The organism is Streptomyces sp. NPDC005808, assembly GCF_042871385.1.
Taxonomy (GTDB): Bacteria; Actinomycetota; Actinomycetes; order Streptomycetales; family Streptomycetaceae; genus Streptomyces.
This window is the reverse complement of the sequence record NZ_JBIAIK010000007.1, coordinates 264,858-321,376: the sequence shown is the minus strand read 5'-3', so window position 1 is coordinate 321,376 and position 56,519 is coordinate 264,858. Positions and strand designations below refer to the sequence as shown.

The 56,519-nt window shown below is 70.0% G+C and carries 50 protein-coding genes and 1 tRNA gene (2 of these 51 cut by a window edge); 30 read left to right on the top strand and 21 right to left on the bottom strand.

Annotated features, from left to right (window positions below):
• The 10 genes from ACFYPC_RS18455 to lgt form a co-directional block, all read left to right on the top strand.
• Positions 1 to 1,135: the 3' portion of an anthranilate synthase component I gene (locus tag ACFYPC_RS18455; RefSeq protein WP_388677022.1), read on the top strand. Its footprint begins 353 nt before the window's first position; only the last 1,135 of its 1,488 coding nucleotides appear in the window; its start codon lies off the left edge, out of view; it ends in the stop codon at positions 1,133 to 1,135.
• 52 nt (positions 1,136 to 1,187) lie between these two features.
• A complete protein-coding gene (locus ACFYPC_RS18450) occupies positions 1,188 to 1,841 on the top strand; it encodes a TIGR02234 family membrane protein (RefSeq protein ID WP_388677019.1) in 654 nt (217 codons plus the stop codon).
• A 180-nt stretch (positions 1,842 to 2,021) separates the two neighbouring features.
• Positions 2,022 to 2,261 carry an HGxxPAAW family protein gene (locus ACFYPC_RS18445; RefSeq protein WP_388677017.1) on the top strand — a complete coding sequence of 80 codons (240 nt, stop codon included), beginning with the start codon at positions 2,022 to 2,024 and terminating at the stop codon, positions 2,259 to 2,261.
• A 92-nt stretch (positions 2,262 to 2,353) separates the two neighbouring features.
• Entirely contained in the window at positions 2,354 to 2,809 is a 456-nt protein-coding gene (locus ACFYPC_RS18440; protein ID WP_388677014.1) for a DUF2752 domain-containing protein, read from the top strand.
• Positions 2,810 to 2,984: 175 nt separating this feature from the next.
• On the top strand, positions 2,985 to 3,794 hold the full coding sequence (gene trpC, locus ACFYPC_RS18435; RefSeq protein WP_388677011.1) for an indole-3-glycerol phosphate synthase TrpC: 810 nt from the start codon (positions 2,985 to 2,987) through the stop codon (positions 3,792 to 3,794).
• A 7-nt stretch (positions 3,795 to 3,801) separates the two neighbouring features.
• Complete coding sequence (gene trpM, locus ACFYPC_RS18430) at positions 3,802 to 4,059, top strand: tryptophan biosynthesis modulator TrpM (protein ID WP_388677009.1); 258 nt, start codon at positions 3,802 to 3,804, stop codon at positions 4,057 to 4,059.
• Between the two features lie 323 nt (positions 4,060 to 4,382).
• Positions 4,383 to 5,666 (top strand): tryptophan synthase subunit beta, encoded by a 1,284-nt coding sequence (trpB, locus tag ACFYPC_RS18425; RefSeq protein WP_385738431.1) that lies wholly within the window; start codon positions 4,383 to 4,385, stop codon positions 5,664 to 5,666.
• A complete protein-coding gene (trpA, locus tag ACFYPC_RS18420; RefSeq protein WP_388677007.1) occupies positions 5,663 to 6,478 on the top strand; it encodes a tryptophan synthase subunit alpha in 816 nt (271 codons plus the stop codon). Before trpB ends, trpA begins: the two co-directional genes overlap by 4 nt.
• 102 nt (positions 6,479 to 6,580) lie before the next feature.
• Positions 6,581 to 7,357 (top strand): DsbA family protein, encoded by a 777-nt coding sequence (locus tag ACFYPC_RS18415; RefSeq protein WP_388677005.1) that lies wholly within the window; start codon positions 6,581 to 6,583, stop codon positions 7,355 to 7,357.
• Positions 7,358 to 7,512: 155 nt separating this feature from the next.
• Positions 7,513 to 8,511, top strand: coding sequence for a prolipoprotein diacylglyceryl transferase (lgt, locus tag ACFYPC_RS18410; RefSeq protein WP_388677002.1), 999 nt, complete (start codon positions 7,513 to 7,515; stop codon positions 8,509 to 8,511).
• Between the two features lie 287 nt (positions 8,512 to 8,798).
• On the opposite strand, the gene ACFYPC_RS18405 is transcribed toward lgt, so the two are convergent.
• From ACFYPC_RS18405 to ACFYPC_RS18375, 7 genes are read right to left on the bottom strand one after another with little or no spacing between them, the layout of a single operon-like run.
• Positions 8,799 to 9,638, bottom strand: coding sequence for an HpcH/HpaI aldolase/citrate lyase family protein (locus ACFYPC_RS18405; RefSeq protein ID WP_388676999.1), 840 nt, complete (start codon positions 9,636 to 9,638; stop codon positions 8,799 to 8,801).
• Entirely contained in the window at positions 9,635 to 10,837 is a 1,203-nt protein-coding gene (locus tag ACFYPC_RS18400; RefSeq protein ID WP_388676997.1) for a CaiB/BaiF CoA transferase family protein, read from the bottom strand. Before ACFYPC_RS18400 ends, ACFYPC_RS18405 begins: the two co-directional genes overlap by 4 nt.
• Positions 10,834 to 11,745, bottom strand: a complete 912-nt coding sequence (gene rbsK / locus ACFYPC_RS18395) for a ribokinase (RefSeq protein ID WP_388676995.1) — start codon at positions 11,743 to 11,745, stop codon at positions 10,834 to 10,836. Before rbsK ends, ACFYPC_RS18400 begins: the two co-directional genes overlap by 4 nt.
• Positions 11,742 to 13,196, bottom strand: a complete 1,455-nt coding sequence (locus ACFYPC_RS18390; protein ID WP_388676992.1) for an ADP-ribosylglycohydrolase family protein — start codon at positions 13,194 to 13,196, stop codon at positions 11,742 to 11,744. The genes rbsK and ACFYPC_RS18390 overlap by 4 nt, the downstream gene beginning before the upstream one ends.
• Entirely contained in the window at positions 13,193 to 14,359 is a 1,167-nt protein-coding gene (locus ACFYPC_RS18385; protein WP_388676990.1) for an ADP-ribosylglycohydrolase family protein, read from the bottom strand. Before ACFYPC_RS18385 ends, ACFYPC_RS18390 begins: the two co-directional genes overlap by 4 nt.
• Before the next feature lie 7 nt (positions 14,360 to 14,366).
• Positions 14,367 to 15,611 carry an ADP-ribosylglycohydrolase family protein gene (locus ACFYPC_RS18380; RefSeq protein ID WP_388676988.1) on the bottom strand — a complete coding sequence of 415 codons (1,245 nt, stop codon included), beginning with the start codon at positions 15,609 to 15,611 and terminating at the stop codon, positions 14,367 to 14,369.
• A complete protein-coding gene (locus ACFYPC_RS18375) occupies positions 15,608 to 16,714 on the bottom strand; it encodes an ADP-ribosylglycohydrolase family protein (RefSeq protein ID WP_388676985.1) in 1,107 nt (368 codons plus the stop codon). Before ACFYPC_RS18375 ends, ACFYPC_RS18380 begins: the two co-directional genes overlap by 4 nt.
• A gap of 310 nt (positions 16,715 to 17,024) precedes the next feature.
• Between ACFYPC_RS18375 and ACFYPC_RS18370 the strand changes: the two genes are divergently transcribed.
• From ACFYPC_RS18370 to ACFYPC_RS18360, 3 genes are all read left to right on the top strand, one after another.
• Positions 17,025 to 17,756, top strand: coding sequence for a VIT1/CCC1 transporter family protein (locus tag ACFYPC_RS18370; RefSeq protein WP_388676983.1), 732 nt, complete (start codon positions 17,025 to 17,027; stop codon positions 17,754 to 17,756).
• 365 nt (positions 17,757 to 18,121) lie between these two features.
• Positions 18,122 to 22,729, top strand: a complete 4,608-nt coding sequence (gene gltB / locus ACFYPC_RS18365) for a glutamate synthase large subunit (protein WP_388676980.1) — start codon at positions 18,122 to 18,124, stop codon at positions 22,727 to 22,729.
• On the top strand, positions 22,722 to 24,182 hold the full coding sequence (locus ACFYPC_RS18360) for a glutamate synthase subunit beta (protein ID WP_388676977.1): 1,461 nt from the start codon (positions 22,722 to 22,724) through the stop codon (positions 24,180 to 24,182). The genes gltB and ACFYPC_RS18360 overlap by 8 nt, the downstream gene beginning before the upstream one ends.
• A 174-nt stretch (positions 24,183 to 24,356) precedes the next feature.
• Here the strand turns inward: ACFYPC_RS18360 and ACFYPC_RS18355 are convergent, their stop codons facing one another.
• Positions 24,357 to 25,268 carry an aldo/keto reductase gene (locus ACFYPC_RS18355; protein ID WP_388676974.1) on the bottom strand — a complete coding sequence of 304 codons (912 nt, stop codon included), beginning with the start codon at positions 25,266 to 25,268 and terminating at the stop codon, positions 24,357 to 24,359.
• Positions 25,269 to 25,348: 80 nt separating this feature from the next.
• On the opposite strand from ACFYPC_RS18355, the gene ACFYPC_RS18350 reads away from it, so the two are divergent.
• Positions 25,349 to 25,684, top strand: coding sequence for a MerR family transcriptional regulator (locus tag ACFYPC_RS18350; protein ID WP_388676972.1), 336 nt, complete (start codon positions 25,349 to 25,351; stop codon positions 25,682 to 25,684).
• 58 nt (positions 25,685 to 25,742) lie between these two features.
• Positions 25,743 to 27,434 carry a cytochrome bc complex cytochrome b subunit gene (locus ACFYPC_RS18345; protein WP_388676969.1) on the top strand — a complete coding sequence of 564 codons (1,692 nt, stop codon included), beginning with the start codon at positions 25,743 to 25,745 and terminating at the stop codon, positions 27,432 to 27,434.
• Here the strand turns inward: ACFYPC_RS18345 and ACFYPC_RS18340 are convergent.
• Both ACFYPC_RS18340 and ACFYPC_RS18335 read right to left on the bottom strand, forming a co-directional pair.
• Complete coding sequence (locus tag ACFYPC_RS18340; protein WP_388676967.1) at positions 27,409 to 28,608, bottom strand: acyl-CoA dehydrogenase family protein; 1,200 nt, start codon at positions 28,606 to 28,608, stop codon at positions 27,409 to 27,411. The genes ACFYPC_RS18345 and ACFYPC_RS18340 overlap by 26 nt on opposite strands.
• Positions 28,608 to 29,753: an acyl-CoA dehydrogenase family protein gene (locus ACFYPC_RS18335; RefSeq protein WP_388676963.1), complete on the bottom strand. Its 1,146-nt coding sequence runs from the start codon at positions 29,751 to 29,753 to the stop codon at positions 28,608 to 28,610. The genes ACFYPC_RS18340 and ACFYPC_RS18335 overlap by 1 nt, the downstream gene beginning before the upstream one ends.
• A gap of 99 nt (positions 29,754 to 29,852) precedes the next feature.
• On the opposite strand from ACFYPC_RS18335, the gene ACFYPC_RS18330 reads away from it, so the two are divergent.
• From ACFYPC_RS18330 to ACFYPC_RS18320, 3 genes are all read left to right on the top strand, one after another.
• Complete coding sequence (locus ACFYPC_RS18330) at positions 29,853 to 30,644, top strand: SDR family oxidoreductase (protein ID WP_388676961.1); 792 nt, start codon at positions 29,853 to 29,855, stop codon at positions 30,642 to 30,644.
• Positions 30,645 to 30,698: 54 nt separating this feature from the next.
• Positions 30,699 to 31,310 (top strand): TetR/AcrR family transcriptional regulator, encoded by a 612-nt coding sequence (locus ACFYPC_RS18325; protein WP_388676959.1) that lies wholly within the window; start codon positions 30,699 to 30,701, stop codon positions 31,308 to 31,310.
• Between the two features lie 137 nt (positions 31,311 to 31,447).
• Positions 31,448 to 32,605, top strand: a complete 1,158-nt coding sequence (locus ACFYPC_RS18320; RefSeq protein ID WP_388676957.1) for an acetyl-CoA C-acetyltransferase — start codon at positions 31,448 to 31,450, stop codon at positions 32,603 to 32,605.
• Here ACFYPC_RS18320 and ACFYPC_RS18315 read toward each other — a convergent pair.
• The 4 genes from ACFYPC_RS18315 to ACFYPC_RS18300 are packed head-to-tail and all read right to left on the bottom strand — an operon-like array spanning position 32,589 to position 36,113.
• Positions 32,589 to 33,647, bottom strand: a complete 1,059-nt coding sequence (locus tag ACFYPC_RS18315) for an NAD(P)H-dependent flavin oxidoreductase (protein ID WP_388676954.1) — start codon at positions 33,645 to 33,647, stop codon at positions 32,589 to 32,591. The two genes, ACFYPC_RS18320 and ACFYPC_RS18315, sit on opposite strands and share 17 nt — an antisense overlap.
• Positions 33,647 to 34,417, bottom strand: coding sequence for a CoA-transferase subunit beta (locus ACFYPC_RS18310; protein WP_388676950.1), 771 nt, complete (start codon positions 34,415 to 34,417; stop codon positions 33,647 to 33,649). The genes ACFYPC_RS18315 and ACFYPC_RS18310 overlap by 1 nt, the downstream gene beginning before the upstream one ends.
• Positions 34,414 to 35,280, bottom strand: a complete 867-nt coding sequence (locus tag ACFYPC_RS18305) for a CoA transferase subunit A (protein WP_388676947.1) — start codon at positions 35,278 to 35,280, stop codon at positions 34,414 to 34,416. Before ACFYPC_RS18305 ends, ACFYPC_RS18310 begins: the two co-directional genes overlap by 4 nt.
• The gene (locus ACFYPC_RS18300; protein WP_388676944.1) at positions 35,277 to 36,113 is read right to left on the bottom strand and encodes an enoyl-CoA hydratase family protein; all 837 of its coding nucleotides are present in this window, start codon (positions 36,111 to 36,113) and stop codon (positions 35,277 to 35,279) included. The genes ACFYPC_RS18305 and ACFYPC_RS18300 overlap by 4 nt, the downstream gene beginning before the upstream one ends.
• Positions 36,114 to 36,215: 102 nt before the next feature.
• Here ACFYPC_RS18300 and ACFYPC_RS18295 point away from each other — a divergent pair, with 102 nt between their 5' ends.
• Both ACFYPC_RS18295 and ACFYPC_RS18290 read left to right on the top strand, forming a co-directional pair.
• Positions 36,216 to 36,962, top strand: a complete 747-nt coding sequence (locus ACFYPC_RS18295; RefSeq protein ID WP_388677301.1) for an SDR family oxidoreductase — start codon at positions 36,216 to 36,218, stop codon at positions 36,960 to 36,962.
• Between the two features lies 1 nt (position 36,963).
• Positions 36,964 to 37,956 carry an SDR family oxidoreductase gene (locus ACFYPC_RS18290; RefSeq protein ID WP_388676941.1) on the top strand — a complete coding sequence of 331 codons (993 nt, stop codon included), beginning with the start codon at positions 36,964 to 36,966 and terminating at the stop codon, positions 37,954 to 37,956.
• A gap of 161 nt (positions 37,957 to 38,117) precedes the next feature.
• Here the strand turns inward: ACFYPC_RS18290 and ACFYPC_RS18285 are convergent, their stop codons facing one another.
• Together ACFYPC_RS18285 and ACFYPC_RS18280 are read right to left on the bottom strand one after the other, a co-directional pair.
• Entirely contained in the window at positions 38,118 to 38,864 is a 747-nt protein-coding gene (locus ACFYPC_RS18285) for an ankyrin repeat domain-containing protein (RefSeq protein ID WP_388676939.1), read from the bottom strand.
• 82 nt (positions 38,865 to 38,946) lie between these two features.
• Positions 38,947 to 39,843, bottom strand: a complete 897-nt coding sequence (locus tag ACFYPC_RS18280; protein WP_388676936.1) for a hypothetical protein — start codon at positions 39,841 to 39,843, stop codon at positions 38,947 to 38,949.
• Positions 39,844 to 40,114: 271 nt separating this feature from the next.
• On the opposite strand from ACFYPC_RS18280, the gene ACFYPC_RS18275 reads away from it, so the two are divergent.
• From ACFYPC_RS18275 to ACFYPC_RS18245, 7 genes are all read left to right on the top strand, one after another.
• Entirely contained in the window at positions 40,115 to 40,897 is a 783-nt protein-coding gene (locus ACFYPC_RS18275; protein WP_388677298.1) for a S1 family peptidase, read from the top strand.
• Positions 40,898 to 41,197: 300 nt separating this feature from the next.
• Positions 41,198 to 41,650 carry a GNAT family N-acetyltransferase gene (locus ACFYPC_RS18270; protein ID WP_388676933.1) on the top strand — a complete coding sequence of 151 codons (453 nt, stop codon included), beginning with the start codon at positions 41,198 to 41,200 and terminating at the stop codon, positions 41,648 to 41,650.
• 260 nt (positions 41,651 to 41,910) lie between these two features.
• The gene (locus ACFYPC_RS18265) at positions 41,911 to 42,279 is read left to right on the top strand and encodes a chorismate mutase (protein WP_388676931.1); all 369 of its coding nucleotides are present in this window, start codon (positions 41,911 to 41,913) and stop codon (positions 42,277 to 42,279) included.
• Positions 42,280 to 42,613: 334 nt separating this feature from the next.
• Positions 42,614 to 45,109 carry an aminopeptidase N gene (gene pepN / locus ACFYPC_RS18260; protein ID WP_388676928.1) on the top strand — a complete coding sequence of 832 codons (2,496 nt, stop codon included), beginning with the start codon at positions 42,614 to 42,616 and terminating at the stop codon, positions 45,107 to 45,109.
• A gap of 367 nt (positions 45,110 to 45,476) precedes the next feature.
• Positions 45,477 to 45,872, top strand: a complete 396-nt coding sequence (locus ACFYPC_RS18255; RefSeq protein WP_388676925.1) for a hypothetical protein — start codon at positions 45,477 to 45,479, stop codon at positions 45,870 to 45,872.
• Between the two features lie 291 nt (positions 45,873 to 46,163).
• Positions 46,164 to 47,531 carry a pyridoxal phosphate-dependent decarboxylase family protein gene (locus ACFYPC_RS18250; protein ID WP_388676922.1) on the top strand — a complete coding sequence of 456 codons (1,368 nt, stop codon included), beginning with the start codon at positions 46,164 to 46,166 and terminating at the stop codon, positions 47,529 to 47,531.
• On the top strand, positions 47,528 to 48,949 hold the full coding sequence (locus tag ACFYPC_RS18245) for a lysine N(6)-hydroxylase/L-ornithine N(5)-oxygenase family protein (protein ID WP_388676919.1): 1,422 nt from the start codon (positions 47,528 to 47,530) through the stop codon (positions 48,947 to 48,949). The genes ACFYPC_RS18250 and ACFYPC_RS18245 overlap by 4 nt, the downstream gene beginning before the upstream one ends.
• 13 nt (positions 48,950 to 48,962) lie before the next feature.
• Here ACFYPC_RS18245 and ACFYPC_RS18240 read toward each other — a convergent pair whose 3' ends face one another.
• The gene (locus ACFYPC_RS18240; RefSeq protein ID WP_388676916.1) at positions 48,963 to 50,777 is read right to left on the bottom strand and encodes a bifunctional metallophosphatase/5'-nucleotidase; all 1,815 of its coding nucleotides are present in this window, start codon (positions 50,775 to 50,777) and stop codon (positions 48,963 to 48,965) included.
• Between the two features lie 137 nt (positions 50,778 to 50,914).
• Here ACFYPC_RS18240 and ACFYPC_RS18235 point away from each other — a divergent pair, with 137 nt between their 5' ends.
• A complete protein-coding gene (locus tag ACFYPC_RS18235; RefSeq protein WP_388676913.1) occupies positions 50,915 to 51,631 on the top strand; it encodes an SIMPL domain-containing protein in 717 nt (238 codons plus the stop codon).
• Between the two features lie 175 nt (positions 51,632 to 51,806).
• Complete coding sequence (pyk, locus tag ACFYPC_RS18230) at positions 51,807 to 53,243, top strand: pyruvate kinase (protein ID WP_388676910.1); 1,437 nt, start codon at positions 51,807 to 51,809, stop codon at positions 53,241 to 53,243.
• 9 nt (positions 53,244 to 53,252) lie between these two features.
• On the opposite strand, the gene ACFYPC_RS18225 is transcribed toward pyk, so the two are convergent.
• Together ACFYPC_RS18225 and ACFYPC_RS18220 are read right to left on the bottom strand one after the other, a co-directional pair.
• Positions 53,253 to 53,999 carry a helix-turn-helix domain-containing protein gene (locus ACFYPC_RS18225; protein WP_388676908.1) on the bottom strand — a complete coding sequence of 249 codons (747 nt, stop codon included), beginning with the start codon at positions 53,997 to 53,999 and terminating at the stop codon, positions 53,253 to 53,255.
• Positions 54,000 to 54,105: 106 nt separating this feature from the next.
• A tRNA-Leu gene (locus ACFYPC_RS18220) sits at positions 54,106 to 54,180 on the bottom strand.
• Positions 54,181 to 54,278: 98 nt separating this feature from the next.
• On the opposite strand from ACFYPC_RS18220, the gene ACFYPC_RS18215 reads away from it, so the two are divergent.
• A complete protein-coding gene (locus ACFYPC_RS18215) occupies positions 54,279 to 54,935 on the top strand; it encodes an ANTAR domain-containing response regulator (RefSeq protein WP_388676906.1) in 657 nt (218 codons plus the stop codon).
• A 78-nt stretch (positions 54,936 to 55,013) separates the two neighbouring features.
• On the opposite strand, the gene ACFYPC_RS18210 is transcribed toward ACFYPC_RS18215, so the two are convergent.
• Together ACFYPC_RS18210 and ACFYPC_RS18205 are read right to left on the bottom strand one after the other, a co-directional pair.
• Positions 55,014 to 55,730: an ABC transporter ATP-binding protein gene (locus ACFYPC_RS18210; RefSeq protein ID WP_388676903.1), complete on the bottom strand. Its 717-nt coding sequence runs from the start codon at positions 55,728 to 55,730 to the stop codon at positions 55,014 to 55,016.
• On the bottom strand, positions 55,727 to 56,519 hold the 3' portion of the coding sequence (locus ACFYPC_RS18205) for an ABC transporter ATP-binding protein (protein WP_388676900.1). It continues 119 nt past the right edge of the window; 793 of the gene's 912 nt are visible here — the last part of the coding sequence; its start codon lies off the right edge, out of view — the gene reads right to left on this strand; it ends in the stop codon at positions 55,727 to 55,729. Before ACFYPC_RS18205 ends, ACFYPC_RS18210 begins: the two co-directional genes overlap by 4 nt.

Sequence of the window (56,519 nt, the reverse complement as noted above, 5' to 3'; positions counted from 1 at the left end):
CGGCGGCATGGTCGGCTATCTGGGGTACGACATCGTGCGCCGCCTGGAGAAGATCGGCGCCGGTGAGCACGACGACCTGAAGCTCCCCGAGCTGACCATGCTGCTCACCAGCGACCTCGCCGTCATGGACCACTGGGACGGCTCGGTCCAGCTGATCGCCAACGCGATCAACCACAACGACCTCGACACGGGCGTCGACGAGGCGTACGCGGACGCCGTCGCGCGCCTCGACGCCATGGAGGCGGACCTCTCCCGCGCGGTCTCGCAGCCGCCCGCCGCGCTTCCGCCCTCCGAGCTCCCCGAGTACACCGCGCTCTGGGGCGGCCCGGACTACCAGGACGCGGTCGAGGACATCAAGGAGCGCATCCGCGCCGGGGAGGCCTTCCAGGTCGTACCCTCCCAGCGCTTCGAAACGCCGTGCACGGCAAGCGCGTTGGACGTGTACCGAGTCCTGCGGGCGACCAATCCCTCCCCGTACATGTACCTCTTCCGCTTCGACGGGTTCGATGTCGTCGGCTCGTCCCCCGAGGCCCTCGTCAAGGTCGAGGACGGGCACGCGATGGTGCACCCCATCGCCGGCACCCGGCCGCGCGGCGCCACCGTCCAGGAGGACCAGGCCCTGGCGGACGAGCTGATCGCCGACCCCAAGGAGCGCGCCGAGCACCTCATGCTCGTCGACCTGGGGCGCAACGACCTCGGGCGGGTCTGCGAACCGGGCTCCGTCGAGGTCGTCGACTTCATGTCCATCGAGCGGTACTCACACGTGATGCACATCGTCTCGACGGTGACCGGGCGGGTCGCGGCAGGCCGCACCGCCTTCGACGTCCTGACCGCCTGCTTCCCCGCGGGCACCCTCTCGGGCGCGCCCAAGCCGCGCGCGATGCAGATCATCGACGAACTGGAGCCCTCCAGAAGGGGGTTGTACGGCGGCTGCGTCGGCTATCTCGACTTCGCGGGCGACTCCGACACCGCCATCGCCATCCGTACGGCGCTGTTGCGCGACGGCACCGCATACGTACAGGCCGGTGCCGGAGTCGTCGCCGACTCGGACCCCGTGGCGGAGGACAACGAGTGCCGCAACAAGGCCGCGGCGGTGCTCCGCGCCGTGCACACGGCGAACCGGCTCGGGCAATAGGACAAGGCTCACGTGAACCCCGGGTGACCGTTCGGCCGGGGTTCAGGCGATAGTGGAGTACGTGACTGCTGTTCCGCACCCCCGATCCGAAACGCCCGGCCCCGTCGGCTCCGGCCGCCGCAGCCTCGCCGTGGCCCTGCTGAGCGGCGCCCTCGGCGCGGCAGTGGCGCTGCTGTCGACCCGGCAGAACTGGTCTTCGGGCACCGCCTCGGTGGCCGGCGGCGACTTTCCGCTGACCGCCTCGGGCAGCGACGTCACGGGCGTGCCCGCGGCGCTCGCGATAGTGGGCCTCGCCGCGCTCGTCGCCGTCTTCGCGGTCCGCCGCTCCGGACGCTTCCTCGTCTCCGCGCTGCTCGCGCTCTCCGGCGCCGGCATCGTCGTCGCGGCCGTGCTCGGCGCCGGCGACAGCTCGGCCCTCGACGAGAAGGCCGCGGCGGCCTCGGGCGACACCGCCGCCACCGCGGACGCGCTCAGCCACACCGCCTGGCCGTACGTCGCCGCCGCGGGCGGCGCGCTCATCCTCCTCGCGGGTCTCCTCGCGCTGCGCTACGGGCGGCTGTGGCCCGCGATGTCGGGCCGCTACGAGCGCGACGGGACACCCCGGCCGCGCAAGGCCAAGCCGGTCGACCCGGACCGCCCCGAGGACATCTGGAAGGCGCTCGACCGGGGCGAGGACCCGACGGGGCCGGACCCGGCGGGGACCTGAGCCCCGGTCCTCGGCAGGCTTCGGGAGGCTTCCGCCCCGGGCTTCCGTCCTGACCCGGCGGAACCGACGCGCGAGGACCGACCCCCCGCTCACGGCATGCCCGGGAGTACGGGACAATGGCCGTGGAGCGTCCGACCCACCACACATACGCAGCACATACACAGCAACGAGGAGCAAGTCATGGCGGGCAGCAGCCACGGTCACACCCCGGCCGCCTGGACCGGTGTCATCATCGCCTTCATCGGTTTCTGCGTCTCAGGCGCCTTCACGGTGCTGGCCGACCCGCTGGGCTTCTGGGCCGGCCTGGTCATCGTCGCCCTCGGCGGTGTCGTCGGCATGGTGATGCAGGCGGCGGGCCTGGGCAAGGCGAAGACCAAGCCTGTGCAACAGGCCCGTGAGGCCGTGGGCGCCGAGGGCTGAGCATCCCGTAGGCCTGTTCGAGGGGCGGTTCCGGCGCAGTCGCCGGGGCCGCCTCTCGCACATGTGGGCGTTCCGGGCGGGCGAGGGGCACAATGCGGGGGGTGAACGCCGAATCCCAGCGAGTGACACACGGCGCGGAGCCCGGAGCGGGCGCCGCACTGCGGCGGCTCGCCGTACCCGGTGGGGTGCTCGCGGCCGTCGTCGGCGCCTTCGCCTACGTCGGGGCCGTCGACCCCAACCAGCCAGGGCACTACCCCGTCTGCCCGCTGTTGCGCCTCACGGGCGTGTACTGCCCCGGCTGCGGAGGCCTGCGCAGCGCGCACGCCTTCGTGCACGGGGACTTGGCGGCGGCGTTCACGGACAACGCGCTCGCCGTCGTGGCGTTTCTGGGCTTCGCGGCGGTGTGGACCGTATGGGTGGTTCGGTCGGTGCGCGGGCGCCCGGCGCGGATCGAACTGGGGCGACTTCACCTGTGGACCATCGGCACGTTGGTGCTGGTTTTCACGGTTGTCCGGAACCTGCCCTTCGGTGGCTGGCTGCGTCCTTGATCAAATGGCAAAGGTCCAGGTAGTGGGACCGGCGTCAACCGGATGCGAGGTCTACGCCTTCCTCCGGATACCATCGCAGTGAGGGCTCTGACCCGTCCGAACCGTCCGAGGCGGTGAACCCGGGTCAGCTGCTCAACCGCTTCAGCTCTTCACCGCAGGGAAGGGGGCCGCTCGCGTGAGTGTGCTCGACGAGATCATCGACGGAGTCCGTGCCGACCTCGCGGAGCGGCAGGCGCGCGTCAGCCTCGACGAGCTCAAAGAGCGCGCGGCGAAGGCTCCGGCGGCCAAGGACGGCGTGGCAGCCCTGCGCGGTGACGGCGTCAAGGTCATCTGCGAGGTCAAGCGCTCCAGCCCGTCCAAGGGCGCGCTCGCCGCGATCGCCGACCCGGCCGGGCTCGCCGCGGACTATGAAGCGGGCGGTGCGGCCGTCATCTCGGTCCTCACCGAGCAGCGCCGTTTCGGCGGTTCGCTGGCCGACCTGGAGGCCGTTCGCGCCAGGGTCGACATCCCCGTACTGCGCAAGGACTTCATCGTCACGTCGTACCAGCTGTGGGAGGCCCGTGCGTACGGCGCCGACCTCGCGCTGCTGATCGTGGCCGCCCTGGACCAGCCCGCCCTGGAGTCCCTCATCGAGCGTGCCGAGTCCATCGGGCTCACGCCGCTCGTCGAGGTGCACGACGAGGACGAGGCCGAGCGGGCCGTGCAGGCCGGCGCGAAGGTCATCGGCGTCAACGCACGCAATCTGAAGGACCTCAAGGTGGACCGCTCCACCTTCGAGCGCGTCGCCCCCGAGATCCCGTCCGGCATCGTCAAGATCGCCGAGTCCGGCGTCCGCGGACCGCACGACCTCATCGCGTACGCCAACGCCGGCGCCGACGCGGTCCTGGTGGGCGAGTCCCTCGTCACCGGCCGCGACCCCAAGACGGCCGTCTCCGACCTGGTCGCGGCGGGCGCCCACCCCGCCCTGCGGCACGGACGGAGCTGACACCCCGGTGCCCGTCTCGCCCCACGCCGACGCTGTCTTCCGTCAGGGCCTGCGCCCCGACGGGGGTTCGGTGTGCGTGGGGTCGGCTGATACGCGCTTGGCCACAGCGTCCCGCGACGCCTACGCCCGCCTCGCCCGGGGCTGCCGCCCGCGCGGCTGCCGGGCGCCCGCGCGCCGCGTTCACGGGCGCCGCGTTCGCTATGTCATCGGCGATGAGCCGGGCCAGGTCAACGGCATGCGATGGCGCCTCGCACACGCACGCTGACGCCGTTCCGGGCGGTTTCACCCCGCGGGTGAGCTGACCGGACCCCGCACGGTCGGTCCACGCCGGTGGGCTTTTCGCCCTCGCGGTGGGAGGACCACGGCTTCGCCGTCCGGCTGGGGTCTCGCCGGGTTCGGCACCGCCGATCACCACCATCGGCTTCTCACCGTCGCGCAAGCGTGCGCGGGAGAGCCGGCGCGGGTTGACCGGTTCGGCAAAGGTGCCTCCAGCGAGGCACGTTGCCGGAGGTGTGTGCGTGCGTAAGTGGATAACGTGAACCCCTGTCCGACCTGTAACCGGGGCCGACGCCCCTGCGAGGTAGCCGCATGCCCAGCGAGTTCTTCATTCCCGACCCCGAGGGTCAAGTTCCCAGCGCCGAGGGGTACTTCGGCGCGTACGGCGGCAAGTTCATCCCGGAGGCGCTGGTCGCCGCCGTGGACGAGGTCGCCGTCGAGTACGACAAGGCGAAGTCGGATCCCGAGTTCGCGCGTGAGCTCGACGATCTGCTCGTCCACTACACCGGGCGGCCCAGCGCACTGACCGAGGTGCCGCGGTTCGCCGAACACGCCGGTGGCGCACGGGTGTTCCTCAAGCGGGAAGACCTCAACCACACCGGATCCCACAAGATCAACAACGTCCTCGGGCAAGCTCTGCTCACGCGGAGGATGGGCAAGACGCGCGTCATCGCGGAGACCGGGGCGGGCCAGCACGGCGTCGCCACCGCCACCGCCTGCGCCCTGTTCGGCCTTGAATGCACCATCTACATGGGCGAGATCGACACCCAGCGGCAGGCCCTCAACGTCGCGCGCATGCGCATGCTGGGCGCCGAGGTCATCGCCGTGAAGTCCGGCAGCCGCACCCTCAAGGACGCCATCAACGAGGCCTTCCGCGACTGGGTGGCCAACGTCGACCACACCCACTACCTCTTCGGCACCGTGGCCGGCCCGCACCCGTTCCCGGCCATGGTCCGCGACTTCCACCGGGTCATCGGGGTCGAGGCGCGGCGGCAGATCCTGGAGCGCGCCGGACGGCTTCCCGACGCCGCCGTCGCCTGTGTCGGCGGCGGCTCCAACGCCATCGGGCTCTTCCACGCCTTCATCCCCGACGCCGGCGTACGCCTCATCGGCTGCGAGCCCGCCGGGCACGGAGTGGAGACCGGGGAGCACGCGGCCACGCTGACCGCCGGTGAGCCGGGCATCCTGCACGGCTCACGGTCCTACGTCCTGCAGGACGAGGAAGGGCAGATCACCGAGCCCTACTCCATCTCGGCCGGCCTCGACTACCCGGGCATCGGGCCCGAGCACTCCTACCTCAAGGACAGCGGCCGGGGCGAGTACCGCGCGGTCACCGACGACGCGGCGATGCAGGCCCTGCGCCTGCTCTCCCGCAGCGAGGGCATCATCCCGGCGATCGAGAGCGCGCACGCGCTCGCCGGAGCCCTGGAGGTCGGCAAGGAGCTGGGACCCGACGGCCTGATCCTCATCAACCTGTCCGGCCGCGGCGACAAGGACATGGACACGGCCGCCCGCTACTTCGGCCTGTACGACACCGACGCGGAGGTCGCCGCCAACGCGGCCGACACCGCCGAGATCGAAGGGGACGCCAAGTGAGCGGCAACATCCAGCTGTTGAGCGACACCCTCGCCGGCGCCAAGGCGGAGGGGCGGTCCGCTCTCATCGCGTACCTGCCGGCCGGGTTCCCGACCGTCGACGGCGGGATCGACGCCATCAAGGCCGTCTTCGACGGGGGCGCCGACATCGTCGAGGTCGGTCTGCCGCACAGCGACCCCGTCCTGGACGGCCCCGTCATCCAGACCGCCGACGACATCGCCCTGCGCGGCGGAGTCAAGATCGCCGATGTGATGCGTACGGTCCGGGAGGCGCACGAGGCCACCGGCAAGCCGGTGCTCGTGATGACGTACTGGAATCCGATCGACCGCTACGGCGTCGAGCGCTTCACCGCCGAACTGGCGGAAGCGGGCGGCGCCGGGTGCATCCTGCCCGACCTGCCGGTGCAGGAGTCGGCTCTGTGGAGGGAGCACGCCGAGAAGCACGGGCTCGCGACCGTCTTCGTCGTCGCGCCCAGCAGCAAGGACGCCCGGCTCGCCGAGATCACCGCGGCGGGCTCCGGCTTCGTGTACGCGGCCTCGTTGATGGGCGTCACGGGGACCCGTGCGTCGGTGGGCGCGCAGGCGCAGGACCTGGTGCGGCGCACCAAGGCCACCACCGAACTGCCCGTCTGTGTCGGCCTCGGCGTCTCCAACGCCGAGCAGGCCGCCGAGGTCGCCGGCTTCGCCGACGGTGTGATCGTCGGGTCCGCCTTCGTGAAGCGGATGCTGGACGCGCCCGACGAGCGGGCCGGCCTGGAAGCCGTACGCGCGCTCGCCGCCGACCTTGCGAAGGGTGTGCGAGGGGCGCTGTAACAGACAGTGCATATCTGTAGGTAACAGACAATCCGCTCACTCGAACGGGTGGACCTGGGGCCGGGGAGGCGCGCTGCGCCTTCCCGGTTCGTTCTGCCGGATGTGAGCGAGAAGAACCGTGACGGAAAGCGCAACGCCCGCGAGCGGCTGGCGGCTGAGCGAGAGAAGCAGAAGACCACGGAGAAGCGCCGTCGGGCGCTGATCGTGGGGGCTTCGGTGGTCTGTGTCCTTGGCCTGGCCGCGGTGGTGGGCGTCGTGGCCGCCAACTCCGGCAAGGACAAGAAGAGCGACAGCGCCGGCCCGGTCGTGACGCCCTCGGGCGCGACCGGCAAGGACAGCCTCGCCATCCCTGCCGGCAAGGACAGTGCCAAGTCGACCCTCACGGTGTGGGAGGACTTCCGCTGCCCGGCGTGCAAGTCCTTCGAGACCGCCTACCGCTCGACCATCCACGAACTGGTCGACGCCGGACAGCTGAAGGTCGAGTACCACCTCGTCACGATCATCGACGGGAACATGGGCGGCAGCGGCTCCCGCAAAGCCGCCAACGCCGCCGCCTGCGCCCAGGACACCGGAAAGTTCACGGCGTACCACGACGTGCTCTACGAGAACCAGCCCGAGGAGACCGACGACGCCTTCGCCGACAACAGCAAGCTCATCGAGCTGGCGGGCAAGGTCGACGGCCTGGACACGCCCGCGTTCCAGAAGTGCGTCGACGACGGCACGCACGACAGCTGGGTCGCGAAGTCCAACGACGCTTTCGGAACCAGCGGATTCAACGGCACGCCGACGGTGCTGCTCGGCGGCACGAACATCTACGCGGACCAGTCGATGACCCCGGCGAAGCTGAAGCAGATGGTGGAGGCGGCGAACAAGGGCTGACGCGTTTGCGGGCTCGGGCGCCCACGGAAAGGCATCAGCCCTTGTTGGGCACGGGCGCCCCCGGCTTTCCGCAGGCCGGGGGCACAGCCCGTTATGGAGCCGTTGCCGGGCTGCCTGCCGTGGGCCGGGTCCGGCACGGTAGCGTCGACCCTGCCATGGAAATTGCCTACATTCCCAGTCCGTCGCAGGGTGTGCTGCATCTCGGCCCCATTCCGCTGCGCGGCTACGCGTTCTGCATCATCATCGGCGTCTTCGTAGCCGTCTGGCTCGGCAACAAGCGCTGGATCGCCCGCGGCGGGCGGCCCGGCACTGTGGCCGACATCGCGGTCTGGGCCGTGCCGTTCGGCCTGGTCGGCGGCCGGCTCTACCACGTGATCACGGACTACGAGCTGTACTTCAGCGAGGGCCGCGACTGGGTGGACGCCTTCAAGATCTGGGAGGGCGGGCTCGGAATCTGGGGCGCGATCGCGCTCGGCGCGGTGGGCGCGTGGATCGGCTGTCGACGGCGCGGTATCCCGCTGCCCGCCTGGGCCGACGCGCTCGCTCCCGGCGTCGTCTTCGCACAGGCCATCGGCCGCTGGGGCAACTGGTTCAACCAGGAGCTGTACGGCAAGGAGACGGACCTTCCCTGGGCGCTGAAGATCACGTCCTCGACGGACGGCCGGGTGCCGGGGCTGTACCACCCGACGTTCCTCTACGAGTCCCTGTGGTGCGTCGGCGTCGGCTTCCTCGTCATCTGGGCGGACCGCCGCTTCAAGCTTGGGCACGGGCGGGCGTTCGCGCTGTACGTCGCCGCGTACTGCGTCGGCCGCTTCTGGATCGAGTACCTGCGCGTCGACGAGGCCCACCACATCCTGGGCATGCGCCTCAACAACTGGACCGCGATCGTGGTCTTCATCCTCGCGGTGGTCTACCTCGTGCTGTCGGCACGGATGCGACCCGGTCGCGAGGAGGTCGTGGAGCCGCTCGCTCCCGGCGAGGGCGACGGGGACGGTGCGGCCGACGGGGGTCCCGTCGACCTGGAGAAGGCCGACGGGCCCGAGTCCGTGGACGGGGACGCGGAGTCGGCTGATGCCGAGGCGGCGGCACCTGACGACTCCGCGGAGTCCGACGAGGCCACGGCGGACGAGGCCGAGTCGGCCAAGAAGAGCTGACGGTTTTCTGTACGTCTTTCTGTACGTCGGAGGGGGCGCCGCATCCAAGGATGCGGCGCCCCCTCCTCGCTTGCCGCGCCGGGTTCCGGGGATTCGGCACCGCCGGGACGGGTGCGCTGTGGCTGAGCGCCGTTGCGGCGGTGATCAGTGGGCCGGCGTGCTGCGGGCCACTGATCACCGGACGCGGGCTTCAGCCGTTCGGCGTGCCTGCGCGAGCGGGTCGGGCGTCGTTCGGCGGTGATCAGTGGGCCGGCGTGCCGCGGGCCACTGGTTACCGGACGCGCGCTTCAGCCCCTCCTGCGTGCCAGAGCGAGCGTTCGGTGGGCGCCCGCCACCACTGCCGCGTCGATGAAGCTGCCGTCGGGGAGGGCCTGGGCGCCGGGGTCGGTGGCGGCCGCCTTGAGGATGGCCTCGGCGGTTTCGATCTCCTCCAGGGTCGGAAGGTAGGCCCGTTCGATGATCGGGAGCTGGCGGGGGTGGATGGCCGTACGGCCGAGGAAACCGAGGTCGCGACCGTGGGCGCAGGAGGCGGCGAGGCCTTCGAGGTCGCGGATGTCGGGGTGGATCGACTGGGCGGGCGGGGCCAGGCCGGCGGCGCGGGCGGCCACGACCACGCGGGCGCGGGACCAGTCCAGGCCCGCGTCCCCCCGTGCGCCCAGGTCCGCCCGAAGGTCGGCCTCGCCGAGCGCGATGCCGCGCAGCGCAGGGTGGGAGGAGGCGATGGCGAAGGCGTGTTCCACGCCGAGCGCCGTTTCCAGGAGGGCGTACAGCGGGATCGCGCCTCCGCCGGAGGAGGGCGTGTCCTGCGCGACCCTGACGACCTCGGCGGGTGAGGTCACCTTGGGCAGACGGAGTCCCGACAGGCCGGGCAGCGGGGAGAGTGCGTCGAGGTCGGCTTGCGCGTGGGGGCCGCCGAGGGCGTTCACGCGGACGTGGACCGGGACCGGCGGGGCTTCGGAGAGGAGTTCCGCGGTGGCCGCGCGGGCATACCCCTTGCGGTCCGGGGCGACCGCGTCCTCCAGGTCGACGATGACGACGTCCGAGCCCGACACCAGCGCCTTGGCGACGACTTCGGGCCGGTCACCGGGAACGTACAGCCAAGTGAGGGGCAGGGGATGCTCGGTCATAGCGCGCCCTCCGACCGCAGCGCGTCGATCTCCCGGTCCGTCAGGCCGAGTTCGGCGAGGACCGTGTCCGTGTCCGCGCCGTGCGGGCGGCCCGCCCAGTGGATCGCGCCGGGGGTGGAGGAGAGGCGGAAGAGGACGTTCTGCATGCGGAGGGGGCCCAGTTCGGGGTCGTCGACGGTGGTGATGGTGTCGAGGGCCTGGTACTGGGGGTCCGTCATCACATCCCGTACGTCCTGGATGGGAGCCACCGCCGCCTCCGCCTTCTCGAAGGCCGCGAGGACTTCCGCGCGGGTGCGGACGGCGATCCAGGTGCCGACCGCCTCGTCCAGGACGTCCGCGTGGCGGGCACGGTCGGCGCCCGTCGCGAACCACGGCTCGTCGATCAGCTCCGGGCGGCCGACCAGCCGCATCAGGCGTTCCGCGATCGACTGGGCGGAGGTGGAGACCGCGACCCAGGAACCGTCCGCCGTCCGATAGGTGTTGCGGGGCGCGTTGTTCGCGGAGCGGTTGCCGGTGCGGGGCTGGACGTGGCCCAACTGGTCGTACCAGAGCGGCTGCGGGCCAAGGACGGTCAGGATCGGTTCGATGATCGCCATGTCGATGACCTGGCCCTCGCCGGTGCGCTCGCGGGCGGTCAGCGCGGTCATCACGGCGTACGCCGTCGCAAGGCCCGCGATCGAGTCGGCCAGGCCGAAGGGCGGCAAGGTCGGCGGCGCGTCCGGCTCGCCGGTGATCGCCGCGAAGCCACTCATCGCCTCCGCCAGGGTGCCGAAGCCGGGGCGGTGCGCGTACGGGCCGAACTGGCCGAAGCCGGTGACCCGGGCGAGGACGAGGCGGGGGTTGGCGGCCGAGAGCTCCGCCCAGCCGAGGTCCCACTTCTCCAGCGTGCCGGGACGGAAGTTCTCGATGACCACATCGGCGGTGGCGGCGAGGCGCAGGAGGGTCTCGCGGCCACCCGGCTTCGACAGGTTCAATGTGATCGTGCGCTTGTTGCGGCCGAGGAGCTTCCACCACAGGCCGATGCCGTCCTTCGACGGGCCGTGGCCCCGCGACGGGTCGGGCTTGGCCGGATGCTCGATCTTGATGACCTCCGCGCCGAAGTCACCGAGCATGGTCGCGGCGAGCGGGCCGGCGAAGAGGGTGGCGAGGTCGAGGACGCGCAGACCGGTGAGGGGTGACTGCCCCTGGTGCGCGCTCATGAGGTGGACCGCAGCGTGCGCGAGGCCTGGGTCTCGATCTCGGCACGGTAGGGCATCGAGGACGTCGCCCCGATCCGCTGCACCGACAGCGCGGCGGCGGCCGAGGCCCAACGGAGGGCCTCCGGCATCTCCCGGCCCTCGGCGAGTGCCACCGCGAGGGTGCCGACGAAGGTGTCGCCCGCGCCGGTCGAGTCCACGGCGGTCACCCGCGGCGCGTGCACGGTCAGCGGTTCGGCTCCCCGGGCCGCGTACAGACAGCCCGCCGAACCCAGCGTGATGACCACCTCCGGGACCTGGTCGAGGAGTGCGGCGGCTGCCCGGCGGGGGTCGGTGGCGCCGGTGAGCGCGGCGGCCTCGTGCTCGTTGGGCACCAACAGGTCGACGGCACCGAGGAGTTCGGGTGGCAGCGGCTGGACGGGGGACGGGGTCAGGATGGTGCGTACGCCGTGGCTGCGCGCGGCTTCGGCGCCCGCGAGAACGGCCGACTGCGGGATCTCCAGCTGGAGCAGAAGCCCGTCGGCGGTGGCGATGAGGCCCTCGTCGCCGGGGGCGAGGTCGGTGACGGTGCCGTTCGCGCCGGGGATGACGACGATCGCGTTGCCGCCCTCGTCGTCGACGACGATGTGCGCGGTGCCCGACGGGCCCTCGGTGGTGCGCAGATGATCGGTGTTCACGCCCGAGTGCTCCAGCGTGGAACGGAGTTGGCTGCCGAAGGCGTCCACGCCGACCGCGCCGACCAACGAGACGTCGGCACCCGCGCGCACCGCGGCGACCGCCTGATTGGCGCCCTTGCCGCCGGGGATCGTACGGAACTCCTGGCCCGTCACGGTCTCTCCGCGCTGCGGGGCCTTGGCGACGTACGCGACGAGGTCCATGTTCGTGCTGCCGAGTACGGCGATGTGGGTCATGGGCGGGGTGCCTCCGGGCGGGTGAGCAGATGGGTCAGCCGGGCGAGGGTGTCGAAGCCGGTGCCGTCGAAGTCGGCGATCGAGGTGGACAGGCGGTTCTTGAGGGGGCCGGTCCAGTGGTCGGGGAGGGCCGCCGGGTTTCCCGCGAGCAGGCCCGCGATGCTGCCCGCGGTCGCGCCGTTCGAGTCGGTGTCCAGGCCGCCCGATACCGCCCGGCAGATGGAGCCGGTGAAGTCGCCGTTCGCGTGGGTGAGGGCCGCGGCGATCAGCGCGGTGTTGGGGATGGCGTGGACCCAGTGGTAGGCGCGGTGGGTGGTGTGGAGTTCGTCCACGACCACGTCGAAGTCGTCGTGCGTCCGGGCGAGTTGGATCGCCTGGCGGATCGCCTTCGCCAGGCGGGAGGCGGGGGGTACGACGGTGAGTCCGGTGCGCAGACAGGCGTGGACGTCGCTTGTTCCGGTGGCCGCCTCGGCGATGGCGGCCGCCGTGAACATCGCTGCGTGGACGCCGTTCGCCGTGTGGGTGAGGGTGGCGTCGCGGTGGGCCTGTTCGGCGGCGGCCGCCGGGTCGCCCGGGTTCGTCCAGCCGTGGACGTCCGCCCGGATCAGGGCGCCGATCCATTCGCGGAACGGGTTGCGGTGGACGGCCGTTCGCGGTGGTTCGACGCCGCCGAGGAGGTTGCGGTAGGCGATGCGTTCCGCGGTGAACGTGCGGCCTGCGGGGAGTTCGTCGAGCCAGAGCCGGGCGACGTCTGCGGTGCTGAAGTCCCGGCCGTGACGTTGGAGCAACAGGACGTTCAGGAGAGGGTAGTTGAGGTCGTCGTCCTCCGGCATGCCGTCGATGTTCTCGGCGAGGGAGGTGGGCGCGGAGCGCTTGTTCCAGGGGTGGGCGCGGGTGAGTTCCTCGGGGAGGCCCTTTGCCGTGAACCAGGTGTGGAGGGGCCAGTTGCCGGTGGCTCGGGCCAGTTCGCGGATGCCGCGGAGGGGGAGTTTCTCCACCGGTTTGCCCAGCAGGCAGCCGACCGCCCTTCCGAGCCAGGCGGCTTCCAGGCGGGACTGGGAGGGAGCGAAGGCGGGGGCGCTTGCCGGGGCTTGCAGGGTGCCGCTCTCTGTGGGACGGGCGCCGCCCCTAGTGGCACGCATGCCCACAGCGGGATGGGCTGCGGGCCAGTCCGGGCAGTGGGCCTTGATCTGTGTGAGGTCTGTCGGTTCCTCTTCCGTCAACTTGCTTGGTAGGTCCGCGAGTTCGTCCAGTAGGTCCTCTGCCAGTGCACGCAGGTACGGCGAAGCCGGGTTCGAGGACGCGCCCGCGCGGGACGGGGCCGCCGTGCCGCCCGCCGCTCGCCAGCGGGCCGCGACGCCCGACGGGTTTCGGCCGTCCTGGTTCGCCTGGGCGAGCTCGTGGCCGAGGAGGTCCTCGGGCTGGACCCACGTCAGGCGGAGGCCGGTCATCGAGGGCCGGCCAGTGCGGCGTACGCCGCCTCGTGCGCGCGTCTGCGCTGTACGTCCCGTTCGAAGATCTCCTGTGTGACCTCCGTGAGCGCTCTCCCGGGGGCGTCGAGGTCGAGGCGGCTGGACTCCGCGACCGTCTTGGCCCAGTCGCGGGGGATCTCCGAGCCGAGGGCGCCGGCGAGTGCGCCGGACATGGTGGCGATGGAGTCGCAGTCGCGGCCGTAGTTCACGGAGCCGAGGACCGCGTGGCCGTAGTCGCCGCCGGAGATCACCAACATGCCCAGGGCGATGGGGAGTTCCTCGATCGCGTGCAGCCGGGAGGGGCGGCGCGCGCCGAGCGAGGGGGACCGGTAGTCGGGGCCCACGGTGTCGAACGGGGTCACCGCTGCACGCAGCGGACCCAGCGCCGACTCGAAGTTGGTGTGGCGGGCGGCGACTTCGCAGACCGCCTCGATGGCGGCGCGGGTGCCGTCCTTCGCCAGGCCGAGGCAGGTGTCGATCACGGAGGCGGGGGTGGCTCCGGGCACGCAGGCCGCCGCGACCGCCGCCGCGAAGACGCCGGCGGCCTCACGGCCGTACGACGACTGGTGGGCGCCCGCGATGTCGAGCGCCTCGGCGTACGCTGCCGCCGGGTTGGCGGCGTTGACCAGGCCGACCGGGGCCATGTACATCGCTGCACCACAGTTGACGATGTTGCCGGTGCCCGCCTCCCGGGGGTCGATGTGACCGTAGTGGAGGCGGGCCACCAGCCACTTCTCCGCGAGGAAGATCCGCTGGAGAGGAAGGGCCTCGGCCTCCAGCTCGGGGATCCAGCGCGGGTTGCCCATGAGGTCGGGGACCAGGTGCTCGGCGACGGCGTAGGCGTCGAGGTGGTCGCGGACCGTGGCGTACACGCGTACCAGCGCGTGGGTCATCAAGGTGTCGTCGGTGACGTGCCCGTCGCCCTTGTGGTACGGGGCGATGGGGCGGGCGGTGCGCCAGGCGTCGCCGTTCCAGGGGCCCACGATGCCGTGCACCCGGCCGCCGTGGCGTTCCACGATCTGTGCGGGGGTGTAGCCCTCGACGGGGCCGCCGAGGGCGTCGCCCACGGCGGCCCCGACGAGGCTTCCGGTGATCCGCTCTTCCAGACTTGCTGTCAGACTTACTGCTCCTTTGGGCGTCATGCCCGAATCATCCCTCTGGGGTCGTCAGTTCCATCGCTTCGAGGAGATCGGCGAGTCCGATGAGATCCGTGCCGGTCAGACGTGGCAGGGCGCAGCCGGAGAGGGTGCGGCAGGCGTCGCGCCAGGTGGCCGGGATCGCATCGCCGCCGCCGAGTGCGCCGGTGAGCGCGCCCGCGAGGGCGGGGGCCGAGTCGGCGACCCGGGACAGACACGCGGCGGCGGGCACCGCCTCGGCGATCCGGCCGCGTGCGGCGGTGGCGAGTGCGAGGGCGACGGGGACGGTTTCCGCCGCCGCGATGCCGTAGCTGTACACGTGGTCGACGATCTGGTGTTCAAGAAGCGGCACCAGGGCGAACGTGCCCCCGCAGGCGTGGGCGAGTTTCAGTGCGTGCCGGGCGTTGCGGCCGATCTCCGTCGACTCGGGGAGTTCGGCGAGGGCGGCGCCCACGCAGGCGTCGACGTCGGCTCCGTCGAGGGCGAGCGAGATGGCGGCGGCCATCGCGCGGGCGCCGTGCACGCCGTCCCCGTCCTGGGTGTAGCGGGCGTCGAACTCGGAGAGTTCCGCGGCGAGTCGGGGGTCGCCCGGGTGGGCCACGGCGAGCACGCAGGCCCGTACGCAGGCCGCATCGTCGAAGTAGTGGGGGTTGTCGTGGCCGGTGGCGGGCGGGCGCAGGCCGGTGGCGAGGTTGCCGAGTCCGGCCCGTACGGAGATCCGGGCGCGCAGGGGGAGCAGGGCCGATTCGACCTCGGGGGCGCGGTCCGCCGCCGCGGCGACCTCGCTGGCGATCGCGTTCCACGACAGGTCGATGGACGCACGCATGCGCCGCTCGCGGCTCAGGTCTCCGAGCGCGATCGCGTCCCCGGACCGCAGTACGGCCTCCGCCGCGAACGCCGCCCACTCCGCGTCGTCCGACGGGCCGAGCCGCAGGGGTTCCGGCGGCTGGTTCAGTGCGATCGGCACGGGCAGCGTCGTCGTCGCGTTCTGCTCCGCGAACGTGTCCAGCTCCCGGGTCAGACGCCGCGTCCACTCGGGCATCCGTGCGGCGCGATGCCGGGCCGCGGGCCAGCCCGCGGCGTCGCCCGCGGCGAGGCCGAGAAGGAGACCCTCGATGCGGCGGGGTCGCCCCGAGGGGGCGGCATCTTTCGCAGTGCCGCGGGCGGGAGCCGCTGTGGAGGCGGAGCCGGCCTGACCGGCGGTCGCCCCTTCGCCGGACCCCTCTACGGGCCCGTCTCCGACCAGTCCGGGCCTCATCGCTGTACCTCCTCGTCACCGGTGACGAGGGCGAAGGCATCCGGATCGAGGGCCGGCCACTCGCCCTGTGGATCCCGTACGGGCCCGCCCGCCCTCCACTTCCCGTCATCCCCCGGCGTCAGCAGTTCCGCCACGTCCAGCACGTGGTGGCCCTGCATGGAGGGGAGGCAACTGCCCAGGGCGGGGCCGATCGCCGCAGCCCAGGCGGCCGGGATCGATGAGGCGCCGCGGGTAGCCCCGGCGAGTGCGCCGGCGACCGCCGCTGTCGTGTCCGCGTCGCGGCCCATGTTGACGGCGGTGAGGACGGACTCGGGGAAGTCGCCGTCGGCGGCCGCGTAGGCGCCGAAGGCGAGGGCGACGGCCTCGGGGGCGAGGTCGGTCCAGGGGTAGCCGCCGATGACGACCGCCGAGCGGACCGCGCGTTCGCCGCGATGGGCGACGGCGACCGCGCGGCGCAGGGAACGGGCGGTCCAGGAGTCGTCCGGGATGACGGCAAGCGCGGAGGCGACGACGGCGATGGTCGGGGCCCCCGCCATGGCCGCCGCGACGCCTGCGGCGACCGCCTGGCCGCCGTAGATGCCTTCGCCCTCGTGGCTCACCGAGCCGTCGATCGCCACCAGGCGCGCAGCCTCGGCGGGACGGCCCGCGGCGAACACGCCGAAGGGCGCCGCGCGCATCGCGAGCCCGTCGCTCCACGCGTGCCGGTGCTGGGCGGAGATCGGTGCGGCAAGGCCGCGGCGGAGGTTCTCCAGGGTGCCGCGCTCGCTGAATCCGGCGCCCTTGAACGGGCCCTCGTCCCGGTCCGCGATCCACTGGTGCCAGGCCGCCTCGACATGGGCCACGGTGAGCGCCGAGCCGTGCCGGGCAAGCAGCAGGCCGGAGAAGATCGCGTACTCGGTGTCGTCGGTCCCGGCCGGGTGCTCGGCGACGTACCCCGTGATCCGGCCCCACTTCGCGCGGATCTCGGACGGTTTCATGTTCTCGGCGGGCGCACCCAGCGCGTCTCCGACGGCGAGGCCGAGCAGCGCACCGCGTGCCCGTTCGCGGAATCCGGCGGCGTCCCCGGAGGCCGGGGCCGAGGGAATGCAGGCGATGGAAGCCATACGGTGCTGCTCCTCTCAGGGCTCCATCGCCGCCGTTCGCGACGAGTCAACGCGCGGAAACCCGGCAAACCTGGGCGACCCGCGCGGAACCCTTTGCGGATCTGTCCCACCTCCGCGGTTCACCAGAGCCTCGCGCACCTCAGCATCACCCGGTCGACATCTGCGCGTCACCTGGCACGGATGAGCGAAAATCCTTAAAGGCGCAGGTAAGCCCAGCCTTTCCTTGCTGGCGGCCTCGAAATTATCGACGTACTTTGGGTGTTGTCGAAAAGTAGAACCAGTCCAAGAGGCGCACCCCTGGGGGACCCGCATGGCCATCATCGAGACCGAAGCAGCGCTGCACGAGGCGCACCGCGACAACCACACCCACAGGGACGTCAACGGTGGCTGGCTGCGCCCCGCGGTGTTCGGTGCGATGGACGGCCTGGTCTCCAACCTGGCGCTCATGACCGGCGTCGCCGGCGGATCCGTGTCGCATCAGACGATCGTCATCACCGGGCTCGCGGGCCTCGCGGCCGGCGCCTTCTCCATGGCGGCCGGCGAGTACACCTCCGTCGCCTCGCAGCGCGAGCTGGTCGAGGCCGAACTCGAGGTCGAGCGACGCGAGTTGAGGAAGCACCCGAAGGACGAGGAGCGGGAGCTCGCCGAGCTGTACGAGACTCGCGGTGTCGACGCCTCACTGGCGCGGGAGGTCGCCCGGCAGTTGTCCCGCGACCCCGAGCAGGCCCTGGAGATACACGCCCGCGAAGAGCTGGGCATCGACCCGGGCGACCTGCCCTCCCCGACGGTCGCCGCGGTGTCGAGCTTCGGCTCCTTCGCTCTGGGCGCCCTGCTCCCCGTACTGCCGTTCCTGCTCGGCGCGACCGCCCTGTGGCCCGCGCTGCTGCTCGCGCTGATCGGGCTCTTCGCCTGTGGCGCGGTCGTGGCCAGGGTGACCGCGCGATCCTGGTGGTACAGCGGGCTTCGGCAGCTCGCTCTCGGTGGTGCCGCGGCGGGTGTGACGTACGCCCTGGGCAGTCTGTTCGGTGCGGCCGTAGGATGACCTGTTGGGCGCCTATGCGGATGACCGCATAAGTAGTCGTTACCCGGCGGTTTCGAACGCTTAACCACTGGGCATGAGCCGTAAGCGCTGTGGGCAATGAAGCCTTCTCTGCACAACCGTGGCGGGTGACGTTGCCTGCCACGCTCCGGGTCGACGGACACGGATCTGTCCGGTCGACCCCTCAATTCCACCGCCGTGCGCGGTATCCCCGCCGCGACTGCCCGGTGTCCGCATGTTGGAACGCAGTATCCAGTTCCCGAGAAGCGCCCCATCATGTAACCTGCACGAAATTTTGCGCACATAAAGCAGAGGGCCAACGTCGTCCCTCGGCACTTGAAAATGCCACGACGACGACGGGAGAGCCGATGCGTACGCCGCGCCAGCCGTCCCAGCACTCCACGAATGGCCAGAAGTGGTCCTTCATGGATGCTCGCCCTGCCGCGCAGGGTATGTACGACCCCCGCAACGAGCACGACGCCTGTGGCGTCGGCTTCGTGGCCACCCTCACCGGTGAGGCGAGCCACGCGCTGGTCGAGCAGGCGCTCACGGTTCTGCGCAACCTGGAGCACCGAGGAGCCACCGGCGCCGAACCCGACTCGGGTGACGGCGCGGGCATCCTCTCCCAGGTGCCGGACGCCTTCTTCCGTGAGGTGGCCGGATTCGAGCTGCCCGCGGCCGGTGCGTACGCGGTGGGTATCGCCTTCCTGCCCGAGGACGGCATCACCGACGCCGTCTCACGGATCGAGACGATCGCCGCCGACGAGGGCCTCACCGTCCTCGGCTGGCGCGAGGTCCCGACCGCACCCGAACTGCTCGGATCCACCGCGCGTTCGACCATGCCCGTCTTCCGTCAGGTCTTCGTGACCGACGGCGGCTCCGCTGCTTCTTCAACGGGTATCGACCTCGACCGCAAGGCCTTCGTGCTGCGCAAGCGCGCCGAGCGCGAGGCGGACGTGTACTTCCCGTCGCTCTCCGCCCGCACCATCGTCTACAAGGGCATGCTGACCACCGGCCAGCTGGAGCCCTTCTTCCCGGACCTGTCCGACCGCCGCTTCGCCTCCGCGATCGCGCTCGTGCACTCCCGGTTCTCCACGAACACCTTCCCGAGCTGGCCGCTCGCCCACCCGTACCGCTTCGTCGCGCACAACGGCGAGATCAACACGGTCAAGGGCAATCGCAACTGGATGGCGGCCCGCGAGTCCCAGCTCGTCTCCGACCTGTTCGGAGCCGAGGACAAGCTCGACCGGATCTTCCCGATCTGTACGCCCGAGGCGTCCGACTCCGCCTCCTTCGACGAGGTGCTCGAACTCCTGCACCTGGGCGGCCGCTCCCTCCCGCACTCCGTGCTGATGATGATCCCGGAGGCCTGGGAGAACCACGCCTCCATGGACTCGGCCCGCCGCGCCTTCTACCAGTTCCACGCCACGATGATGGAGCCCTGGGACGGCCCGGCCTGCGTCACCTTCACCGACGGCACCCAGGTCGGCGCGGTCCTCGACCGCAACGGTCTGCGCCCCGGCCGCTACTGGGTCACCGACGAGGGCCTCGTCGTCCTCGGCTCCGAGGTCGGCGTCCTCGACATCGACCCCGCGAAGGTCGTCCGCAAGGGCCGCCTCCAGCCCGGCAGGATGTTCCTCGTCGACACCGCCGAGCACCGCATCATCGAGGACGACGAGATCAAGGCCGGCCTCATCGCCGAGAAGCCGTACGCGGAGTGGCTGGAAGCCGGCGAGATCGAGCTCTCCGACCTTCCCGAGCGCGAGCACATCGTGCACACCCACGCCTCGGTCACCCGCCGCCAGCAGACCTTCGGCTACACCGAGGAAGAGCTGCGCATCATCCTCGCGCCGATGGCGAACACCGGCGGTGAGCCGCTCGGCTCCATGGGCACGGACTCGCCGATCGCGGCCCTGTCCGAGCGCCCCCGGCTGCTCTTCGACTACTTCACCCAGCTGTTCGCGCAGGTCACCAACCCGCCGCTGGACGCGATCCGCGAGGAGCTCGTCACCTCCCTGCGCTCCTCCCTCGGCCCCGCGAGCAACCTCCTCGAGCCGACCGCCGCGTCCTGCCGCAGCGTCACCCTGCCCTTCCCGGTGATCGACAACGACGAGCTGGCCAAGCTCATCCACATCAACGCCGACGGCGACATGCCGGGCATGAAGGCCGCGACCCTGTCCGGTCTCTACCGGGTCAGCGGCGGCGGCGCCTCGCTCGCCGCCCGCCTCGACGAGATCTGCGTCGAGGCCGACGCCGCCATCGAGAACGGCGCCCGGCTGATCGTCCTCTCGGACCGGCACTCCGACGCCGAGCACGCGCCGATCCCCTCGCTGCTGCTCACCGCGGCCGTGCACCACCACCTCATCCGCACCAAGCAGCGCACCCAGGTGGGCCTGCTCGTGGAGGCGGGCGACGTCCGCGAGGTCCACCACGTGGCCCTCCTCATCGGTTTCGGCGCCGCGGCCGTCAACCCGTACCTGGCGATGGAGTCCGTCGAGGACCTCGTCCGCGCCGGCACCTTCCTGCGGGGCATCGAGCCCGAGCAGGCCATCCGCAACCTGATCTACGCGCTCGGCAAGGGCGTCCTCAAGGTCATGTCCAAGATGGGCATCTCGACCGTCGCCTCCTACCGCGGCGCCCAGGTCTTCGAGGCCGTCGGCCTCGACCAGGCCTTCGTGGCCAAGTACTTCAGCGGCACGGCGACGAAGATCGGCGGCGCCGGTCTCGACGTCATCGCCAAGGAGGTCGCCGCCCGGCACGCGAAGGCGTACCCGGCCTCCGGCATCGCGCCCGCGCACCGCGCCCTCGACATAGGCGGCGAGTACCAGTGGCGCCGCGAGGGCGAGCCGCACCTGTTCGACCCGGAGACGGTCTTCCGCCTCCAGCACTCCACGCGCACCGCCCGCTACGACATCTTCAAGAAGTACACGGACCGCGTGAACGAGCAGTCCGAGCGGCTCATGACGCTCCGCGGGCTCTTCGGCTTCAAGTCGGACCGCGAGCCGATCTCCATCGACGAGGTCGAGTCGGTCGAGGACATCGTCAAGCGCTTCTCCACGGGCGCCATGTCGTACGGCTCCATCTCCCAGGAGGCGCACGAGACCCTCGCCATCGCGATGAACCAGCTGGGCGGCAAGTCCAACACGGGTGAGGGCGGCGAGGACGCGGACCGGCTGTACGACCCCGCGCGCCGTTCGTCGATCAAGCAGGTCGCCTCCGGCCGCTTCGGTGTGACGAGCGAGTACCTCGTCAACGCGGACGACATCCAGATCAAGATGGCGCAGGGTGCCAAGCCCGGCGAGGGCGGCCAGCTGCCCGGCCACAAGGTGTACCCGTGGGTCGCCAAGACCCGGCACAGCACCCCCGGCGTGGGCCTCATCTCGCCGCCGCCGCACCACGACATCTACTCCATCGAGGACCTCGCCCAGCTCATCCACGACCTGAAGAACGCCAACCCGCAGGCCCGCATCCACGTGAAGCTGGTCTCCGAGGTCGGCGTCGGCACGGTCGCCGCGGGTGTCTCCAAGGCGCACGCGGACGTGGTGCTCATCTCCGGCCACGACGGCGGTACGGGTGCGTCCCCGCTCACCTCGCTGAAGCACGCGGGTGGACCCTGGGAGCTCGGTCTCGCCGAGACCCAGCAGACCCTGCTCCTCAACGGCCTGCGCGACCGCATCGTCGTACAGACCGACGGCCAGCTGAAGACCGGCCGTGACGTCGTCATCGCCGCGCTGCTCGGCGCCGAGGAGTTCGGTTTCGCGACCGCGCCGCTCGTCGTCTCCGGCTGCGTCATGATGCGCGTCTGCCACCTGGACACCTGCCCGGTCGGCATCGCCACGCAGAACCCGGTGCTCCGCGAGCGGTTCGCCGGCAAGGCCGAGTACGTCGTGAACTTCTTCCGGTTCATCGCCGAAGAGGTCCGCGAGATCCTCGCCGAGCTGGGCTTCCGCACCATCCAGGAGGCCGTCGGCCACGCCGAGAACCTCGACGTCGAGCGGGCGATCACCCACTGGAAGGCACAGGGCCTGGACCTGAGCCCCCTCTTCTACGTGCCCGAGCTGCCCGAGGGCACCCCGCTGCACCAGGTCGTCCAGCAGGACCACGGCCTGGAGAAGGCGCTCGACAACGAGCTGATCAAGCTCGCCGCCGACGCCCTCGCCGCGTCCAGCGCCACCGACGCCCAGCCGGTCCGCGCCCAGGTCGCGATCCGCAACATCAACCGCACGGTCGGCACCATGCTCGGCCACGAGGTGACCAAGAAGTTCGGCGGGGCGGGCCTGCCCGACGACACCATCGACATCACCTTCACCGGCTCCGCGGGCCAGTCCTTCGGCGCCTTCGTGCCGCGCGGTGTGACGCTGCGCCTGGAGGGCGACGCCAACGACTACGTCGGCAAGGGCCTCTCCGGCGGCCGGCTGATCGTCCGTCCCGACCGGGGCGCCGACCACCTCGCCGAGTACTCGACGATCGCGGGCAACACCATCGCGTACGGCGCGACGGGCGGCGAGATCTTCCTGCGCGGCCGCACCGGCGAGCGCTTCTGCGTCCGCAACTCCGGCGCGACGGTCGTGGCCGAGGGCGTGGGCGACCACGGCTGCGAGTACATGACCGGCGGTCACGCGGTCGTCCTCGGCGAGACGGGACGTAACTTCGCGGCCGGCATGTCCGGCGGTGTCGCCTACGTCCTCGACCTGAACCCCGACAACGTGAACGTCAGCAGCACCGGGGCCGTCGAGGCCCTCGACGAGGCCGACGAGCGATGGCTGCACGACGTGGTGCGCCGGCACGCGGAGGAGACCGCCTCGACGGTCGCCGAGAAGCTCCTCGCCGAGTGGCCCGCGTCGGTGGACCGCTTCAGCAAGATCATCCCCAGCACCTACAAGGCAGTACTCGCCGCCAAGGACGCCGCCGAGCGAGCCGGACTCCCCGAGTCCGAGATCACCGAGAAGATGATGGAGGCGGCGACCAATGGCTGATCCCAAGGGCTTTTTGAACCATGGCCGCGAGGTCGCCAGGACCCGTCCGGTCGAGGAGCGCGTCAGGGACTGGAACGAGGTCTACGTCCCGGGCTCGCTGCTGCCGATCATCCCCACGCAGGCCAGCCGCTGCATGGACTGCGGCATCCCGTTCTGCCACAACGGCTGTCCGCTGGGGAACCTGATCCCCGAGTGGAACGACTACGCCTACCGCGAGGACTGGTCCGCCGCCTCCGAGCGCCTGCACGCCACGAACAACTTCCCGGAGTTCACCGGCCGCCTGTGCCCCGCTCCCTGTGAGTCGGCGTGTGTGCTCGGCATCAACCAGCCCGCCGTGACCATCAAGAACGTCGAGGTCTCGATCATCGACAAGGCATGGGACAGCGGCGATGTCGCGGCCCAGGCCCCGGAACGCCTCTCCGGCAAGACGGTCGCGGTCATCGGCTCGGGCCCCGCCGGTCTCGCCGCCGCCCAGCAGCTCACCCGGGCGGGCCACACGGTCGCCGTGTTCGAGCGCGCCGACCGCGTCGGAGGCCTCCTGCGGTACGGCATCCCCGAGTTCAAGATGGAGAAGCGGCACATCAACCGGCGTATCGAGCAGATGCGCGCGGAGGGCACCAAGTTCCGTACGGGTGTGGAGATCGGCCGTGACATCGACGCGGTGCGGCTGCGCAAGCGGTACGACGCCGTGGTCATCGCGGCGGGTGCGACGACAGCCCGCGATCTCCCTGTCCCCGGGCGGGAGCTGAAGGGCGTCCACCAGGCGATGGAGTACCTTCCCCTCGCCAACAAGGTCCAGGAGGGCGACTTCGTGGCGCCCCCGATCACGGCCGAGGGCAAGCACGTCGTGGTCATCGGCGGCGGCGACACGGGCGCGGACTGCGTGGGCACCGCCCACCGCCAGGGCGCGGCCTCGGTCACGCAGCTGGAGATCATGCCGCGGCCCGGCGACGAGCGGACCCCTGGTCAGCCCTGGCCGACCTACCCGATGCTCTACAAGGTCAGCTCCGCGCACGAGGAGGGCGGCGAGCGCGTCTACGCCGTCTCCACCACCCACTTCGAGGGCGACGAGGACGGCAACGTCCAGTGGCTGCACCTCGTCGAGGTCGAGTTCATCGACGGCAAGCTGACCCCGAAGCCGGGTACGGAGCGCAAGATCCCCGCCCAGCTGGTGACGCTCGCGATGGGCTTCACCGGAACGGACGTCGAGAACGGTCTGGTTTCCCAGTTCGGCCTGGAGCTGGACGCGCGCGGCAACATCGCCCGCGACGCCGACTTCGCGACGAACGTCCCCGGTGTGTACGTCGCCGGTGACGCGGGCCGTGGCCAGTCCCTCATCGTCTGGGCGATCGCGGAGGGCCGCTCGGCCGCCCGCGGAGTCGACCGCTTCCTGACCGGGGTCAGCGAACTGCCGGCCCCGATCCGCCCGACGGACCGCTCGCTGATGGTCTGACGCTCCACCCCAACAGACGTCCCGTACAAAGGCGTACGGAACTGAACGCGGCGCCTGCCTTGTCCCCGACCGGACGGTGGTGGGCGCCGTGGTGCGTCCGGGGGCGTTCACGGCCCCGCGGGGAGCGGGAGCAGGAGGAACCCCCTGCACGGGGCCGTACCGCCGTGGTCGGTCCTACGCCGTGGCGGCGGGTGCCGTGTTCTGCGAGAGGCGGGCGAACTGGCTCTCGGAGAGGGTGACTTGATGAGCGCCGAGGTTCTCCTCCAGGTGTGCCAGTGAGGTCGTACCGGGGATGGGGATCACGTTGGGGGCGCGGTGCAGCAGCCAGGCGAGGGCCGTCTGCGCCGGGCTCGCGTCCAGTTCACGTGCCACTTCGGCGACCGGGCTGCCCGGCGCCGCGTGCTCGCCCATCGCGATGGGGAAGAAGGGCAGGAAGGCGATTCCCTGCGCGGTGGCGTGGTCGAGTACGGCGTCATGGTCCCGCGCGGCCAGGTTGTAGAGGTTCTGCACGCTCGCGACGGGCGCGACCGCCGTGGCCTCCTCGATCTGCTCGACCGTGACCTCGGAGAGGCCGATGTGCCGGACCTTGCCCTCGTCCTGGAGCTGCTTCAGGGCGCCGATCTGTTCGGCGAGGGGGTAGTCGGGGTCGATGCGGTGCAGTTGGAGCAGGTCGATGCGGTCGACGCGCAGCCGGCGCAGGGAGAGTTCGGCCTGCTGACGCAGATAGGCGGGGTGGCCGAGCGGTACCCACTCCGTGGGAGAGGGCCGGGCCACGCCCACCTTGGTGGCGACGGCCACCTCGCCCGCATACGGCCTCAGGGCCTCGGCCACCAGTTCCTCGCCGGCCCCGAGCGCGTAGGCGTCCGCCGTGTCGAAGAGCGTGACGCCGAGGTCGACCGCTCGCCGCAGCACGGCGATCGCGCCGTCGCGGTCGGCGGGCGCGCGCCAGATGTGGGCCTCGCCTCCGGTCGGATCGCCGGGACCGTCGGCAAGGCGCATCGTGCCGTAGCCGATCCGCCGGACGGGAAGATCGCCGCCGAGGGTGAACGTTGTGTTGGACGAGGTGTTCGTCGCGGTTTTCGTCATGACCGTGACGCTAGGAGCTCACATGGATGTGAGGTTCAAGAGGATGTGAGGGGCATCACATGGGCATGGGCGGTGCAGGCATGAGGATCGGCGAGCTGTCGGTCAGGACGGGCGTCAGCGTGCGGCTGCTGCGCTACTACGAGGAGCAGGGACTCCTCGACTCGCGGCGTACGCCCGGCGGGCATCGCTCGTACGATGCCGATGCGCCCACCGCCGTACGCGGCATCCGGCTGCTCCTGGACGCAGGGCTGCCCACGCGCGTCATCCGCGAGGTGCTGCCCTGCGTCGAGAACGACGGCACGACCGTCGGCGACTGTATGGCCGACCGCCTGCGCGGGCGGCTGTGCGAACTCGACGCCAGGATGACGGAGTTGGCGGAGAAGCGGGCCTCGCTGGTCTCCTTGCTCGACTCGTGACGGCCCGTTGGCTTCGCCGGGACGTCGTGTCACCCTGGAGTGAGCCGAGGAGCGGCATATGGATGACGCGCGAGACATCGACTCCGGGCGCGGTGCGGGGACTTCGGGGAACGGGCGGAGAGCCGGCACCTCGCCGCCCGGACGGTCCGCCGAGGGCGGCAGGGGAGAGCGGTTCGCGGACTGGGCCGATGGGCGGCTCGGGGTGTACGCGCAGGCCAAGAACAATCTGCGCAAGGTCTTTCCCGACCACTGGTCGTTCATGCTGGGCGAGGTCTGCCTCTACAGCTTCCTCATCCTGATCCTCACCGGGGTCTACCTCACGCTGTTCTTCGAGCCCAGCGGGGTCGAGGTCGTCTACAACGGCTCGTACGAACCGCTGAAAGGCGTCATCATGACGCGCGCGTATGAGTCCACGCTCGACATCAGCTTCGACGTACGCGGCGGACTGCTGATCCGGCAGATCCACCACTGGGCGGCCCTCGTGTTCGTCGCCGGAATGCTCGTGCACATGATGCGGGTGTTCTTCACCGGCGCGTTCCGCAAGCCGCGCGAGATCAACTGGGTGTTCGGCTGGACCCTGTTGATGCTCGGCCTCATCACCGGACTGACCGGCTACTCACTCCCCGACGACCTGCTCTCCGGCACCGGCGTCCGCTTCGCACAGGGCGCCATCCTGTCGATCCCGGTGGTGGGGACGTACCTCTCGTTCTTCCTCTTCGGAGGGGAGTTCCCGGGCCATGACATCATCCCGCGGTTCTTCCCGATCCACGTACTCCTGCTGCCCGGGATCATGCTGGGCCTGGTGGTCGTCCATGTGATCCTGGTCTTCCACCACAAGCACACGCAGTACCCCGGCCCCGGACGGGACGAGAAATCCGTCGTCGGGATGCCGTTCATGCCGGTCTACATGGCCAAGGCGGGCGGCTTCTTCTTCCTCGTCTTCGGGGCGCTGGCGATGATGGGGGCGGTCGCAACGATCAACCCCGTCTGGGCCTTCGGTCCCTACCGCCCGGACCTGGTGACGACCGGCGCGCAGCCCGACTGGTACCTCGGCTTCTCAGAGGGACTGATCCGGGTGATGCCGGGATGGGAGATCAACGCCTGGGGCCACACACTCGCGTTGGGCGTCTTCATCCCCTTCATGCTCTTCCCGCTGGTCATGATGGCCATCCTCGTCTACCCGTTCGTCGAGGCCTGGATCACCGGGGACAAACGCGAACACCACCTGCTGGACCGGCCGCGCAACGTGCCCACCCGCACGGGACTCGGCGTGGCCTGGCTGAGTCTGTACGGGGTGCTGCTGATCGGCGGTGGCAACGACATCGTGGCCACGCATCTGCACCTGTCGATCAACTCGATCACGTGGTTCGTGCGGATCGCCTTCTTCGCCCTGCCGGTGCTCGCCTTCGTCGTCACGCGGCGGATCTGCCTGGGGCTGCAGCGCCGGGACCGCGACAAGGTGCTGCACGGACGGGAGTCCGGCGTCATCAAGCGGCTTCCGCACGGCGAGTTCGTCGAGGTCCACGAACCGCTCACGCAGGAACAGCTGTTCGCGCTCACCCAGCACGAGCAGGCGCCGCCGTACGACGTGGGTCCGCTCGTCGACGCGAACGGTGTCGCCCGCCGCGTCAGCCGCTCCCACCGGCTGCGCACGCGACTCGCCCGCTCCATGTACGGGCCGGGCACGCACATCCCGAAGCCGACGGTGGAGGAGTACCGGGAGCTCACGAGCGAGGATCACCACCACTGAGGGCGCCGAGCACTTCGGCCCTGCACTCGGCCGGACTGCCCCACGCGGTGCGCAGGGCACGGGCCTTGGTGAGCCAGAGGGACAGGTCGTACTCGGCCGTGTAGCCGACCGCGCCGTGCAACTGGAGCGCCGTACGGGCGGTGGCGTACGCCGCCTCACCGGCCGTGACCTTGGCCGCGGCGACGTCCGCCGGCTCCATGGACAGCGCCGCCCCGAAGAGCAGGGGCCGCGCGAACTCCAGGGCGATCTTCGCGTCCGCGAGCTGGTGCTTGACGGCCTGGAACGAGCCGACGGGAACGCCGAACTGGGTGCGCTGCTTGACGTACTCCACCGTCCTGTCGAGAAGGGCGAGTCCCACACCGAGCGCTTGGGCGGCCGTGGCGAGCCGGGCCCAGATCAGGGCCTGGGCGGCGGCACGCGTCACCTGGGGACCGGCGGCGAGGAGTTCGCCACCGGGGCGGGGGAGGGGGAGGGGGAGGCTTAGACGGCGGGCGGGGTCGAGGGAGGGGCGGGGGATTTCCGTGGCGGTGGTCCTTGTCGGCGGGTGGGGTTCTGGGTGTGTGGGGGTGTGCGGTGTCGTCACGTGGGGTTCCGGGCGCGCGGCGTTGTCCGGTGTCGTCAGGTGGAGTTCCGGGTGCGCGCCGGTGTCTCGTACCGCCAGGTGCAGCTCCGCCGCTTCGGCGTCCAGGACGAACGGTCCGCCGCCCGGCAAGGCGACTGTCGCCAGTGCCTGGCCCGAGGCGAGCAGCGGCAGCAGACGCTTGGCGGGGTACGAAGCTCCGAGCGCCGATGCTCCGAGCGCTGGTTCACCGAGCCTCGATTCACCGAGAGCCGGTTCACCGGGCGCCTGCTCGCCGAGTTCGCCGAGTTCGCCGAGTTCGGTGAGCAGGGCAGCCGCGGCGACTGTCTCCGCCAGCGGGCCCGGGACTCCGTGGCGGCCCAACTCGACGAAGGCGACGGCCAGTTCCACGGGGAGGGGGCCCATGCCCTCGTACGCCTCCGGTATCGCCGGCGCGAAGACGCCCGCGTCGGCGAGGCGGGACCACAGGGCGCGGCCGGGGGCGCGGTCACCCCTGGCCCAGGCGCGGATGACCGTCGGTGTGTCCGCCGCCGTCAGCAGCCCGTTCAGGGAGTGGGCGAAGGCGCGCTGCTCGGGGGAGAGGAGGAAGCGCATCAGCGGCGGCCCTTCGGGAGGCCGAGGAGGCGCTCGGCGATGATGTCGCGCTGGATCTCGTTGGTGCCGGCGTAGAGAGGTCCGGCGAGGGAGAAGACATAGCCCTCGGCCCAGTCGGTGTCCGCCAACTCGCCCTCCGGGCCCAGCAGATCGAGTGCCGTCTCATGCAGCGCGATGTCGTACTCGGACCAGAAGACCTTGTTCAGGCTGGACTCCGGGCCGATCGGCTCGCCGGCGGCGAAACGGGAAGCGCCCGCGTAGGTGAAGAGCTGGTACGCGCGGGCGCCGATCACCGCGTCGGCCACCCGGTCGCGCAGCGCCGTGTCCGTGGGGTCGGCGTGGCTGCGCCACAGGGCAACCAGCCGGTCGGCGGCGGCCAGGAAGCGGCCCGGTGAGCGGAGCGTCAGACCGCGTTCGTTGCCCGCTGTCGACATGGCGACCCGCCAGCCCTGACCCACCTCCCCGATCACGTCCTTGTCGGGGACGAAGACGGAGTCGAGGAAGAGTTCGGCGAAGGCCGGTTTGCCGTCCAGACGACCGATCGGGCGGACCGTCACGCCCGGCGCGCGCAGGTCGAACATCAGGTAGGTGAGGCCCTGGTGGCGCTCAGGAGTGCCCGGTTCGCTGCGGAAGAGGCCGAAGGCGCGGTCGGCGAACGCGGCCCGTGACGACCATGTCTTCTGCCCGCTCAGCAGCCAGCCCCCGTCCGTGCGCACCGCGCGGGAGGTGAGCGAGGCCAGGTCGGAACCCGCCTCGGGCTCGGACCACGCCTGCGCCCAGATCGTCTCGCCCGTGGCCATCGACGGCAGTATGCGCGCGCATTGCTGCTGCGTTCCGTAGGCGAAGAGCGCGGGGGCCAGCAGATTGATGCCGTTCTGGCTGACCCGGCCGGGCGCGCCCGCCGCGTAGTACTCCTCCTCGAAGACCAGCCACCGCATGATGTCCACGCCACGGCCGCCGTACTCCGTCGGCCACGACACCACCGACCAGCGGTCCGCGGCGAGTTCGGCCTCCCATGCGCGGTGGGCGGCGAAGCCCTCCTCGGTCTCCAGGGAGAGGAGGGGGACGGGCGGCACGTGGGTGGCCAGCCAGGCCCGGGCCTCGGCGCGGAAGGAATCGGCGGCGGGGGAGTGGACGAGATCCATCGGCGGCACCCTTCGGCAGCGCTTTTCGGGAGTACTTTCCGTCAGCACCTTTCGGCGACAACCTTCCCTAACAAGTGTTTGGTAGGTTAGCGTGGAGCCATGAGCGACGTCGAGAGTCCGGCGTACGTATCCGGGCACGGGCTGCTGAAGGGGCGTACGGCTGTCATCACCGCCGCCGCGGGTGCCGGGATAGGTGGGGCGACCGTGCGCAGGTTCCTCGAAGAGGGCGCTCGGGTACTGATCGGCGACGCGCATGCGCGGCGGCTCAAGGAGAGCGCCGAGGCACTGGGCGAGCTCTTCGGTGCCGGGAGTGTCGCCTCGCTGCCCTGCGACGTCACCCGCGAGGACCAGGTTCAAGCCCTCTTCGACACGGCTCGCGAGCTGCACGGAGGCTTGGACATAGTTGTCAACAACGCCGGTCTCGGCGGCACTTCGCCCCTCGTCGACATGACCGACGAGCAGTGGTCGAAGGTGCTCGACGTGACGCTGAACGGCACGTTCCGGTGCACGCGGGCAGCCCTGCGGATACTCAAGGAGCAGGGCGGCGGCGGAGTCGTCGTCAACAACGCCTCCGTCGTCGGCTGGCGGGCCCAGGCCGGGCAGGCGCACTACGCCGCCGCGAAGGCCGGGGTCATGGCCCTCACCCGCTGCGCGGCCATCGAGGCCGCCGCGTACGGAGTGCGGGTCAACGCCGTGTCGCCGAGCCTCGCCATGCACCCGCACCTGGCGAAGGTGACCACGCCGGACTTGCTCGCGGAGCTGACTGCTCGCGAGGCGTACGGGCGGTACGCCGAGCCCTGGGAGGTGGCCAACGTGATCGTGTTCCTGGCGTCCGGCTACTCCTCGTACCTGACCGGAGAAGTCGTGTCCGTCAGCAGCCAGCACCCTTAGAAGTGAGGCGGCCGGCATGCGTGGATACGCGGGCCACGGGACCACAATGAACCCGTGCCTACCAAGAAGAAGCCCCAGGTGACCGCTTCACCCGAGCGGCGCCGCGAACTGCTCGACACGGCCGCCGAGGTCTTCGCCGAGCAGGGCTACAACGCCACCACCGTCCGCAAGATCGCGGACCAGGCCGGAATGCTCGCGGGCAGTCTCTACTACCACTTCGACTCCAAGGAATCGATGCTGGAGGAGATCCTGCGGACCTTCCTCGACGAGCTCTGGGGCGGGTACGACACCGTCCTGGACGCCGAACTGGGCCCCCGGGAAACCCTGGAGGCCCTGGTCACCGAGTCCTTCCGGGAGATCGACCGGCACCGCGCAGCCGTCGCGATCTACCAGAAGGAGTCCAGGCACCTCGCCGCGCAGCAGCGGTTCGCGTTCCTGGCCGAGTCGCAGCGCAACTTCGAGAAGGCGTGGCTGAGCACGCTGGAGCGCGGTGTCGCCGCCGAGGTCTTCCGGGCCGACCTCGACATCCGGCTCACCTACCGGTTCGTGCGCGACACCGTGTGGGTCGCCGCGTCCTGGTACCGGCCCGGTGGTCACCACAGCCCGGAGGAGATCGCCCGGCAGTACCTGTCGATGGTCCTCGACGGGATCTCCGTGCGCGAGTAACCACCTGTCCGTGAGCTCCCCGGCCGTGCGTCCCATGTCCCTGAGTCGCATGTCTGTGAGCTCCACGTCGGTAAGCCCCATGTCCGTCAGTTCCACGTCCGTAAGTCCCATGTCCGTGAGTTCCTGAGGGAGTTGTCATGGCCGAGGCCTACATCGTCGAAGCGGTCCGTACGCCTGTCGGGCGGCGCGGGGGAGGCCTGAGCGGCGTCCATCCGGCCGACCTCGGCGCGCATGTCCTGGGCGCGTTGGTCGAGCGGTCGGGCGTGGACCCGGCGGCCGTCGAGGACGTCGTCTTCGGATGCCTGGACGCGGTCGGGCCGCAGGCCGGGGACATCGCCCGCACCGCCTGGCTGGCGGCCGGGCTGCCCGAGGAGGTGCCGGGGGTCACCGTCGACCGGCAGTGCGGGTCCTCCCAGCAGGCCGTGCACTTCGCCGCCCAGGGCGTCCTGTCCGGCACCCAGGACCTGGTGGTCGCGGGCGGCGTCCAGAACATGAGCCAGATACCCATCGCCTTCGCCTCCCGCCAGGCCACCGAACCGCTCGGCCTGACGCAGGGCCCCTTCGCGGGCAGCGAGGGCTGGCGGGAGCGCTACGGCGACCGGCCCGTCAACCAGTTCCACGGCGCCGAGCTGATCGCCGCCAAATGGGGCATCAGCCGCCTCGACCAGGAGGAGTTCGCCCTCCGCTCCCACCAGCGGGCGGTCCGTGCCATCGACGAGGGCCGCTTCGCGCGCGAGACCGCGGCGTACGGGGAGGTCACGGTCGACGAGGGCCCGCGCCGGGACACCTCGCTGGAGAAGATGGCGGGCCTGAAGCCCGTCATCGACGGCGGTACCGTCACCGCCGCCTGCTCCTCCCAGGTCTCCGACGGCGCCGCCGCGATGCTGCTCGCCTCCGAGCGGGCCGTACGGGAACACGGGCTGACGCCCCGCGCCCGCGTGCACCACCTCTCCGTACGCGGCGAGGACCCCATCCGGATGCTGACCGCTCCCATCCCGGCCACCGCCCACGCCCTCAAGAAGACCGGCATGTCCATCGGCGAGATCGACCTCGTCGAGATCAACGAGGCCTTCGCCCCGGTCGTCCTCGCCTGGCTCAAGGAGACCGGCGCCGACCCGGCGAAGGTCAACGTCAACGGCGGCGCGATCGCCCTCGGCCACCCACTGGGCGCCACCGGCGTAAAACTGATGACGACCCTGCTGCACGAACTGGAGCGCACCGGCGGGCGGTTCGGGCTCCAGACCATGTGCGAGGGCGGCGGCCAGGCGAACGTGACGATCATCGAGCGGCTCTGAGCAGCTCCAGGCACTTCAATGTCGCCGCGGCCTCGGCCATCACCCGGTCCACCAGCTCCGCGCACGAAGGCAGGTCGTCCAGCACCCCGGCGACCTGCCCGGCGGACATCACTCCGAGGTCGGTCCGGCCGTCCACCATCGCGGATCTGAGGAGCATGGGGGTATTTGCGGCGAGGAGGACCTGGCTCCAGGACAGGTTTCTGCCGTGCTTCATCGCGAGTCCGTCGCGGATCATGGCGCGCCAGGAGAGCCCGGATGTCTTCCGCAGTCCGGCCGCCCGGCGAACGGCGTGGGCGAGCGCTCTCGTCCCGCCGGACTTCTCCAGTGAGTTGACGAAGTCCGTACGCAGCATGCGGTGCGGAAGGCCGTCTACGGCCGTCGTGACCGTGACGTCCCTGACCGTCGCCGCCAGATACCGCGCCTTCACCGCGTCGGGGACCGTCGAGTCGGAGGTCAACAGGAACCGCGTGCCCATGGCGACGCCCGCCGCGCCGAACGCCAGCGCGGCCACCAGGCCCCGCCCGTCATGGAAACCGCCCGCCGCCACGACCGGGATGCCGACCGCGTCCACCACCTGCGGCAGCAGCACCGTCGTCGCCACCTCGCCGGTGTGCCCGCCGCCCTCGCCGCCCTGCACGATCACCGCGTCGGCGCCCCAGGCGGCCACCTTCTCGGCGTGCCGGCGTGCCCCGACGGAGGGGATGACGACCACGCCCGCGTCCTTCAGCTCGGCGATCAGCCGACGGGAAGGGGCGAGCGCGAAGGACGCCACGCGTACGCCTTCGTCGATGATGATCCGCACCCGGTCGCCCGCGTCCCCGGCATCGGCCCGCAGATTCACACCGAACGGCGCGTCCGTGCGGGACCCGACCTCCCGTACGGCGTCCCGCAGTTGGTCGAGAGTCATCGTCGCCGAGGCCAGGATGCCCAGCGCGCCCGCGTTCGCCGTCGCGGAGACCAGGCGGGGCCCCGCCACCCAGCCCATGCCGGTCTGCACGATCGGGTGGCGGACGCCGACCAGCCGGGTGAGCGCCGTGTCCATCAGCGCTCCCCGGCCCTGGTGGCCCCGGTGCCGGACGACGCGGCGGACACCTCGCGCTCCCGCGTGCCCTTCGGGTCGATGACCTCGCGGATCAACTCCAGCTCCGCCGGGGTCGGTTCGCGGGTGAACGGCACCTCGGCGGGCACGTGCAGCTCGAAGCCCGTCGCCTCCCTGACCCGCTCCACGGTGACGCCCGGGTGCACGGAGGCGAGGCGCATCGAGTGGTCGGGGGTGGCGAAGTCCAGGACGCCGAGGTCGGTCACCACGCGCGGGATGCGGTGGAAACGGGTGGCGCTGGGGCCCGCGGCGGCGGCACGGTCGTACCCCACCCCGCACACCATGTCGACCTTCTCGACGAACACGCGCGTGGAGTGCTTCGGGATCCAGTAACTGGTCGGGTTGTTGAGGGTGTTGACCGGTGCGCCGCGCACGCCGAGCAGTTGGCGCTCTGGCCTGTTCCAGTCGCCGACGCACGAGATGTTCTGGTTGCCGAAGCGGTCGATCTGGCTCGCGCCCATCATCACGTGCCGGCGCCCGCCGGTCACCGTCGTCAGGTGCCGGCGGTACGGCAGCCAGCCCTCCGGTGTCCCGTCGAGCCCGACGAGCATCGCCTCGCCGTCGGTCAGCAGCAGCTCGGGGGAGAAGGTGCGCTTGGCGAGACGGGCGCCGATGGACGGGATCAGGCCCATGGGACTGGCGAGCACCTCGCCGTTGCCCCGCCAGGCCTCGGCGCAGGCGATCACGCAGTACTCGGCCAGGGTCGGGCTCACAGGTGCCGCTCCTTCTGCCAGGCCTGGACGGCACTCTGGTAGGCGTGTTCGTCGCCGCCGAGGAACCGCTCGGCGAACTCGGCGTACGGCGTGGTCGCGTACAGCTTCTGGAAGGCCTCGTCGCGGTCGTGGTCCGGCGCGCAGGACGTGAAGTGCGCGCCGTTCGGCGCCTCGACGACACCCGTCACGCTCGACCGCATGAGCAGCAGGGTCTGCGGCGCGGCCTCCTTGGTCAGCTCCGCTGTGTCGACGACCCGCTCACAGGAGACGTACGCCGCGTCGGCCGCCTCGCAGAACAGGTCGTCGAAGTACGGGTCCGGGCCCAGGTACTGGCCGTTGCCCAGCCGGTCCGCGCGGTTCATGTGGACCAGGGCCGCGTCCAGCCGCAGGGCGGGCATGGCGACGAACTCCTCTCTGACGCCGGAGAGTTCATCGACGTACGGCGAAGTGACCGTTCGCAGCCCGGAATTGACCCGCATCACGTCCGAGCCGAGCCCGGCGCGCACCGGCAGGAAGGGCAGCCGGTTCGCGGCGGCGCGCAGTCCCCACATGAACATCGCCTCGTCGACCTCCATCAGCTCGAAGGCACCGCTTTCGCGGGCCGCGCGGTAGTTCGGTTCCAGCGGGATCGAGTCCAGGGTCACGAACGCGGTCACCAGCTTGCGAATCCGTCCGGCGGCGGCGAGCAGCCCCACATCCGGGCCGCCGTAGGAGACGATGGTGAGATCGGTGATCTCGGTCCGGAGCAGTGCTCTCACCAGTGCCATGGGTTTGCGGCGTGAGCCCCAGCCGCCGATGCCGATCGTCATACCGCTCTCCAGGCGGCCCACGGCTTCCTGGGCCGACATGGTCTTGTCGCTCACTGAGTGGCCTCCTTGCCGGACTCGCCGAACCTGCCGGACTCGCCGAACCTGCCGGACTCGCCGAACCTGCCGGACTCGCCGGACCTGCCGAAGGTGTCGCGGACGTCGTCGGCCACGCCGCTGAGGCCGGCCTCGAAAGTGAAGCCCTGCTCGAAGCGGTAACTGCGGTGCACGTCGACGGGATCGATGCCATTGATGGCGGCCTTGGCGAGCCGCAGGAGACGGCCGTCCTTCGCGGCGATCTCACGGGCCAGCTCCAGGGCGGCCGCGCGCAGTCCGGCGCGCGGCACGACCTGCCACACCGAGCCGTGCGCGTGCAGCTCGGCCGCGGTCGCGGTGCGCGAGGTGTAGTACAGGACGCGCATCAGGTGCTGCGGCACCAGACGGGCCAGATGCGTGGCCGCGCCGAGCGCCCCGCGGTCCAGCTCGGGCAGCCCGAAAGTCGCGTCGTCGCTCGCCACGATCGCGTCCGCGTTGCCGACGAGACCTATACCGCCGCCCAGACAGAAGCCCTGCACCGCCGCGACCACCGGGACCTCGCACTCGTACACCGCCGCGAACGCCTCGAAGCAGCCGCGGTTCGCGCCGATGAGCACGCCATGACCTTGCGTCCGGCCGGTGGTGTCCCGCTGTATCTCCTTGATGTCCACGCCCGCGTTGAAACCGCGGCCCTCGGCCGTCAGCACGACACAGCGGGTCCCGGGGTCACGGCCCGCCGCGCGGACGGCGTCGGCCAGGTCGAACCAGCCCCGCACCGGCAGCGCGTTCACCGGCGGGAAGTCGGCCGTGACGACGGCGATCCCCTTTTCCGGGTTCGAAGTGGAGACACCCATGGGCACATCAGCTACCTTCGGCTATCTTTCCACCAAACGTTTGTTAGGTGAGATTTCGAAGCTAGCAGCGAATGCATCCCAGCGGGAGGCCCTGTGGACAACGTGGATCTCGACGACGCGGGCAGGACGGTCGTCGTCACCGGCGGCACCCGCGGAGTCGGGGCCGGGATCACGCGGGCCTTTGTCGAAGCGGGCGCGAAGGTCGTGGTCTGCGCGCGCCGGCCGCCCGAAGTGCCGGTTGAGGGTGCCGCGTTCACGGCCGTGGACCTGCGGGACCCGTCCGCCGTCCACGACTTCTTCGATGCCCTGCCCCGGCTCGACGTCCTCGTCAACAACGCGGGCGGCTCTCCCTACCGGCCGCTCGCGGAGTCGGACGCCGAACGCCATGCCCGCGTGATCGAGCTCAACCTCACCGCGCCGCTGACCGCCTCGCTGGCCGCGTACCGCCATCTCCAGCGGGCCAGGGGCTCGATCGTGATGATCGGCAGTGTGAGCGGGACGCGGCCCTCGCCCGGTACGGCGGCGTACGGGGCGGCCAAGGCGGGGCTGGAGAACCTGGCCCGTTCGATGGCCGTCGAGTGGGCCCCCGACGTCCGGGTCAACACCCTCGTCGTCGGCATGGCCCGCACCGAACGCTCGTACCTGCACTACGGCGACGAGGACGCCGTCGCCGCCGTCGCCCGGACCGTGCCGCTGGGCCGCCTCGCCGAGCCGTACGACGTCGGGAAGGCCGCTGTCTTCCTCGCCTCGCCCGCCGCCGCGTACATCAGCGGAGCCAGTCTCCTGGTCCACGGAGGAGGCGAGCGGCCCGCCTTCCTCGATGCCGCAACCGCCAACAAGGAGAGCTGAGATGACTGGACCGCTGCTGTGCGAGGGGCGTGTTGTCGTCGTCACGGGGGCGGGGCGCGGGCTCGGCCGGGCGCACGCGCTGGCGTACGCCGCCGAGGGCGCGCGTGTCGTCGTCAACGACCTCGGCGTCGGTCTGGACGGCACGCCCGGCCCCGACGTTCCCGGCCCCGACGCTCCAGGTCTCGATGTTCCCCGCCTCGACGTTCCAGGTCCCGACGTTCGAGGCCCCGGGTCTCCCGCCGGGCAGGTCGTCGACGAGATCCGCTCGGCGGGCGGGGCCGCGGTGGCCCACGGCGGTGACGTGGCGACCACCGAGGGCGCCGCGTCCCTCGTACGCACCGCTCTGGAGACGTACGGGCGCCTAGACACTCTCGTCAACAACGCCGGGTTCCTGCGGGACCGGATGCTGGTCAGCCTCGAAGAGGACGACTGGGACGCCGTGATGCGGGTTCACCTGAAGGGGCATTTCCTGCCGTTGAAGCATGCCGCGGCGTACTGGCGAGCGGAGACCAAGGCCGGGCGGCCGCCCCTGGCCCGAGTGGTGAACACCAGCAGTGGCGCGGGCCTGTTGGGGTCCGTCGGGCAGGGGAACTACAGCGCCGCCAAGGCCGGCATCGTCGCTCTGACGCTGGTCGCCGCCGCTGAGTTGGGGCGGTACGGCGTTCAGGTCAACGCGGTCGCTCCCGCGGCGCGGACGCGGATGACCGAGGGGGTGTTCGCGTCGGCGATGGCCGCGCCTGAAGGCGCCTCCTTCGATGCGATGGCCCCCGAGAACGTGTCGCCGTTGGTGGTCTGGCTCGGGTCCGCCGCGAGTGCCGGTGTCACCGGGAGGGTCTTCGAGGCAGAGGGCGGCCGGATCACTGTGATGGAGGGGTGGCGGGCGGGGCCCGGTGTGGACAGGGGGGCGCGGTGGACTCCGTCGGAGGCCGGGGACGCCGCGTTGAAGTTGCTGGCGGGGGCGGAGGTTCCGGGGGCGGTGTACGGGGCGGAGTGACGTGCGCTTTTTGCGCCCCGTCCGCCCCTGCCCGTCCCTTGCCCCTGGGGGATGCCGCCCGCAGACTCCCGCATTCGCGCCGAACGCGCTCGTCCTCAAACGCCGGACGGGCTGAAAGCTCTCCCGGGCAGGGGGCGAGGAACTTCCCCAGTCCGCCCCGCTCAGGAACCTGTGCTGCGCAGGACCGCTTCGAGCAGCGTGGCTATCTCGAGATGTCCCGTCTGCTGGTCGTTTCCCGCCACGGGGCGGCCTTCCGGGTTGAGCAGCTGGACCTCGACGATGACGCCTCCGTCGTCCGGGTAACGGTGGGTGACGAAGCGGCAGCCGGGGCCGTATGCCTTCTCCAGGCCCGCACGGAGTTCGGCCTCCACATCGAGGGTCAGCCAGCGGCGGGCCTCCACCAGAGCCTCGGACCGGGCCCGCGCCCCGTGCGTGAGGAGGGCGCGCACGCAGCCCGGGGAACCCCGGCGCGCGGCCGCCACCAGCGGGGGTTCGCCGGTCGGACCGGGACGGTCCGGGTCAGCGCCGCCGGCGAGAAGGGCCTCCGTCACCGCGACATGGCCGCACCGCAGCGCCCACACCAGCGCGGTGAACCCGTGTTCCTCCACCGTGTCGGGACCGGCCCCGGCCGACAGCAGGGCCCGTACGACCTCCGTGTGCCCGCCGCACGCCGCCCCGCACAGCGGAGCGTCGGAGCCCGCGCTGAGCCGGTCGGGCGCGGCTCCGGCCGCAAGGAGCAGCCGTACGATGTCGGGCTGGTCGCTGACCGCCGCCAGGTACAGCACCGTCTGGCCGTCCTCGTCCACGGCCTCCGGATCCGCGCCGGAACGCAGCAGCCGTACGACCGCGTCCTCGTCACCCCCGTACACAGCGGTGAACAGGAGCGCCGCGGGGTCGTTCTTGCTCATCCTTCGACCCTCGCTCTCGAAGGGTGGCCGGGGCAAAGGCTTTTGGGGTGTTCTGCCTCACTCCTCCCACCCTTCTCGCTTCCTACGTGTCGCACTCCAGTACCGTCCGGCACAGCGCGCAGCGAGCCCGTACCCGGCCGCGAACCGGCACCCTGATCCGCTGGTGGCAGGTCGGGCAGGGGAACGACACGCGCAGCGGGCCGCGGCCGTCCGGGCTGAAGGTGTAAGGGGCGCCGGGCTGTGAGCTGTGGCCGGGGTGGTCCTGGGCGTAGCGGCGGTCCTTGGCGTAGCGGCGGCGGCCCGCCCAGCCGGCCGCGGTCAGCGGCGGCTGCTGCTCGTCGCGGCGGGCCTGGGTCATGCCCTTGTTGTACGCCGTGTACGCCTGTGGGCTGGTGAACCAGATCGAGGGGTCCTCGCCGAAGACCAGAGCGCGTTTGGCGAGGACGTATCCGAACTCCTCCGGCGTCAGGTAGCCGAGCTTCTGCGAGGAGTCCGCGTCCTCGCGGTAGGCGTCGAGAAGGAGCCAGCCGGCGCCGAGGTAGGCCGCCGAGGTGTCCGTGAGGATCTCGGTGTCCCGCGTGCCCGCGAAGGCGAGGTCCAGGCGGTGCAGGTAGACGTGCATGACCTCGTGGGCGAGGGCGGCACCGATGTCCCGGCGGTGGGTACGGAACCGGTCGTTGAGCTCGATGAAGTACTCGGGGCCCGCGGCGAGTTCGACGTTCGCCGCGTGGGTCATCTCGCGGAAGCCGATGATCATCCGGGCGTCCGGCAGCCGGTAGTGCCGCACCAGCTCCCGGGCCACGCGCTGGGCGCCCAGATACAGGTCGTCGATGTCGCTGAAGGCCACGTCGGCGGGGGCCACGCTGGTCGCGAAGGTGTGGATGGTGTCGTACGAGAGGCGTCTGTAGAGCGCGGTGATCGAGGCCCGCACCGTGTCGAGGTGCGGGAAGCCGTGCTCGACGGGTCCGCCGTTCGCCACGTCCGCACCCCCTGAAGACGCCGGAACTGACTTCCACTGTAGGCCGGGGTTTCGTCCGGCGGTGGAGTACGGACGGGGGCGGCGAACCGGACATGGCCGGAATGAGCCCCTTGCCGGGGCCGTGGCGCGCTCTCCATAATCCGCAACAGCTTGGCAGGAACATGCCATGCATCTCGGGTCGCTCGGCATCATCGGTGCCGCGTCCCAGTGCTGTGCGTGCGGCTCCCCGCCACACGTTCAACCCCCCACGAAGGGAAGCACGTTGAAGTTCCTGAAGAAGTTCACCGGCGTCAAGAGATCGCTGGCCATCGGCGCCGTCCTCCTCGCGGCCGTCTCCCTCCAGCCCCTCTCCACCGCACAGGCCGCCCCCGCGCCCGTCGTCGGCGGGACCCGGGCGGCGCAGGGCGAGTTCCCGTTCATGGTCCGGCTCTCCATGGGCTGTGGCGGCGCGCTCTACACCCAGCAGATCGTGCTCACCGCGGCGCACTGCGTGAGCGGCACCGGCGCCAACACCAGCATCACCGCCACCGCCGGCGTCGTCGACCTTCAGTCCACCACCGGCCGGGTCCAGGTCAAGTCCACCTACGTCTACCGGGCCCCCGGCTACAACGGCACCGGCAAGGACTGGGCGCTCATCAAACTCGCCTCGCCCATCACCACCCAGTCCACCCTGAAGATCGCCACCACCACGGCGTACAACACCGGCACCTTCACCGTCGCCGGCTGGGGATCCGCCAGCGAGGGCGGCGCCCAGCAGCGCTACCTGCTGAAGGCCACCGTGCCCTTCGTCAGTGACGCCACCTGTCGCTCCTACAGCGGCTACAGCGGTCTTGTCGCAAGCGACGAGATCTGCGCCGGCTACGCCGCGGGCGGCGTCGACACCTGCCAGGGCGACTCCGGCGGCCCGATGTTCCGCCGGGACGCCGCCAACGCCTGGATCCAGGTCGGCATCGTCAGCTGGGGCATAGGCTGCGCCCGGCCCAACGCCCCCGGCGTCTACTCCGAGGTCTCGACGTTCGCGTCGGCCATCGCCAGCGCCGCGGCGACCCTCTGATCCCTGGCTCTCTGCCGGCACACGTGTGTTCGTGGGCGTCCGCGACCTGTTCTGGTGTCGCGGACGCCCTGGCGGGCGTATCCGGTCGTGGGCTGGTAGTCCTTCGTGGGCTGCTGTGGGCTTGCCGCGGTGGGCTGGTAGCTCTTCGGGGGCTGCTGTGGGCCTGTCGGCGTGCGCCTGCGGCTGTAGCGCTTGTCGGCGTGCCCTGCGGCCGCACACCTGCGGTTGTGCGCTTGCCGCCGTGCGGCCGCAGGAAAAAGCGTTCGGCCACTTGTCCCCGACGCTGGGATACTCCGCACCATGAGTACCGGACACCAGCCGCCCGTATCCGCGTCGTTGCAGGTCGGCGGCAAGGACGAGGCCCTGCAGCAGCGCCTCGACGACGAGTTGACCGCCTTCAACGACCGTGCCACCGGCGCCGGGCAGCCGGTCCCGCTCTCCGTCCGGGTGACCGACTCCGAGGGCGAACTCGTCGGCGGCCTCACCGCCTGGGCCTGGGGCAGCCTCTGCGCGATCGACATGCTGTGGGTGCGCGAGGACCAGCGGCACGCGGGCTGGGGAAGCAAGCTGCTGCGGGCGGCCGAAGAGGAGGGTGCCCGGCAAGGCTGCACCGAGGTGATCGTCTCCTCCTTCACCTTCCAGGCCCCCGGGTTCTACCAACGACACGGGTACCGAGAGTCGGGCCGCACGGTGGGCATTCCGGGCGGCCATCAGGACGTGCACTTCCACAAGGCGCTGAAGACCGGGCACTGACCTGTAGACCGAGCGCTGATCCAAAGACCGGGCACTGACCTGAAGACCGAGAACTGACTTGCGGTACGGGGCCACGGGCGTCGTCCCGGTCCCGGCGGGCCCCCGCCAGCGACGCGTCCCAGCCACGCCCGTCGCCGAGAACAGGAACGCGCGCAAGCCATGCGGGGACATTCGCAGTGCAGGCGGGGACATCCGCAGTGCACGCAGGAACATCCGCCCGCCCCGTGGAGAGCGCCGCACGCCCCTTAGGGTTGGCCCTCATGAGCACCAGTCACACCAACGAGACGGCCGGCGCCGCGGGCAGCCAGGTCGACCCGGCCGTCGGCGCCGAACTGGCCCGGCTGCGCGACAGCATCGACAACATCGACGCCGCCGTCGTGCACATGCTCGCCGAGCGCTTCAAGTGCACCCAGCAGGTAGGCCACCTCAAAGCCGCCCACCAACTGCCGCCCGCCGACCCGGCCCGTGAATCCCAGCAGATCGCCCGACTGCGCACGCTCGCCGAGAACGCCAAACTGGATCCGGCCTTCGCCGAAAAATTGCTCAATTTCATCATCGCCGAGGTCATCCGCCACCACGAGAGCATCGCGGACGGCATCGACGACCCCGTAGCCATCACGGGGGAGTGACACCGGGTGGTCCGACCGGGCATCCTGCGCTGAGCACTCCGCGCCGCCTTCGAGTCGAGCACTCCTTGTCATCCACGGGCACACATCGTGAGCGCCGACGGGCATAAGCTGGTACGCCCAAACGAGGGGACGTCGGGCCATGCCTTCGGACGCCAAGATCCTCATCGTCGACGACCACAAGGGAGGACCAGACCTCCCACCGGGCCAGATCACCTAGCAGGACCAGACCTCCTAGCTGGATCAGACCTCGGAACCTCATAGTCAGGGTGAGGGGTAAAAGCCGCATACCGGTCCGCCCCTGTGCGCTGTCAGACGCATCAGGCAGCATGTGCTCATGTCCGTACTGACGCGCGACGAAGCGCAGACCCGTGCCAAGCTCCTCGACGTCCACCACTACGGGATCGCCCTCGACCTGACAGGCGGGGACGAGACCTTCGACTCCAGGACCGTCATCCGCTTCACCGCCCGCGCCGACGCGGACACCTTCGTCGAGCTGAAGCCCGCAGAGCTGCGCTCCGTCACTCTCGACGGGCAGCCCCTCGCCCCCGAGACCCTCGACGAGAACCGGCTGCCGCTCAAGGGCCTGACCGCCGGCGAGCACGAACTGCGCGTCGACGCGGCGATGCGCTACTCCCGCACCGGCGAGGGCATGCACCGCTTCACCGACCCCACCGACGGCGAGACCTACCTCTACACCCAGCTGTTCATGGATGACGTCCAGCGCGTCTTCGCCGCCTTCGACCAGCCCGACCTGAAGGCCGTCTTCGAACTGTCCGTCACCGCCCCCGAAGGCTGGACCGTCCTCGCCAACAGCGTCGTCGAACACCTGGGGGAGGGCCGCTGGGAAGCCGCCGCGACCCCGCTCATCTCCACCTACCTCGTCGCCGTCGCCGCCGGACCCTGGCACTCCGTGCGCACCGAGCACCGAGGCCTCCCCTTCGGCATCCACTGCCGCCGCTCACTGGCCCCCCACCTGGACGCCGACGCCGACGAGATCCTGGACGTCACGCGCGCCTGCTTCGACCGCTACCACGAGAAATTCGACGAGCCCTACCCCTTCGACTCCTACGACCAGGCATTCGTCCCCGAGTTCAACGCCGGAGCCATGGAGAACCCCGGACTCGTCACCTTCCGCGACGAGTTCATCTATCGCTCCGCCGTCACCGACACCGAGCGCCAGACCCGCGCCATGGTCATCGCCCACGAGATGGCCCACATGTGGTTCGGCGACCTCGTCACCCTGCGCTGGTGGGACGACATCTGGCTGAACGAGTCCTTCGCCGAGTACATGGGCTACCAGACCCTCACCGAAGCGACCCGATTCACCGAGACCTGGACCGAGTTCGGCGTCACCCGCAAACCCTGGGGCTACGACGCCGACCAGCGACCCTCCACCCACCCCGTCGCCCCCGACCCGGACGCCGTCCCCGACACCGCCTCCGCCATGCTCAACTTCGACGGCATCTCCTACGCCAAGGGCGCCTCCGCACTACGCCAACTCGTCACCTGGCTCGGCGAGAAGGACTTCCTCGACGGCATCAACACCCACTTCACCCGCCACAAGTTCGCCAACGCCACCCTCGCCGACTTCATCGACTCCCTCGCCGGAGCCACCGAACGGGACGTACACGCCTGGGCGGAGGCCTGGCTGCGCACCACAGGCGTCGACACGCTGACACCCTCGATCGGCGAGGCCGAGGGCCACTGGCACCTCACCGTCACACATGAGGGCAGCCGCCCCCACCGCATCGCCGTCGGCGCCTACGACACCCTCCCGGCCGGTGAGAACCAGCTGGTCCTACGCGACCGCTTCGAACTCGACGTACCGCAGGGCGAATCCGTCAAGCTCGGCCCCGGCCGCCGCCGCCCCGACCTGCTGCTCCTCAACGACGGCGACCTGTCGTACGCCAAGATCCGATTCGACCCCACGTCCTTCACGACCGTCCACGCGGCCCTGTCCGGCCTGCCCGACCCGCTCACCCGCGCCGTCGTCTGGAACGCCCTCCGCGACGCCGTACGCGACGGCGAACTCCCCGCCATGGCCTACGTCGACGCCGCCCGCGCCCACCTGCCGCACGAGACCGACCTCGCCCTCGTCCAAGGAGTCCTGTCCTTCGCCGCCGCCCAGGTCGCCGACCGCTACCTGCCCGCCGAGGACCGCCCCACCGCCCTCGCCACACTCACCTCACTGTGCCGCGACCTGATCCGCCGCACCGAGGACGGCACCAACCCGGGCCTGCGCCTCACCGCCGTACGCCACTTCATCGACGTCGCCGCCCACCCCGACACCATCAGCGCCTGGTTCTCCGAGGGCACCGTCCCCGGCGGACCCGAACTCGACCCCGAGCTGCGCTGGCGCATCCTGGGCCGCCTCGCCGTCCACGGCGCGATCGACGACGCCGTCATCGACACCGAACTCGTCCAGGACCCCAGCGCCACCGGGCAGGAAGGCGCCGCCCGCTGCCGCGCCGCGCTGCCCGACCCGCAGGCCAAACGCGCGGCCTGGGAGTCGATGTTCGCCACCGACGACCTCTCCAACTACCTCTTCACCGCCACCGCCCAAGGCTTCTGGCAGCCCGAACAGGCCGACCTCGTCAGGGAGTACGTCGAGCGCTACTGGTCCGACGCCGTCGCCCTCGCCGCCCGCCGCGGCCCCGCCATCGCCGAAGCCGCCGGCCGCTGGGCCTTCCCCGCGTACGCCGTCACCCCGCACACCCTCGCCCTCGCCGAAGCCTGCCTCCGCGACGCCGACCCCATCCCGGCCCTGCGCCGCAAACTCGCCGACCAACTGGACGACCTCGCGCGGGCGTTGCGGGTCAGGGGGGCGTAAGCCCGGCGACTTCCGCACCCGTGTTCTTCCGCAAGAGGGCGCGTCCGGACAGCTCCTCCAGGTACAGGCCCGGCCGCTTCCTGCAACTCGACTCCGTGGCCGGCGGCGGCGCCAATGCCTACTGGCTATCCCGCGGACCCGATCAAGCGACTCCTCAGGAACCTGAAGGGCAAGAACAAGAAGAGCTGGGCGAAGACCGGCGGCGCCGCCGGTGGCGCTCTTGGCATCCTCTGCGGGGTCAACAGCCTGAAGGGTGCTGCGAGTTCCTCTGGGACCAACAGAGGTCCCGCCACCCCAGGGCGACGGATCCGTCGCCCCGGGGCGGCATCTTCAACCCATCACTCGATCATCTGAATGGGAAGAGAAAGTGCGCGACTCGACCTGGAATGCGCTTGCCTTTGCAGCGCTGGCGGCCGCAACACTGACCATGGCCGCATATGTCGTGGTCGCCCTGCGGATGCGAATGCGCAGAACTCCGGACAGTGAGGAGATTCTGCTGCCGCAGTTCACCATCATCTCGATCTTGACGTCGCTCTGCGGGTTCCTGGCAGGGAAATTGATCGCAGGCACCACAACCGACACAGGGTTCTCCGACCTGGAGACCCTCTGGGTCCCCATCCTTGCCGGCGCTGCCGCCACGACCCTGCTTCAACTCAACCCACGGACCGGGACCGAGGGTTCGAACCGGCCGCGAGTAATTGCTGGGGCCTTCTCCTTCGCCGTCGGTCTGGCACTGGCCGCCAACGGCGGCCTCGTTCCCTGACCTCCTCCCACCAGGAAGGCCGGACCCAGCGGCGTCGATGCCCTCGGCATGTGCGAACCCCAGCGACAAGGTGCCCAGCCGGTCCCGTGAAACCTGTACGGCTGTTGCCTCCCGACCTGGAGCCGCGTCCGCCCACCGGGCGGCACCCTTAGCACCACCCCCGCCCCAACACATTTCCTCCGCACGGCAGTACCCCCTTTTGGGTCGGATCGTTGTCCTTCGCGGGCGCGCCGACCCGAACTGCGTACAGGCTGGGACCCCATCCTGCCGCGCCCACCGGAGGACACCCCCATGAGCACGCCGCCCCTCGCCTCAGGCCCCCAAGGACCCGACGCGCTGCGGCCGTTGCTCGACACCGTGCTCGACGCACTGCGCGAAGGCGGCGAGGCCAGGGGAGGACCGCTGCCCGCCGGGGGACCGGAAGCGGTGGCGCGACGGATGCGGGACGCGGTCGGGGACGTACTGCCCCAGCAGGGAACCGAAAACGCCCTGCACACCCTCGTACGAGCCCTCGCCGAAGGCGCCGCGGACCCCGCGCACCCCCTGTGCGCCGCCCACCTGCACTGCCCGCCCCTCGCCGTCGCCACCGCCGCCGACCTCGCCGCCTCCGCCCTCAACCCCTCCCTGGACTCCTGGGACCAGGCCCCCGCCGCCTCCGCACTGGAAGCACTCGTGACACAGGCGCTCGCACGCGAAGTCGACGCGGCCGACGCACTCGTCACGACCGGCGGCACCGAGTCCAACCAACTCGCCCTCCTCCTCGCCCGCGAAGCCCACGACGGCGCCCACGGCGGCCTACGACTCGTCCACGGCGCCAACGCCCACCACTCCCTGCACCGCGCCGCCTGGCTCCTCGGCCTGCCCGACCCCGTCGTCGTCCCCGCACCCGCCGGCACCATGGACCCCGCCGCCCTCGACGAAGCCCTCACCAAGCTGTGCGGCCCCCTCATCGTCGCCGCCACCGCAGGCACCACCGACGCCGGCCTCATCGACCCACTCCCCGAGATCGCCGACCTCTGCGCCACCCACGGCGCCCGCCTCCACATCGACGCCGCCTACGGCGGAGGCCTCCTCTTCAGCGACCGCCACCGCCACAAACTCGACGGACTCCACCGCGCCGACACCGTCACCCTCGACCTGCACAAACTCGGCTGGCAGCCCGCCGCCGCCGGCCTCCTCACCCTCCGCGACGAACACGACCTCACCGCACTGCAACACCGCGCCGACTACCTCAACGCCGACGACGACACCGAAGCAGGCCTCCCCGACCTCCTCGGCCGCTCCCTGCGCACCACCCGACGCCCCGACATCCTCAAAATCGCCGTCACCCTCAAGACCCTCGGGAGGGAAGGCCTCGGCGCGCTCGTCGACCAAGTCTGCGCCCACGCAGAAGAGTTCGCCCAGCTCATAGCCGCCCACCCCGGCTTCGAGCTCTACGACCGGCCGGCCATCAGCACCGTCCTGTTCCGGCCCACCGAAGCCACCGACGACACCGTCGCCGCCGTACGCCGCACCCTCCTGCACCAAGGCCGCGCCGTCCTCGGCCGCGCCACCCTCGACGGCCGCCGCTGGCTCAAAGCCACCCTCCTCAACCCCCACACCCGCCCCGACGACCTGGCCGCCCTCCTGAAACTGGTGGAAGGACACACCCCCCGATGAGCCCGACGCCCAACCCCCCACACCCCGCCACCGAAGCACCCCGCGACCTGGTGGGCATCGGCATCGGCCCCTTCAACCTCTCCCTCGCCGCCCTCGCCCACCCCCTCGCCGAACTCGACACCGTCTTCTACGAACAACGCCCCGGCTTCGACTGGCACCCCGGCCTCCTCATCGACGGCGCCACCCTCCAAGTCCCCTTCCTCGCCGACCTGGTGACCCTCGCCGACCCCACCAGCCCCTGGTCCTTCCTCAACTACCTCAAAACCCGCGACCGACTCTTCCCCTTCTACTTCGCCGAGCGCTTCCACATCCAGCGCGTCGAATACGACGCCTACTGCCGCTGGGTCGCCGACAACCTCCCCGGACTCCACTTCGGCCACCAGGTCGACGCCGTCCGCTGGAACCCCGAACGCGCCCTCTTCGAAGTCGACTTCACCCAACTCGACACCGACGGAGAAGCCGAATCCCTCGGCCGCACCTACACCCGCAACATCGTCCTCGGCGTCGGCACCGCCCCCAACATCCCCGAAGCCCTCAAACCCCTCGTCGCAGCCCCCGGCGTACCCGTCATCCACGCCGCGGACTACCTCAAACACCGCGAACAGTTCCTCACCGCCGAACACATCACCGTCATCGGCGCCGGACAATCAGGCGCCGAAGTCTTCCTCGACCTACTGCGCAACCGCCCCGCCGGCCGCGAAAAAATCCACTGGCTCGCCCGCACCGAAGCCTTCGCCCCCATGGAGTACTCCAAGCTCGGCCTCGAACACTTCACCCCCGACTACACCCGCTACTTCCACCACCTCACCGAACCCGTACGCGACCGACTCGTCGCCGCCCAATGGCAACTCCACAAAGGCATCGACGCCGACACCATCGCCGCCATCCACGACGAGCTCTACCGCCGCACCCTGCACGGCGGCTGGCCCGACGCCGTCCTCACCCCCGCCGTCACCGTCCGCACCGCAGGCCGCGTCGCCACCACCAAAGTCGAACTCCACCTCGAACACACCCAACAAGGCGCCCGCTCCCGCCTCACCACCGACGCCGTCGTCCTCGCCACCGGCTACCGCGAACGCCCCCTCGGCCGCATCCTCGCCGGACTCGACCCCTACCTCCGCCGCGACAGCTCCGAACGCCCCCGCATCGACGACCAGTTCCGCCTCATCCTCGACCCCTCCGTCACCGGCCACGTCCACGTCCAGAACGCCGAACTCCACACCCACGGCGTCGGCGCCCCCGACCTCGGACTCGCCGCCTGGCGCAGCGCCACCATCCTCAACTCCCTGACAGGGAAAGACCCCTACCCCCTCCCCGACCGAACCGCATTCACCACCTTCGGACTCACCCCACAACCCCAGATCCCGTCCGCCCGCCAGGAACGCGTCCTGACCCCCCTGATGACAGACGGGATCTGAAACAAACAGGCGATCAGAAGACCGGCGTGCCGTCCCGCGTCAACTTCCAGTCCACCGAAGCGAACTCCGCCGGATCCAGCGAACCCTTCGCCGTCACCCACTCCGCGATCCGCGTCCGGATCTCCGTCGACTCCGACCACACCTCCGTCGCCGACGCCACAAACGGGAACGCGCCACCACCGTTCGCCCGATAGTTGTTCACCGCCAGCACGAAACGCTGCGCGTCATCCAACGGAGCACCGTTGTACGCCAGGTTCCTGATCCGCGAACCCTCCGCCTGCGCAATGTCGATGTCGTACGTCAAACCCGACACATAGTCGTAGTTGTAGTCCGGACGATTGTTCGCGTTCGTCAACTTCTCCACATCGACCACCGCGCCCGCCGCCGTCCGCACGAAATAGTTCGCCGAATACTCCAGATACGCCCGCACCTGCGCACCCGTCATCACCTTCGCGACCAGCGTGTTGTCATACACATACAGGCTCGACAGATCCCGGATCGTCACATTCCCCGCCGGGATCTCCGACGTACGCGAGAACGGCGACGCCTGCGCGATCACCGGCAGCGACGCATACTCCGTGCCCACCAACGCCGCCCGCACCACGTCCTCCTGCACCCTGGTGATCAGATCGATGATCGGAGCGTCCTTGTACCGCGCCTCGACCGTCGTCAACGTCTCAGTCGCCGTACCGACCACCTGGTTCACATACGCCACGACCACGTCATGCTCGTCCTTCAGCAACTTCGTGATCTTCGGGTCGTCAGCGACCGAGTTCGAGTTACGGACCGACGCCGCAACCGACTCGACCGACCACTTCCCCTCCTCGAAAACCAACTCGAAATCGAAGAGAGACAGCCGCTCCGCATACGCCAGCGGCTCCGACAGCACCACCGTCCTACCCGTCACCGTGTTCGTGACCTTCAGCTCCGGAATCTCCACATGCGCGTGCCCGACCAGAATCGCGTCGATACCCGGCACCTGCTGCGCCACCAACGCCGCCGAATTCTCGATGTACGGCAACTGATCACCGTACGACGACGTGCCCGACGAACCCGAGTGCGCCGACACCACGACCACATCCGCACCCATCGACCGCAGCTTCGGCACCCACTTCGCCGCCTGCTCCTCCAGACCCGGGAACGTCAACTTCCCCTGGACATACGCCTTGTCCCAGATCGCGATACCCGGATTCGTCAGACCCAGCACCGCCACCCTCACCGGCGGCGCACCCTTCACCTGGAACCTCTTCATGAAGTACGGCGGGAAAGCCGGCTTCAACGTCTTCGCGTCCAGCGCGTTCGCACCCAACAGCGGGAAACGGCACTGCTCCTCGAACTTCCGCAGCGTCTCGATGCCGTAGTTGAACTCGTGATTGCCGAGCGCCACCGCGTCATACCCGATCGCGTTCATCGCCTGCGCCATCGGGTGAACCGGACCACCCTTCGCCGTGATCGGATCGACCTTCGCGTAGTAATACGTCAGCGGAGTGCCCTGAATCGTGTCACCCGCGTCCAGAAGCAGCGTGTTCGCACGGCCCTTCTCCTCACGGACCGCGTTCACCAGCGTCGAAATCCGCGCCAGACCCTGCGCATTACCCGCCGTGTCCTTGTACTCCGCATCCTTGAAGTAGTCCCAGTTGAAAACATGACCATGCAAATCGGTCGTGCCCATCACCGTCAGCGAATACCGCTTCACCGGCTTCCCGCCCTCCTTCGCCACAACGGACTCGGCCGCCTCCGCCGCCGGAGCCGCCACCGCCCCGGCGAACGCGACCCCCGCCCCCGTCACAGCCGACTTCTTCAGAAACCTACGGCGATTCAACGACATCTCAACGACCCCTCAGGAAACGGACACAACGCGCGTAGATTCTGGCCCACCAACCACCACCACAACAGGCCCAGAAGGTTTCGATCTGATGACCTACAGCCCCCGCAACCAACCCCACCAGTGACAGAGTGGGACGTATGGCACCCACCGCAGAGGAACCCCAACCCGCCCTCCCCTACGGCACCCCCGACTCACCCCGCATCGCCGTCCGCGGCGAAGCCCACCTCGAAGTCGACCCCGAAATCGCCCGCATCGGCATCACCGTCAGCGCCCGCGGCACCGACCGACAAGGCGCCCTCACCGACCTCACCCACCGCAACACCACCGCACTCGACCTCGTCAAAACCTACGGCGACGCCGTCGAACGCCTAGAAACCGGCGCCTTCTCCATCAGCCCCGAACTCACCAAACACGGCCGCGGCGAACGCATCCGCGCCTACCACGGACGCGTCCACATCACCGCCGAACTCACCGACTTCACCGCACTCGGCGAACTCACCACCCGACTCGCAGACCTAGACCTCACCCGCGTCGACGGCCCCTGGTGGGCCCTGCGCCCCACCTCACCCAGCCACCGCAAAGCCCGCCAACAAGCCGTCCGCGAAGCCGTCCAACGCGCCCGCGAATACGCCGACGCCCTCGGCACCACCCTCACCGCCCTCGTCGAACTCGCCGACATCGGCGCCGAAAACACCCGGCAGTACCCCCAGAACCCCGGCCGCGCCATGCGCTCCATGTCCTACGCCGCAGACGCCGCCGACACCGAAATCGCCGCCCTCGACCTCGAACCCCAACGCCAGCACGTCTACGCCCAGGTCAACGCCCGATTCACCATGGCACCACCCCAGCTGTAGCCCCAGCCGCCCACATTCGGAATTGTGCCCGAGGGAGTACACAAAGCGACCTCCCGCGCTCATCAGAGCACCCCCGCGCACAATTCAACGCTTGTCAATAACCCTTCACGCAAAGGTTGTTGAGTAGTCACGCGGCACCAATTCCCTACCCACCGGTAAGGCCTACGCTCGAAACATGCGCCGAGTAAAAATCGTCTGTACATTGGGCCCCGCCACCGACTCGTACGACCAGATCAAAGCACTGGTCGACGCCGGAATGGACGTAGCCCGCTTCAACCTCAGCCACGGCACCTACGCCGACCACGAGGAGCGCTACCACCACGTACGAAAGGCCTCCGACGAATCCGGCCGCAGCGTCGGCATCCTCGCCGACCTTCAAGGCCCGAAGATCCGACTCGGCCGCTTCACCGAAGGCCCCGTACTCCTTGAACGCGGAGACACCTTCACCATCACCGTCGAAGAAGGCACCCAAGGCGACCGCCACACCTGCGGAACCACCTACGACGGACTCGCCACCGACGTCACCACCGGCGAACGCATCCTCGTCGACGACGGCAAAGTCACCCTCGAAGTCACCTCCGTCGACGGCCCCCGCGTCCACACCACCGTCATCGAAGGCGGCATGGTCTCCGACAACAAAGGCCTCAACCTCCCCGGCGTCGCCGTCTCCGTCCCCGCACTCTCCGACAAGGACGAAGCAGACCTCCGCTGGGCCCTCCGCACCGGATGCGACGTCATCGCCCTGTCCTTCGTCAGGAGCGGAAAGGACATCGACGACGTCCACCGCATCATGGACGAAGAAGGCCGCCGCCTCCCCGTCATCGCCAAAATCGAAAAGCCCCAGGCCGTCGACAACATCGACGACATCGTCGCCGCCTTCGACGGCATCATGGTCGCCCGCGGCGACCTCGGCGTCGAAATGCCCCTGGAACAAGTCCCGATCGTCCAAAAACGCGCCATCAAGCTGGCCAAGCGCAACGCCAAGCCCGTCATCGTCGCCACCCAGATGCTCGACTCGATGATCGAGAACTCCCGCCCCACCCGCGCCGAAGCCTCCGACGTCGCCAACGCCGTCATCGACGGCACGGACGCCGTGATGCTCTCCGGCGAAACCAGCGTCGGCAAATACGCCATCGAGACCGTCCGCACCATGGGCCGCATCGTCGAAGCCGCCGAAGAGGACATCCTCGACAAGGGCCTCCCGCCCCTCACCGACCGGAACAAACCCCGCACCCAGGGCGGTGCCGTCGCCCGCGCAGCCGCCGAAATGGGCGACTTCCTCGGCGCCAAGTTCCTCGTCGCCTTCACCCAGTCCGGCGACACCGTCCGCCGCCTGTCCCGCTACCGCTCACCCATCCCACTCCTCGCCTTCACCCCGGCCCCGGAAACCCGCTCCCAGCTCAACCTCACCTGGGGCGTCGAAACCTTCCTCGGCCCGCACGTCGACTCCACCGACGCGATGGTCGACCAGGTCGACGAGCTTCTCCTCAAGTACGGCCGCTGCGAGAAGGGCGACATCGTCGTCATCACGGCGGGCTCCCCGCCCGGAGTCTCCGGCTCGACGAACCTGGTCCGCGTGCACCGGATCGGGGAGGACGATGGTCCCAAGTAGGGGCCCTAGTTAGTACTTGGGGCCTACGTGGGTGTCCATGAGGGCGACGGAGGAGCGACGGGCTACGGAGATGTTCTGCGAGTTCGCCTGCTTCCAGCCGACGCCGACTGCGTCGAGGGTGTCCGTGTAGAGGCGGATGATGTCGGGCGACTTGTTGGTGAAGAAGTACCGGGGGTACTCGTAGCGCTTCCGCTCACCGCCGATGACCTTCTCGGTCCAGTTGGTAATGCGGCAGCCGTCGGAGTGGATGAGCCCGCGGATGAACTCCCAGGGGTGGGCGTCGACGATTTCCTCCTGCCAGGGTTCGAGGGCGATGAGGCGGTCGTGCTTCTTGCCGGGGCCGTGCTGGGGGAAGAGGCAGGGCCAGTGTCGACCGTAGCTGGTGATCATGACGCAGCCCTGCTTCTGGATCGTGTAGACGCCGATTCCGGGGGAGACGCTAGTGATGGCCTCGCGGCATTGTTGGATGAGCCCGGGCCACGCGTCGGCGCAAGCGATCCTGAGGTAGTAGCCGGTACCGCGTGGGTGAGGGCTGATGCAGCCGTCGCCGAGATAGAGCCCCAGTAGGTAGGCGTACGCGCTCTGATTCGCAACTGGTCTGGAGTCGGGAGCGGCCATGCGAGGCAGCGGCTCGACACGTTCCTGCCAGGAGCGGATCGCGGCGCGTGAGATGCCTGTCTCTTTGCTGACGGAGTTCAGGCTGCGTCCCTGGCCAACCAGCGAGAGTGCCCGCTTGCGCGTGCTCATGTCGTACATATGGCCACCCTGCGCGACTGATCGTCACGGTGGGCAGCGAAAAGCGGATGTTCACGAGAACGGGAACATCCGCTTCTTAGTGGCGACCTTGGAATGCAAGGAAAAGTGCCCCAGGTGGGATTCGAACCCACACTGTCCGCTGTTTGAGAGCGGCCTCTCTAACCAGTTGGAGTACTGGGGCCTTAGAAAGGAAGGAGAAGTGCAACCCCTCGGAGGACTACCTTACCGCAGCTAGGTAGGCTCTTGTAGGCAGTACCCCGCCCGCAACGAGGAGCCCCCGTGACCGCCCCCGAGTCGCCCCAGCCCGTAGACGCGCCCGACGACGACAAGTCGCACGTGCCTCCGCTGACGACCCGCGTCGTCATCGCTGAGGACGAGGCGCTGATTCGTCTCGACCTCAAAGAGATGCTGGAGGAAGAGGGCTACAGCGTCGTGGGCGAGGCGGGCGACGGTGAGCAGGCCGTCGAGCTGGCCCGGGAGCACAAGCCGGACCTCGTGATCCTCGATGTGAAGATGCCCAAGTTGGACGGGATCTCCGCTGCCGAGAAGATCGCCGAGGAGGGCATCGCCCCCGTGCTGATGCTGACGGCGTTCTCGCAGCGTGATCTGGTCGAGCGGGCCCGTGACGCGGGCGCGATGGCGTATCTGGTGAAGCCGTTCAGCAAGAGTGACGTGGTGCCGGCGATCGAGATGGCGGTGTCGCGGTTCACGGAGCTGAAGCAGTTGGAGCGGGAGGTCGCGGACCTCAGTCAGCGGCTGGAGACGCGGAAGCTGGTGGATCGGGCGAAGTCGGTTCTGCAGACGCAGTACGGGCTGTCGGAGCCGGCGGCGTTCCGGTGGATTCAGAAGACGTCGATGGACCGGCGGATGTCGATGCAGCAGGTCGCCGAGGCGGTCATCCAGGACGCCGAGGAGAAGAAGTCCGCGAAGGGCTAGCCAGACCGCCAGTACATACGAAGAGGCCCGCACCCCTGACAGCAAGGGTGCGGGCCTTCTCGTATGCGCGCAGGAGTTTCAGTCCTCGCCGAGGTATGCCTTGCGGACGGACTCGTCGTGGAGCAGGTCCTGGCCGGCGCCGGAGAGGACGATGCTGCCGACTTCCATGACGTGGCCGTGGTCGGCGAGGGAGAGCGCTGCTTGGGCGTTCTGTTCGACGAGGAGGATCGTCGTGCCCTGGGATTTGAGTTCGGCGATGGTGGACATGATCTTCTGCATCATGATCGGCGAGAGGCCCATGGAGGGTTCGTCGAGCATGAGGAGTTTGGGCTGGGACATGAGGGCGCGGCCCATGGCGAGCATTTGCTGTTCGCCGCCGGAGAGGGTTCCTGCGGCCTGCTTCCTGCGTTCTCCGAGGATGGGGAAGAGGTCGTAGGCGCGCTGGATGTCCTTTTCGATGGCCGGCTTGTCGTCGCGGAGGAAGGCGCCGAGTCGCAGGTTGTCCTCGATGGTCATGCGGGGGAAGATGTGCCGGCCCTCGGGGGAGTGGGCGAGTCCCAGCGAGACGATCTGGTGGGCGGGGGTCTTCTTCAGTGATTTGCCCTGGAACTTGATTTGGCCGCCGGCGGGCTTGAGGAGGCCGGAGAGGGTGCGCAGGGTGGTGGTTTTGCCGGCGCCGTTGGTGCCGATGAGGGTGACTACCTCGCCGGCTTCGACCTTGAAGGAGATGCCTTTGACGGCTTCGATTTTGCCGTAGGCGACTCGGAGGTCCTCGACTTCGAGCAGTGCGGTCATTGGTCGTTCTCCTTGCCGGGCGAGGCGTCCTTCGTGGTGTCGGCGTGTGCCTCGGCGGCTTCGACTTCGGAGATTTCTTCGTCGCCGGGGGCGTCTTCGAAGGGTTCGCCGAGGTAGGCGGCGATGACGCGGTCGTCGCCCTGGACGGTGGCGCTGTCGCCTTCGACGAGTTTTTCGCCTTGGACGAGGACGGCGACGCGGTCGCAGAGGTTGAAGATGAACCGCATGTCGTGCTCGATGACGAGGATGGCGATGCCCATGTCGCGGATGGCGAAGACGAGTTCTTCGGTGGCGCGGGTTTCCTGGGGGTTCATGCCGGCGGTGGGCTCGTCGAGGAGGAGGAGGCCGGGTTCGCTGGCGAGGGCTCGTGCGATTTCGAGCTTGCGTTGTTCGCCGTAAGGGAGGTTCCTGGCGAGGTGGTCGCGTTTGGCGGCGAGGCCGATGAACTCCAGGAGTTCCATGGCGCGTTCTTCGGAGGCTTTTTCGGCTTTTTTGAAGCCTGGGCCGCGTAGGAGGGCTGACCAGAGGCCTTCTTTGGTGCGGGTGTGGCGGCCGACGAGGACGTTTTCCAGGACCGTCATGTTGGCGAAGAGACGGATGTTCTGGAAGGTGCGGGCGACGCCGGCTGCGGTGACCTTGAAGGACTTGGGCGGCAGGATGGTGCCTTTGTAGCGGACCTCTCCTTCGGTGGGGATGTAGAGGCCGGTGAGGCAGTTGAAGAAGGTGGTTTTGCCGGCGCCGTTGGGGCCGATGAGGCCGACGATTTCGCCGCTGTTGACGGTGAGGTCG

Bases quoted from the DNA above. Each gene is read 5' to 3' on its own strand.
- ACFYPC_RS18445 (WP_388677017.1), top strand. From the start codon at position 2,022: ATGGCGGGCAGCAGCCACGGTCACACCCCGGCCGCCTGGACCGGTGTC.
- ACFYPC_RS18440 (WP_388677014.1), top strand. From the start codon at position 2,354: ATGCGGGGGGTGAACGCCGAATCCCAGCGAGTGACACACGGCGCGGAG.
- trpB (WP_385738431.1), top strand. From the start codon at position 4,383: ATGCCCAGCGAGTTCTTCATTCCCGACCCCGAGGGTCAAGTTCCCAGC.
- lgt (WP_388677002.1), top strand. From the start codon at position 7,513: ATGGAAATTGCCTACATTCCCAGTCCGTCGCAGGGTGTGCTGCATCTC.
- ACFYPC_RS18405 (WP_388676999.1), bottom strand. From the start codon at position 9,638: ATGACCGAGCATCCCCTGCCCCTCACTTGGCTGTACGTTCCCGGTGAC.
- ACFYPC_RS18400 (WP_388676997.1), bottom strand. From the start codon at position 10,837: ATGAGCGCGCACCAGGGGCAGTCACCCCTCACCGGTCTGCGCGTCCTC.
- rbsK (WP_388676995.1), bottom strand. From the start codon at position 11,745: ATGACCCACATCGCCGTACTCGGCAGCACGAACATGGACCTCGTCGCG.
- ACFYPC_RS18390 (WP_388676992.1), bottom strand. From the start codon at position 13,196: ATGACCGGCCTCCGCCTGACGTGGGTCCAGCCCGAGGACCTCCTCGGC.
- ACFYPC_RS18385 (WP_388676990.1), bottom strand. From the start codon at position 14,359: ATGACGCCCAAAGGAGCAGTAAGTCTGACAGCAAGTCTGGAAGAGCGG.
- ACFYPC_RS18380 (WP_388676988.1), bottom strand. From the start codon at position 15,611: ATGAGGCCCGGACTGGTCGGAGACGGGCCCGTAGAGGGGTCCGGCGAA.
- ACFYPC_RS18375 (WP_388676985.1), bottom strand. From the start codon at position 16,714: ATGGCTTCCATCGCCTGCATTCCCTCGGCCCCGGCCTCCGGGGACGCC.
- ACFYPC_RS18370 (WP_388676983.1), top strand. From the start codon at position 17,025: ATGGCCATCATCGAGACCGAAGCAGCGCTGCACGAGGCGCACCGCGAC.
- gltB (WP_388676980.1), top strand. From the start codon at position 18,122: ATGCGTACGCCGCGCCAGCCGTCCCAGCACTCCACGAATGGCCAGAAG.
- ACFYPC_RS18360 (WP_388676977.1), top strand. From the start codon at position 22,722: ATGGCTGATCCCAAGGGCTTTTTGAACCATGGCCGCGAGGTCGCCAGG.
- ACFYPC_RS18355 (WP_388676974.1), bottom strand. From the start codon at position 25,268: ATGACGAAAACCGCGACGAACACCTCGTCCAACACAACGTTCACCCTC.
- ACFYPC_RS18350 (WP_388676972.1), top strand. From the start codon at position 25,349: ATGAGGATCGGCGAGCTGTCGGTCAGGACGGGCGTCAGCGTGCGGCTG.
- ACFYPC_RS18345 (WP_388676969.1), top strand. From the start codon at position 25,743: ATGGATGACGCGCGAGACATCGACTCCGGGCGCGGTGCGGGGACTTCG.
- ACFYPC_RS18340 (WP_388676967.1), bottom strand. From the start codon at position 28,608: ATGCGCTTCCTCCTCTCCCCCGAGCAGCGCGCCTTCGCCCACTCCCTG.
- ACFYPC_RS18335 (WP_388676963.1), bottom strand. From the start codon at position 29,753: ATGGATCTCGTCCACTCCCCCGCCGCCGATTCCTTCCGCGCCGAGGCC.
- ACFYPC_RS18330 (WP_388676961.1), top strand. From the start codon at position 29,853: ATGAGCGACGTCGAGAGTCCGGCGTACGTATCCGGGCACGGGCTGCTG.
- ACFYPC_RS18320 (WP_388676957.1), top strand. From the start codon at position 31,448: ATGGCCGAGGCCTACATCGTCGAAGCGGTCCGTACGCCTGTCGGGCGG.
- ACFYPC_RS18315 (WP_388676954.1), bottom strand. From the start codon at position 33,647: ATGGACACGGCGCTCACCCGGCTGGTCGGCGTCCGCCACCCGATCGTG.
- ACFYPC_RS18300 (WP_388676944.1), bottom strand. From the start codon at position 36,113: ATGGGTGTCTCCACTTCGAACCCGGAAAAGGGGATCGCCGTCGTCACG.
- ACFYPC_RS18290 (WP_388676941.1), top strand. From the start codon at position 36,964: ATGACTGGACCGCTGCTGTGCGAGGGGCGTGTTGTCGTCGTCACGGGG.
- ACFYPC_RS18285 (WP_388676939.1), bottom strand. From the start codon at position 38,864: ATGAGCAAGAACGACCCCGCGGCGCTCCTGTTCACCGCTGTGTACGGG.
- ACFYPC_RS18270 (WP_388676933.1), top strand. From the start codon at position 41,198: ATGAGTACCGGACACCAGCCGCCCGTATCCGCGTCGTTGCAGGTCGGC.
- ACFYPC_RS18265 (WP_388676931.1), top strand. From the start codon at position 41,911: ATGAGCACCAGTCACACCAACGAGACGGCCGGCGCCGCGGGCAGCCAG.
- pepN (WP_388676928.1), top strand. From the start codon at position 42,614: ATGTCCGTACTGACGCGCGACGAAGCGCAGACCCGTGCCAAGCTCCTC.
- ACFYPC_RS18250 (WP_388676922.1), top strand. From the start codon at position 46,164: ATGAGCACGCCGCCCCTCGCCTCAGGCCCCCAAGGACCCGACGCGCTG.
- ACFYPC_RS18245 (WP_388676919.1), top strand. From the start codon at position 47,528: ATGAGCCCGACGCCCAACCCCCCACACCCCGCCACCGAAGCACCCCGC.
- ACFYPC_RS18240 (WP_388676916.1), bottom strand. From the start codon at position 50,777: ATGTCGTTGAATCGCCGTAGGTTTCTGAAGAAGTCGGCTGTGACGGGG.
- ACFYPC_RS18235 (WP_388676913.1), top strand. From the start codon at position 50,915: ATGGCACCCACCGCAGAGGAACCCCAACCCGCCCTCCCCTACGGCACC.
- pyk (WP_388676910.1), top strand. From the start codon at position 51,807: ATGCGCCGAGTAAAAATCGTCTGTACATTGGGCCCCGCCACCGACTCG.
- ACFYPC_RS18225 (WP_388676908.1), bottom strand. From the start codon at position 53,999: ATGTACGACATGAGCACGCGCAAGCGGGCACTCTCGCTGGTTGGCCAG.
- ACFYPC_RS18210 (WP_388676903.1), bottom strand. From the start codon at position 55,730: ATGACCGCACTGCTCGAAGTCGAGGACCTCCGAGTCGCCTACGGCAAA.